The following is a 57,671-nucleotide window of genomic DNA, read 5'->3' as shown; positions in this document are numbered from 1 at the left end:
ATCGCCGGCATCCTCCCCACCGACCAGCCGAGTATCGATCAACGCCTCTTCCAGCCCGGCCGACAACAAACGCTCCTGCAGCCGAGACGCCCCTGCCCGAAGGCTCGACAGCGTCGCCTCGTCGGCGGAACGCAGTTCGACGCGCACTTGGGTGTCCTTCAGCCACAGCGCGACCTTGATCTCGCCCAACCGCGGCACCTCGAGACGCAGTTCGGAATGCCAGGTCTGCTCTTCCTCGCCGTCGTCGCTACGCTCTTGTTCGCCCCCCTGCCCTTCGCGTTGGGCGGCTGCGGGTATCTGCACCATCAACGCCATGAAGATGCCCGACCAGACATCGCCCTCCCAGCGCAGCACGGGAGACACCAGCATCTCCAATTGGTGACGCACCAGGCTCTGCAGGCTTTCGTGGACCGGCTGCTCGGCAACGCCACCGCGTGCTTGAAGCGCTCCCGGCTCGGTCGTATCGCGAACGCTGGCCGCCTCGACTCCCGGCATCCCTGGCTGCGGCGCGGCACGCGACGCGGCCGGCGATGCCTCCCCGACAGCCGCCCCGACCCCCGGCAGAAGCGCCCCAGTGGCGGCATAGGAGCCTGCCGCCTGGGCCGCCCCTTTGCTGGCCGGCTGCGACGTGCCCAGCATGCCGGTCGCACCAGGCATGGGCTGGGGCACCTGAGAGCCGCGCGGCGCTGGCGTTTCGCCGCCCTGCGCACCGGTCACGCTGCCCAATGCGGCAGCCTGCCCCACTTGGCGCACGGCACTGGCCGACGCGGCGGCCTGGGGCGCGTTCGCCGTGGGGGCAGCCTGGCTGGTCGCACCTGTCTGAGCCGCCTGGTTGGCCATCCCCGGCTGGGCGCTTCCTTGAGCCAAGGCATTGGTCAGCGGTGCCCGCATGAGAGGCTGAGACGGCGTCGACGCTACCGGCGTGAACTGTAGGGTACGCATCATCTGCGGTTCGCGTTGCAGCTGCTGGCGGCTCATCTCGCCGCGATACCAGCGGGAAAGGTGCGATTCGTAGAACAGGCCGCTATCGCGCACGCCACCTTGCAAGCGTTGCGCCAGCTCCGTGGCATTCGGTGGCTCATCGGCTCTCATCAGCGGTACTTGGGTACTCAGCACGGAAGGCGGCGCTGGAAAGCGCAGCAGGACGTCGGCAATGGTGCGTGCCGATGCACTGAAGTGGGTCTGGGCGGAGGCTTGCTGAGTGGCTTCGGCCAGAGGCAGACGCTGACTGGGGGCTGCGCCGCGCTGCGGTGTCGGTGACAGACCGGTCAGGGGGGCGCCGCTCGGGCGCCGACCATCGAGCCGCGAATCGCTGTGCAGCGCTTTCGGCCCCTCCCCCGGGTTGACCGGGCGTACCGGCTCGTTGAGATCCCTCGGTGGCTGCACGTCGACGCGCTTGCCGAGCACCTGGTGCAGCAGGGTGTCGAGCAGCGGGGTGATACCGCTCACGGCGAGCCCTGACCGAAGCCGTCGCCCGGCGAGGTGCCCTGGCGACCGTAAGTGCGCTGCAGGTCACGCTGGCGTCGCGAGCGATCGATGAGCAGCCCCAGCTCGTCTCGACGCGCCATCAACTGCCGGCGAATCACCAGATCATCGGCGAGAATCGCCTCCAGCAGTTCGGCCTTGATCGCGGCATGACCGGCGGGGAGCTCGCACGCCGCATCCAGCGCCTTGAGGCGGTCCATCTGTTCGAGATACCCCTGCTGACGTTCGATGAGCGCATCCCAATCGGCCTCGTTGGCCAACGCCAGCATCTCGGCCGCCAGCGAGCGAAGCCGCCGATAGCCGGCAATCACCGCATCAGGGCCACTCGCCTCGCTCATGGTCATGTCATCCCTGCGCTTCGGCGGTGCCGATCTCGCGCCATGCCGAGGCGATATCGCCCAGCAGCCGCTCGGCCTGATCGAGGCTCTCGACGTCGTTGTGCAGGTTGGCAGAGAGCAGCAAGCGCGCAATGTAGTCGTACAGCGAGGCGAGACGCTCGGCGATCTCGCCGCCCTTCTCGATGTCCAGCGCAGCCGCCAAGCCATCGTTGACGATCTCCAGGGCCTTGGAGATGGACTTGCCCTTCTCGCCCGTGTTGCCGGCTTCGATGTGGATACGCGCCGCCCGGATCGCGCCAATGGCACCGTCGAACAACATCACGATCAGCCGGTGCGGGTTGGCCGACATCGTGGCGCTCTCGATCCCCACTCTGGCATAGGCACCGGCGCCACGCCCGTAGGCGGAAGCTCCTCGCATGGAACTCATGGTGGACTCCTGTTTCGATTCGCCCCCACCTCGACCCAATCGTCATGGGCAGGGAAAGCAGGCAATCAGTCTGACAAACTCTCGGCCGCAATGTGCCGGGAAAAAGGCCATCGTCTGCGGTTATTTTCTATGATCGGCCCATTACGCCACAACTTTAGCGCCGACGAGAGTTTCTCCCCCCAAGCGTTGCCCGAAAAGTCGTCGAGCGATGGTCTGACAAGGCAAGAAGCGGTGAAAAGACGGACTGGGCTCGCGCGCGAGCTCGCATGGCGCAAATGAGCACTTCGATCGGACTCGCGCACGAACCGATTTCAACGCCGTATGACCGAGCGCAGGCAGTTTTCAGACGAAGCATGGTCAGGTGGAAACGGGCACTTCCTCAACGGGCTCGCCCAACTGGCCGACGACGTCGCCGCGGATCACCCGCCCCAGCGCCTCGCCTGGCGGCTCGATGCGTTCGGTGAGTTGTACCTGGAAAGGGCGCTTCTGGGCGTCCAGACGCTGTATCCAGCCCAGCTCTCCCTTCTTGAACCGCACCAGCGAGCCCACCGGACGCAGCCCGAAGCATTGAATGTAGCGTTTGACCCAGCGCGGGTCGAACAACCCCGGCTCCTTGAGCAGATGACGGTAGACGCTGTCGATGGACCAGGCCGGACGGTCGGCCCGGTCACGGCGCATGGCATCCACCACATCGACGACGGCGCTCATCCGCGCCAGCTCATGCAACTGGTCGCTGGCCAGCCCGCCAGGATAGCCGCTGCCATCCAGCCGCTCGTTGATGCCCCCCACCACGGAGCGGGCCACGCTCGCCGAGAGCCAATGGCAGGATTCGAGCCCGTCGAGAACCGTCGCCACATGAGGCTCGAGCTGGGCACGCTCGTCGGGACCGAAGCTCTTCGCCTCCAGCAGCGACCTGGGCAGCAACCCCTTGCCCAGGTCGTGCACCATGGCACAGGCGGCCATTGCCTTGCGCACATCGCGCGGCACGCTGGTGCCGCCGGCCAGCGACAGGAGGTGCACGGCCACGGCCAAGCCATGGCGCACCAGCAACGGCTCGCGATCCAAACAGCGCGTGGCGAACAGCAGTGCCTCGGCATCTTCATCGGCCAGCATCAACAAGCGGTCGGCATGCCGCGAGAGCTGCACGGAGTCGAGGCGGCCATCCTGCTGGAGCTCCAGCAGTTGGGCGTCCAGATAGCCCGCCACTCGCGCCAGACGGCGCGCCATGGGCGTGGGGTACTCGAGCAGATTGCGACGCCCCACCGCCGGCGGCGTGGCCGACTGAGCCTGGAACAGCAGCGAAGGCAGCCGCCCGTTGTCTCCGTCACCGGCGCTGCGCATCGCCTCCCGCTCGATCTCGCGAACGAAATACCACAATTTGCGCTCCTGCTCACCGGTGATGGCCTCGAAGCGAAAGCCCACCCGCAGAGCCTGGCGCTCGGGGTCGGACGCTTGGTGACGGGGAGACCCCTTCACCGTGAAGCGGGTACCGTCGGGGAAACAGAGTTCGATTTCCAGCGGGTGGGCGGATGTCGCCAGCAGCGAAGCCACCGATGCCGGCAGCTCCAGCTGACAACCTTCCAGGGAAAGATCCTTCAGGTCTCCCTGAGCGGAGGCATCGTCGTCACCGCGCAGAATCGCGCCCACTTCCATGCCCAGGCGCAAGCGCGCACGAAACGATTCGCGACGCTGCAACTCCTCGAGGTAGAGCGGATAATCGCTCACGCAGACGACACGATCGCCACTGACGCTGCAGTTTTCCGCCTTGAGCATCGGGGTGCGCACCATCTTGCCGTCGATCTGCCCCAGCAGGCGAAAGCCCAGCCCGCGCTTGAGCTGGCTGCTCACCTCGCGAATGGCAGTCACATCGAGCAGCAGCGACTCACCCACCACCTGCTCGGTGAGCAACACCGGCTGCGGGCTGCTCGCCGGCTTGTCGAGCAGCAGCGACGCACCGCCCGGCTCGATCAACTGGTCGAGCAACGATTCGACCGCCGCCGGACTGGTGATGCGTGTGAAATCGTCTTGCGCCTGCGCCATCCTTGCCTCATCTCCAGCGGGCCCGCATGAGCGGCCCGAAACCACGAACCATCGACGACTGCCTCAACGCAGCCGCCGCCAAGAGGCGTTCGGTCGCCAGACATCACCTATCGGCCGGCGCCGGCAGATCTTTAGCGCTCGACGCCATGTCTCGGTCGACGAGATAGCCCCGCAGTTGGGCCAGCGGCATCGGGCGTGCGAAATGAAAGCCCTGGAAGATGTCGCAGCCGTGATTCTTCAGGTAGGTGGCCTGAGCGGCTTCTTCGATGCCCTCGGCCACCACTGCCAGGCCCAGGTGGTGAGCCATGGAGATCACCCCCTGCACGATGGCACTGTCATGCGCATTGCGCGTCACGTCGCGCACGAAGCTGCGATCGATCTTGATCTTGCCGATGGGCAACGCCTTGAGATAGCTGAGGCTGGAAAATCCGGTACCGAAGTCGTCGATGGAGACTTCCACCCCCATCGCGCGCAGCAGGCGCAGCGTCTCGATGGCCGTGGCCGTGTCGTTCATGAGGATGCCTTCGGTCAGTTCCAGCTCCAGATATTCCGCCGCCAGCCCGGTTTCCAGCAAGGCCTGCTTGAGGTTGTCCAGGAAGTTGGGGCGGTGGAACTGTAGCGGCGACAGGTTGACCGAAACACGGAAACGCCCCAGCCCGTCGCGGGCCAGCTCGCACATGTCGCGGCACGCCTGCCGCAGCACCCATTCGCTGATCGGCACGATCTGTCCGGTCTCTTCGGCCAGCGGGATGAACAACCCCGGCGACAGATAGCCGCGCACCGGATGCTTCCAGCGCACCAGGGCTTCGAATCCCGCCACGCCGCCGTCTCGGGCATCGATCAACGGCTGATAGTGCAGCTCGAAGTTGCCGCACTCGATGGCTTCCTGCAGTTCGTTGCGCAATGCCATGCGCGTGCTCACCTCATCGTTGATCTCACCGGTGAAGCACTGCCAGACGTTGCGCCCCTTCTGCTTGGCGCGATACATCGCCATGTCGGCCTGCTGAATCAGCTCGACGGGACTGTTGAGGTCGTCGGTGAGGAAGGCCACGCCCACGCTGGCGCCAAGGTAGAGCTCATGCACGCCGACGCGATAGGAACGCCCCACCCTAGCCAGCACCCGCTCGGCCAGGTTCAGAGCGTCGTCATCCTGCTTGATGCCGGGCAGCAGAATGACGAACTCGTCGCTGCCGAAGCGCGCCAGGGTATCGCCGGGATCGAGTTCGTCGCTCAGGCGCTTGGCCACCTGCACCAGCACCTGATCGCCCACCTCGTGCCCGAGGCTGTCGTTGATCGGCTTGAAGTCGTCGAGGTCGATGAACAGCACCGCCAGCCGGGTGCCCTGCCGCCTCGCGAGCATCACGTCATGCGCGAGGTGATCCTCGAACAGCGAGCGATTGGCCAGGCCGGTGAGCGCGTCATGGCTCGAGTGATACGCCAGCTTGGCCTCATAGGCCTTGTGCTGGGAAATGTCGTGCTGAACGCCGACGAAATGCGTCACGCTGCCGGCGCCATCGCGTACCGGCGCCATGAAGAGGTTGTTCCAGAACGGCGTGCCGTCCTTGCGATAGTTGAGCAGCGTCACGCTCGCCTCGCGGCACTCGGCCAGCGCCTGGCGCAGCTCGGTGAGCGCCTGCTCGTCGGTCTCGTTGCCCTGCAGGAAGCGGCAGTTGCGACCCAGCGCTTCGTCTCGCGAATAGCCGGTGATGCGCTCGAAGGCCTCGTTGACGTAGATGAGCGGCATGTCCGGCTGGCGCATGTCGGCAATGGTGACCCCATTGACGCTGGCCTCCACGCTGCGCTTGAGGATGAGCAGCGACTCACGATTGCGCTCGCGCTCCACGGCCAGCGACACCAGATCGGCCGCCTCGATGATGCGTCGTCGGTCATCGGCGGATGGTACGACGAACTGGCGATAGTAGGTGGCGAAAGTCCCCAGCACCTGACCATTGCTGCCGATGACCGGGTAGGACCAGCAGGCTCGCAGGCCATGCTCCGCCGCGATGTCGTGGAATCCTCGCCAGCGGGCGTCGTTGGCGATGTCGCCGCAGATCACGAAATCGCGCAGGAAGGCCGCTGAGCCGCAAGCGCCCTTTCCCGGCGCGATGGGCACGCCCCGCACGGCCGTCAGGAACGCCCCGGGCAAACTGACGCTGTAGGTCTCGTCCAGGCGCTTGCCTTCGCGATCGCTGAGCATGATCGACGACAGCGCACCCGGCGACTGAGCTTCCACCATGCGGCAGATCGCCTGAAGCGTCGATGCCAACGGCTTGTCGCGGGCCACCATGGTCTGCACGCGCTGCTGCGCCCGCAGGTGGCGCTGGGTATTGGCCAGGGTCACCGAACGGCGCGCACTGAGGCTCGCCACGCCCAGGCTGAAGGCCATCAGGTAGCTGAGAATGAAACCGCCGATCCCCACGCCCACGGGCAACGCTCCGGCCAGGGTCGGCGATTCGGCCGTCGATGCATAGCCACGGGCTTCCATCGGCGTACCGCCGGGCAGCATGACCAGGTTGCGGCTGAGCTCGATGCCGGGTTCGCCATGGTCACCGGCATTGAGCGGCAGTTGGGCGCCCTCGCGATGCAAGGTGACCACCAGCGGACTGACGTACGAGCTCACCTCGCGACTCAACAACCGCTCCAGGTCGATCACCGCCACCAGCTGGCCGCGCGGCCCCTCCTCCCACGGCAAGGGCACGGCCACCATGGCCAGCTCCGGGCGCTCGTCGTCGGGCAGAATCCAGCGCGGATAGGGGCCGCCGACGGCCAGCCAGTCGTACAGCCAGCCATCGTCACGGCCGAGCCAGTACCTGACGCCAAAGGCCGGGTCACGATCGTGCCCCCAGACGATACGTTCGTCGTCATCCTGCCAGTGCAGCGAAACCAGGCCGGGAGTGTCGCGAAAATAGCTGGTGAACTCGAGTTCACGCAAGCCGGCTGACGGCAAGCCACCCAACTTGCCCCAGCGCTCGGCCATGCGCTGCAGCAACAGCTGATGCTGATCGATCTCGCGTTCGGCCGACACCTTGAAGCTGCTCAGCATCTCCCTGGCCTTGGTCAGGCGGGCATCGTACTGCTGCCAGGTCAATGCGAACCACACCAGCGCCGTCGCGGAAAGGCTGACTGCCAACGGCAACATCACCGACCGAGGCAGCATGGCGGGCAGCTCGGTCAGGTTGCGACCCACCAGCACCAGTGCAGACCCCAGAAACAGCGCAGGCAAGGCAGTGAACGAGGACGAGAACGCCAGTGACCAGAAGGAGGGCAGGTCCACGGCCGGCCACAGCTCGGCCATCAGGTTCCCACCGCTGATCAGCATCACGAAGATGCCGGAGCCCACCCAGAGAATGCGCGTCCTGGTGGAGCGTGCCCCCAGAATGAAACACACCGCCAAGGCAGCGACTACGAAGCTGGTGAGCGGCATCACCGGGAAAGGCCAACCTCTCGACACGCCATCCAGCGGCGCCGGCAACCACGCGAACAGCGGCACCGCGGCCAGTATCGACAACACGACGCCACACAACCGCCTCTCGCGCGCTCGTGCCAGCAGCGTCGCCAGCAAGCCGCCTCCGGCCAGCAGCATGATCGGCAGGCTGGCCAGGGGTGGCCGCCACTGCGCCGGCAACTGCCAGGCCATCAAACCGTTGATGCCCCCCATGACGAGCAGCAGCACCGCCACCATGGCCAGCCAGGTATGGATTGCCACCTGCTGCGTGCTATTGGGCATGCAGCCCCCGTAGGAATCGTTGAGCGTATCGCTTGGGGATACTATCGGCAGCAGTCCAAGCGACTTTAGGCCATGGCTCAGGCAGGCGTCGGACCATGCCCGCCAGACGACACCGCCTTCACGACTCAGTCGACCGCCAGTGCATCGCTGGCCGCCTCGGCCACGAGGGCCCGGTTGCGCCCCGTCTCCTTGGCACGGTAGAGCGCATCGTCGGCTCGCTTGAGCGCCTCCTGGGCCGGCTCGTCCTGGCGCAGCTGCGTCACGCCGATGCTGGTGGTCACGGGAATCCGCTGCTGCTGGCGGTCGGTGAACTCGAACACTTCCACGGCATAACGAATGCGTTCGGCCACCTCGAGCGCCCGCTCCTCGTCGCTGCCGAGCAGGATGACCACGAACTCTTCCCCGCCGTAGCGCGCCACGCAATCATGCTTGCGAGTCTGCCCGCTGAGAATGCGTGCGAACTGGCAGAGCACGTTGTCACCGACGGAATGGCCATGGTTGTCGTTGATGCGCTTGAAGTGGTCCAGGTCGAGCATCAGCACCGAGCAAGGCGCTCGACCTTGCTGTTCGCCACCTTCGATCTCGCGTTGCCACGCCTGGATCTTCTCCAGATGGACTTCCAGAGCACCGCGGTTGAACAGCCCGGTGAGCGGGTCATGAGTCGCCTGGCGGTAGAGCCGCAGCAGCAAGCTCAGCTGGAAATGATTGGCGGCCATGCTGACCACCAGCAGGCTCGACAACAGCCAGAACGACTCCACGCCTCGCCCCGTCATCCAGGTACCGTCGACCGTCTGGGCAAAACCCAGCAGCGCCAGCATGGCCAGGCCGGCACACAAGGACTCCAGCAGCGTGAAGGGAAACACGCTGAGCGAAGCCACCAGCAGAAAGGGTATGAACCCGTAGCCCACCAGATCCTGCACCGCCCTGTCGGGCAGCATCGCCAACACCAGCACGTAGAAGCCTGCCGGCAACGCCAGCAACATTCCGGCGCAGAAGCGAATGCGGCGGATGCGCTCCACGCTGAACAGCGCCAGCACCAGCACGCCGACCAACCCCAACATCAGTACCACGCGCCCCAACAGGGTATAACGCAGCAATTCAGCCGGCAGCACCAGGGAATCCACGACGATCCACAGCGGTGAAAGCAGCGTGAAGATGATGCCCAGCGCCAGCACGCGGCTGCGCAGGTAGTGCGCATGGGCGAAGGCGAAATCGCGGGAGTGATTGCTGCTGCTGAGGGTATCGCGTAGCGAACTCAGGCCCACGAAGAGCTCATGATTCACCTCCGGCGGCTCTGCCAAGGCATCCATGTGGCGCTTCTTCGGGGTTGCGACGCTATCCTCTGACTTCCTTGACGACATGGCGAAACCTATCGGCGATATCGGGCACCCGGCACTCCTGCCGGCCTGTCCCGTGTACGGTGGTCGAACGCAAACGGTGATGGTAGCAGAGCGCTCACGTTGAAAAGCAGCCCCCGTTTGACCTGAGCCAAGTCCACGACGAAAAACCCGGATCACGTAAGCCGCTGAATGTCGGCAAAGCGCCCATCCGACGAGAAATGCAGACGAAACACGCCATGCACGCCATCGCGCGTCACCACGCGTCGCAACGCCTCCGCCGGGAACACCACCGACCGTCCGTCCAGACTGCGCGTGTACACCAGCCCCGCCCGTCCTTCGTAGTGCGCCAGGCAGGCCTCATGAGAGAGTTCGATCACCACATCGATACTGGGCATGGAAAGCATCGGCCCGCGGGCCTCGTCGTAAACGCCTCGTTGATCGATACCCTACCCCATTCGCTCCATTTCGCGGACATTCGCCATGCCTCTCGGCTCCGTCACCGGTCACGCCGCCGTGAGCGACATCACGATCCGCGACAACGCCAGGCGGCGAGTCGCTGCAGCAAGGCCGCCACCAGCAGGCCTGACGCCAACCAGGCAAGCCAAGTGAGAATCGACTGGTAACCGGAAGGCGGTTCATGCGGCGGGCGAAATCGCAGGCCGTATTCGGCCAGGCGGGTAACCAGATAGACCAGGCTGGCGACCAATGCCAGCGGCATGGCAGCCTGGCGAGCCGCCAGCCAGCCGATGAAGCGACCGGGCGACCGCGATGCCGGCGCCGCACGCCGGGCAGCAGGCTTGGTCGCACGCGCCTTCTGCACCGCCGGGCGAGCGCGGCGAGACGCCTTTCGACGCCCGCTGCGCGCTCCCCCCCGGCGACTGCGACCCGGCAAGCGCGCCAGGCACCACAGCGCCCCGCGCCACAATACCCAACCCACGGTGAAGGAAGCCGACGCCACCAGGCCGCCCATGATCAGAAAATAGGTCATACCGTTCCACGCCATCCTCAGGCGATTCGGCCAAGCTCCTGCAGCGTACGCAACAGACGGGTCACGCTTTCGCTGGACTGGGCGTATTCCGCCATCAGCGCCTTCAGGCGCTGCTCGAAGGTATCGACCTCCATCTCGCGCAGCGCCCGTGCGAAGGCATCGTCGAGTTCGCGAAACTGGCGCAGTTTCTCACGCTCATCCAAATGACGGTGGGCTCTCTGTTTCTTCATTGGCATCCATAGAGTATCTGGCAGGTGGCTCCGGTCGGCCTCTGCTGGCGACAGTATATCGTCCTGGCCAACGTCAACGAAGCACAGACATTCCGACACCGATTCCACTTCGCAATTCACAGCCGTTGCCAACGGAACGGCAAAGTATGCACAAACGCTCAACGAGCGCTACCAAACTTGCCTTCGAAACCGCCAACGTCGCATAAAGACAAAAGCAAACGTTACTAACCCTCGAGACAACCCGCCAGGAGACCTCTCATTCATTGCCGCTACCCGGCCACGACGATACTACGACGATGGCAGACCTTGACTTGCCACCTGGAATACCGCTAAGGGCCAGATAATGTTCAATGAGATGATGCGAGCGGAAATCTGGCTGCAGGACCACCTGGAAAGTCAGAAAGGAATAGACGATCTGGCAAGCCGACTTGGATACTCGACCTCACAGGTCCGGCGCCGTTTCAAGCAGAGGTTCGGCATTACCCCGAGTGCCTATCGCGACATACTGCGCTTGGAAAAGGCTGCCCGCCTTCTGACCCTGACGCCGTTGAGCATCAGCACGATCGTCAGCGAATGCGGGTATCGCAACCATTCGGCCTTCAGTCGTGCCTTCCAGCGCCATTTCGGGCTGAGCCCGCGACAATACCGGCAACAGCAGCGTGCTCGACTGAGCGAACGGTGCCCAACCACGACACCGCCGGCTTTCGAGGTGCGTCAGCACTCGGTGCGCCAGGCACTGGTCACGCGTGTCTACAAGCCCCTGAAGCGCATCGGTGACATCACGCGTCTGGCCAGGCAAGCCCACGGCGGCGAGAGTCTGACCGGCAAGCTGAACCGAGCGCCCGGGCTGGCCGTGGTACACGGCCTGCCACTGCCCAGCGAGCTGGAGCGGGTCGACCTGGGGTTGATGGTTCCTCCCAAGGCCGTCGATAGCCTGGCCATCCCCCCCACTTTCCGCCTCGTCGAGCTACCGCCTCGCCAGCATGCCTGCGTCGTCGTGGAAGCATTCGACGAGGTTTCGAAGGCCGTGCAGCAACTCATCGTTCACTGCCTGCCGAAGAACCGGCGTCACGCCAACGGCGAACCCGTGCAGGTGCACTGGCATCCCCGCGGACTGGAGCTACGCCTGCCACTGCTCGAAAAGAAGTAGCGTGTGCCGGGCTCAAGAGCCCGGCACTGCACGCGACACGGCGTCGACCGCTTGGCCGACTTCACTCTTCGACGCGCACCAGCCAGCTTTCGACGGTATCCTGGCCGTACTGGTCTTTCCATGCCTTCAGCGTCTTCTGGTTGCCGCCGCGGGTTTCCACCACTTCCCCGGTATTGGGGTTCTTGTAGATCTTGAGCTTGCGCTTGCGACGCCCGCCGGTCGCCGGCGACTTGGCCACGGGCTTGGCGCCGCCTTGCGGATCGAGCAAGCCGATCACGTCCGCCGCGCTCTTGTCGAACTCGCGCATCAGCGCTTCGAGCTTGTCCTTGAACGCCAGCTCTGCCTTCAGGCGCTCATCGTTCTCCAGCTTCTCGAGCTCTTCCTGAATCTGCTTGAGCTGCTGCTCTTTCTGGACGTATTGACTGAGAAGAGACATCAACGGTTTCCTTTCTATGCATGAACAAATGGAATGCGGGCGCCAATTAGTACCGCAACTCTGTCTGAATGACAATAGCGTGAACGCGCGCACGGTGCCAGGGCGTAGTACACGACTTCAAGAAACGTGGTGAATGATCGACAGAACGGCGGAGTCAATCGGCGAGCCACGTTGAATATAATCCGTCAACATGCTCGCATCAATCGACTTCCGGCTCGAACCCCAGTTCGACGACCTGCAGCGCATCGGCATCGCCCGGTGCTCTAGGCATACCTTCGAGGACTTCACCGTTTGCCGCTATTTCGGAGCAGGCGCCATCGTCCGGATAGGTGGACAGCACGCTCGCCACGGAAGGCGTGCTCTCCGCTTCCTCGTCATAGTGCGTCGCATGAACCGCCGATGCATAGGCGCGCACGTCCGCCAGGCAGGCAGCATTGGCGGCACGTTCCCGAAACCCCATGTATACCGGAATGGCGATGGCGGCCAACACGCCGATGATCGCTACGACCACCAAGATTTCGATCAGGCTGAAACCCCGCTGACCGGCTTTACCGCTTTCCCGCGTTGCACGTTTCATCATCCTTGATTTCCTTCGATGGCGTCTTTTCCATGAACGGCACCCACCCATCACATGACTTAACCAGCGATCGAATTCTGAAATCAACCGTTCACCGCCAATTCCAGAACAACCAGTGATCGGGATCGATCAGCTGCATGCACTCCAGCCGTCCCTGAGCCCAGAAGCGCGGATAGAGATAAGCGCGGCCAGCCTCCTGCATGCAGACTCGCGTCGAGGCCACCGACAGTTCGTAAAGCTCCCATCCGGCCACCGCCAGATAAACCATGCAAACTACCAGCAGTGCACCCAGCACCTTGGCTGCCACTGGCCAGGGCGGAGAGCCGGCCGGTTTTTTCGGTGGCGGCAAACCGGAGTGGCGATGACCGAATACCAACCCGATGGCCAGCACCATCACCAGCGAACTCAGCGGAGCGATATGCGCCCCGCTGAACTGCACGTTGACCATCACCCCCACGAAGGCCATCACCAGGCAGGCGTAGAGTGGCTTGTCCCCTACCGGCATGGTACGAGCCCTTCTGGCAATGACGAAACAACCCTTGACCACTAACGCCAGCAGCAACAGTGCCAACGGCAGCCCCCACTCCGCCGCAGTATTGAGGAACAGGTTGTGGGCACTCGCACTGCGAATCTGGCCGTCGCCGGCGAACATCATCGGCCCGATGCCGAACGGGAAGTGCTCGATGGAATAGCGCAACGCATCCGCCCAGAGATCGAGACGACCGCTGCTGGTGGTGAGGTCGCGCTGAAAGGGCGATTCGGCCCCCTCTGCCAGCAACGGGTTGTAGAGCCACCAGCCCAGCAGGCCGACCAACGCCGCGACCGACAGCGTGGCCACCGGAAAGCGTGCCTGGCGGCCGAACAGCCATACGGCCACCGCCATGGCGGAAACGAGCGCCAGAATGCCGGCCCGCGCCTCGGTCACGAACAGCAGATACCACCACACCGCCAGCGGCGGCAGGCACAGCAGCGCGGCCACGCGTGACGGCACCGAACGTGCAGTGACATAGAGCAGCGCCAGCGGCATCAGCCCCGCGGCGATATCGGAAAACAGGCGAACGTTGGGCAGGCCCGGGGTGATGTCTCGGGCCTCCAGAAACTCCCAGCGCCAATAGATGGCATCCAGAGCCTGGAATCCATAGATGGCGCAGCCCAGCAGCATCAGACCACCCAACACTTGCCAGACGAGGACACTACGTATCGACGCGGCTATCGCAGCAACCGATAGCAAGGCTGAGCCTGTTACTGTCCAAAAAGCGAATTCGAGAAAACTGGTAAGAGGTGCTGGACTTACCAACACCATCAATATTAAAAAAACTAAAAAAACAATGATGATAAAAAAACAAAAAGGAGAAGACAATATCAATATAAATAAATTCAACAGCCGAATGCGCTGAAGAAAAAAAGCAAAACCGAGAATACAAAAAACAAAAACCAGAACCAACAGCCGAAGCTTAAAAAACACATACTCAAGCATAAAAAAGCCGGCTTAAAGCCGGCTTAAAAAAATACTACAAACTACCAACATTTACTTGAGCACCAATTGGCACAGAAACACTCTGTCCTCTTTCAGAGCTAGTCGCACTAAGGCTATCAGTCCCCAAGCTAACCGTATCTGAATCGCAGGCACTCCAAGTATAGTCGCTCACCGTAGTACCGCCAGTGATTAGAGCTGTTCTAGCTGCAGAGAGTTCTTGTTCACACGCAGCTGCAGCTGCATTATCCTGATAATTTGCATACTGCGGAATCGCAATCGCCGCCAACACACCAATGATCGCCACCACGATCAGCAATTCGATCAGCGTGAAGCCGCTCTGCTTGCCGGTCGGCGCTTTCTTCATTTGATTCATTTCCATGGTCTCTTTCATCGCCCTGGGTTCCCCTTGGTTGCCTCGACTCTCGTCCGGCGGGCCTTGGCCGCGCCTTCCCCTTGCTGATTTCGCACGACACACTCACCCGTGCGTGATCTCTAAAAACGACCGCCGAATCCGACGTTCCGCTGACAGTATGGCATCTCCGATGGGTCGGCAAGGGCTTTGTCCCACCCCTTTGCCCGATGTCAAACTCAGCGTAAGGTACGAGTTCGTTGATCGCCCATCTTTGGCATGATGGCATCGATACTGCCGCTGTCGCCACCGGCGGGTTACAATGAAAACAGTGTTTCTTCAACGTTTCCAGCTCGCCGGGCTCGCCACACCGGTGCGCGAGGTACCACGGGGTTGCCATGACCGATTACCCGACACCGCCCAACGCCGCTGCCGATGCCCCGCTGAAACGCGCCGCCCAGCCGGGCTCGCTGCGCGGCCTGGCTCGACGCCTGGTGGAAGACGAGCAGCTGTCGCTGGCCGCTGCGGAGCGCGCCGAGCAGGAAGCCCGCGAAGCCGAGGTGACCCTGCTGCGCCACGTGATCGACGCCGGCCTGGTGACTGCCCGGCGCGCCACCCTGAGCGCTGCATGGGAGTACGGCCTGCCGATCATCGACCTGGACGCCGTGCGCCTCTCCAGCTTGCCGCCGGCGAGCGAATACCCGGAAAAGCTGCTGCGCAAGCTCGGCGTGGTGCCCCTGACACGGCGCGGGCACCGGCTCACCGTGGCGGTGCCCTACCCCTCCACCCTGGCTCAGCTCGACGACCTGCAGTTCGCCACCGGCCTGAGCATCGAGGCGGTGCTGTGTCCGGTGGATCAGTTGATGCCGTTCCTCGAGGCCTATCTCGCCGCGGGTGAGACGAGCATGATGGACGAGCTGGCCGGGGTCGACGACGCCATCGGCGAACTGGAATACGACGAAGGCGAGGACATCGGCGACCAGGGCACCACCGATGCCGCCCAGAGCGCGGCGAACGATGCGCCCATCGTCAAGTTCGTCAACAAGGTACTGCTCGACGCCATCCGCCGCGGCGCCTCGGACATCCACTTCGAACCCTACGAGACGAGCTACCGGGTGCGCATGCGCATCGACGGCATGCTGATCGAGGCTGCCCGGCCACCGTTCGCCATGCGCACGCGCATCGCCGCACGCCTCAAGGTGATGGCGCGGCTGGACATTTCCGAACGCCGCCTGCCCCAGGACGGCGCCATCAAGCTCAAGGTCTCCAAGAGCCGCACCATCGACTTTCGCGTCAACTCGCTACCCACGGTCTACGGCGAGAAGATCGTGCTGCGAATACTCGATCCCGCCTCGGCGCAGCTGGGCATCGACGCCCTCGGCTTCACCCCCGAGCAGCGCGCGCTCTACGAGGGCGTGCTCGAACACCCACAGGGCATGATCCTGGTGACCGGCCCCACCGGCAGCGGCAAGACGGTCACTCTCTACACCGGGCTCAACATCCTCAACCAGATTCAGCGCAACATCTGCACCGCGGAAGATCCGGTGGAGATCAAGGTGCCGGGGGTCAATCAGGTCAACGTGTTGCCCAAGATCGGGTTGGACTTCGCCAGCGCCCTGCGCGCCTTTCTGCGCCAGGACCCCGACGTGGTGATGGTGGGCGAGATCCGCGATCTGGAAACCGCCGAGATCGCCGTGAAGGCCTCGCAGACCGGCCACCTGGTGCTCTCCACGGTGCACACCAACTCGGCCTCGGAAACGCTGACTCGCCTGGCCAACATGGGCGTGGCACCGTTCAACATCGCCAGTTCGGTGAGCTTGATCATCGCCCAGCGGCTGGCGCGGCGGCTGTGCAAGCAGTGCCGCCAGCCCGCGGAGATCCCCCGCGAGGCGCTGCTGCGCGAGGGCTTCACCGAAGCGGAAGTCGAGAGCGCCACGGTGTTCGAGGCCGTGGGGTGCCAGCACTGCACTCAGGGCTACAAGGGGCGCGTGGGCATCTATGAAGTGGTTCCCGTCTCCAGCGCGATGAGCCAGCTGATCATGCGCCAGGGCAATGCCATCGACTTCGACCAGTTGGCCCGCCAGGAAGGCCATCCGGACCTGCGCCGCAGCGGGCTTCTCAAGGTGATGCAGGGAGTGACCAGCCTGACCGAGATCAACCGCGTGACCAAGGATTGATCCTCACCCAGCCGCTCTACCCACTTGGCAGGAACCCGCGATGGCAACTCGAACCGCACAGCAACCCCGCAAGAAGCCCAGGCTCTACCGCTGGAAATGGACCGGCAAGGGCCCCGGCGGCCGCCCGGTCAAGGGCGAAGTGGTGGCCGGCCAGAAGTTCGAGGTGGAAAAGGAACTGGCCGGCCAGAACATCATCGTCAAGAGCATTCGCCGCAAGAGCGGACTGGGTGGCGGCATGGGCAGGGTCAAGCCGCGTGACGTGATGCTCTTCGCCCGCCAGATGGCCACCATGATTCGCGCCGGCGTGCCGGTGCTGCAGGCCTTCCAGGTGGTGGCGGAAAGCATCCGCAAGCCCGCCATGAGCGCCGTCGTGCAGCAGATGATGAACGAGGTGGCGGCGGGCTCCAGCTTCTCGCAGACCCTGCGCCGCCATCCCGAGCACTTCGATTCGCTGTTCTGCAACCTGGTGGAAGCCGGCGAGACCTCCGGATCGCTGGACGGCATGCTGGAGCGCATCGCCAGTTACAAGGAGAAGGTCGAGTCGCTCAAGGGGCGCGTCAAGAAGGCCATGTGGTACCCCGCCGCGGTGATCGCCGTGGGCGTCGGGGTCACTGCCCTGCTGCTGATCAAGGTGGTTCCGCAGTTCGAGAGCCTGTTCCAGGGCTTCGGCGCCGAGCTGCCGGCGATGACGCAGATGACCATCGCCCTCTCCGAGTTCGCCCAGCAGTACTGGCTGCACGGTTTGGGGGCCACCGTGGCCGGCGTCTTCCTGCTGCGCCAGGGCATCAAGCGTTCCGAGAGCTTCGCCTACCGCATGCACCGCCTGGCACTGAAGATTCCGGTGATCGGCGACATCCTCGACAAGTCCGCCGTGGCGCGCTATGCACGCACTCTGGCCACCACCTACGGCGCCGGGGTGCCGATGGTCGAATCGCTCGACATCTCCGCCGGAGCCGCGGGCAACCTCGTCTACCAGCGCGCCATCGAGCAGGTGCGCGAGGACGTGGCCACCGGCCAGCAGTTGCACTTCGCCATGCGCCTGACCGAACGCTTCCCGCCGCTGGCAGTGCAGATGGTCGGCATCGGCGAAGAATCCGGCGCACTGGACGCCATGCTCAATCGCGTGGCCGACTACTACGAAGAGGAAGTCGACAACAAGGTCGACGCCCTCACCTCGCTGCTCGAACCCTTCATCATCGTCGTACTCGGCGTACTGGTCGGCGGTCTGGTGGTCTCCATGTACCTGCCGATCTTCGAGCTTGGTACAGTACTTTAAGCGAGTTTTTCAACGCCACGAGGTGCGCTCTTGCTGGTCGACCTTCCCCCCGCTCTATTCTGGCCGCTGGCCGCCTTCCTGGGCCTGTGCCTGGGAAGCTTCCTGAACGTGGTCATCGTGCGTGTGCCGGTGATGCTGATGCATGGCTGGCGCGCCGAAGCCCGCGAGGCCCTGGAGCTGTCCGAAGAGGAACGCCCGCGATTCAACCTGCTGGTGCCGCGCTCGATCTGCCCGCACTGCGAACAGCCCATCGCCTGGCACGACAACCTGCCGCTGCTCGGCTGGTTCAAGCGCCGCGGACGCTGCGCCCACTGCCAGGCACGCATCAGTCCGCAGTATCCGCTGGTGGAACTGGCCGGCGGCGTGCTCACGCTCGCCGTGCTGGGGCTGCATGGGCCTACCTGGCCGGCACTCTTCGTGCTCGGCGCCTGCCTGACACTGCTCGCCCTCACGGTGATCGACTTTCGCACCCAACTGCTGCCCGACGTACTGACGCTGCCGCTGCTGTGGGCGGGCCTGGCCTACCAGCTGCTGTTCCAGCCGCTGATGCTCGCCGACGCGGTGATCGGCGCCATGGCCGGTTACCTCGTGCTGTGGAGCGTCTATTGGCTGTTCAAGCTCGTCACCGGCAAGGAGGGCATGGGCTACGGCGACTTCAAGCTGCTGGCCGCCCTTGGCGCCTGGCTAGGCTGGCAATACCTGCCGCTGGTGCTGATCCTCGCCGCCGGTACCGGCGCCATCATCGGCATTGCCATGCAGCTCGTCCTGCCCCGTCTGCGCGGAGCCCCCATGCCCTTCGGTCCTTTTCTCGCCATGGCCGGCTGGATCGCCCTGCTCATCGGCGAACCGCTGATGGCGGTGTATCTTTCCTGGACGTCATGACGATACCGCCGAGCGCAGGGAGTCACGCATGATCATCGGTCTGACCGGCGGAATCGCCTCGGGAAAGTCCACCGTGGCTCGCGCCTTCGAACGCCTGGGCATTCCCTGGGTGGATGCCGACGACGTGGCCCGCGAGGTGGTCGAACCCGGCGAGCCGGCATTGGCCGAGATCGTCGAGCGCTTCGGCGACCGAGCGCTCAACGAGGACGGCAGCCTGAATCGCCGCGCGCTGCGCGAGATCGTCTTCGCCGACGCCGACGAACGGCGTTGGCTCGAATCCGTCACTCACCCACGCATCCGCCAGCGCCTGGTCGCAAAGCTCGAACGGCTGCAGGCCGGCGGCGCCCCCTACGTGCTGCTGGTCTCGCCGCTGCTCTTCGAGTCGGGCCAGGCCGAGATGGTCGATCGCAGCCTGGTGATCGACGTGCCTGAGGCCGTGCAGATCGCCCGTACCGCCGCCCGCGACGACGTCGACGAATCCCAGGCCCGCGCCATCGTCGCCGCTCAGATGCCGCGCGCCGAGCGCCTGTCTCGCGCCGACGACGTGATCGACAACGGCGGCGACGAAACCGCGCTCGAGGCGCAGGTCGAACGACTCGACCAGCAGTACCGGCGGCTGTCATCCACCGGGCTTTCCTCGCTAGAATGAGCAGCACATTCCCGACACGAGCGGACCCATGAGCCAAGCGCAGCCCCCCTTGACCGTCGCCTGCCCGCAGTGCCGCCGCAAGGTCGAATGGCGAACGGACAACCCTTACCGCCCCTTCTGCAGCGAGCGCTGCAAACTGCTCGACCTGGGCGCCTGGGCCGAGGAGTCGCATCGCATCGCCGGCGAACCGGCCCTTGACGAAACCAACATCGACGAGTGGTTGGCCCGCGCCGATCGAGGCGACTGAGATGAGTCACGTAAACGCCCCGGAGTATCGCCTGCTGGCGGAGCTGGAGGCCGCTTTCGACACCTTGATCGAAAACACCGAGGCGCTGTTGGCCGCCTACGCCCGCTCGCCCGGCGAGGCCTGGGCCTTCCAGGCCGAAGCGACCACCGAGTGGCTACGCCAGGCCCTGCTCGACTTCTGGTATCAGGACGGCCAGGACGGCCGCGTCACGCGTAGCCACGTGGGCCTGGTGGCCGCCGACGACGCCTTGCTGGAACGAGTCGCTGCGGTGAACGTCGCCAAGGCCGAGTTCGCCGCCCTGCTCGGCCGCATTCGCGAGGCGCACCCGCCTCTCATCGCCGAGATCAAGGCGGTGCTACCCTTCCGACGCCCCGAGCTGCATCAGCACCTGCGCGGCAGCGGCCTGGCACGCCTGCACCTCAAGCAATGCTGGCGGGCGATTCCGGTGGCCGAAGCGCCGGTGGCGCGGGTGCGCCTCGCCTGGTACGCCAGTGGGCGTTCCATCAAGCGCCTCACGGTGCGCGAGGCGGAACGGAAACTGCTCGCTCTGGATACCGACGCTCCCCACGTGCGCATCCAGCTGCGCAAGCTGGCCGGGCTTCCCGGCAGCGAACCGCTCGCCCAGGTACAGGGCCAGGCACCGCTGATGCGCGCCAACCTGTTTTTCACCGAACCGTTAGCGGATGGGCGCACGCGGCGCGCGCTCAACGTCGCCCTGCCGGTATTCATCCCGGCGCCTCGCGGCCGGCTGCCACACTGCAACGAGCCCCCCGCCACCCCGCCCGAGACACGCACCCGGGCACGACGTCGCGACGAACGCCTGGAAGCGGAACCCTTCCTGCCCAGCCTGCGCATCCACCGCTACCGTCAGGACATGGCTTGACCCGTATCATGCGCGGAAGGGCTGGCTCAGCCATACTGAATGGCATTCGGTGACAGCCATGCGGCAAGGAGACCCAGGACGTGGATGCGCAGGACAGCATGAGCCCTCTATCCGTCGCGCAGATCTATCGAGCCTGCCCGGAAGACCTCTTCGACTTCGAGGTCACCAGCGAACTTGGCTCGCTGGACCTGCTCAGCAGCCACCGCCGCGCCCGGGATGCCCTTGACTTCGGCACCGCCATGCGCAGCGAAGGGTTCAATCTTTTCGTGCTCGGCCAACCCGGCCACGGCATGCACGACATGACCGGGCGCTTTTTGGCCGAACGCTCCCATCACGAGCCCACTCCCCCCGACATCGCTTATCGCTACAACTTCGATGACCCGGCTCGCCCCTGTTACCTGTCGTTGCCCACCGGCACCGGACGCGTGCTGAGCGCCGACCTCGACAACCTCGTCGACGAACTGCGCACGGCGATCCCCGCGGTATTCGAGAGCGACGAGTACCAGAACCGCCTGCACGAACTGAAGCAGGCCATGGGCGAGCGCCAGCGCGATGCCATCGAGGCGGTGCGCCGCGAGGCTCGCGAACACGACATCCTGCTGCTCTCCACGCCCAACGGCTTCACCTTCGCTCCTGCGGCCGACGACGACAAGATGATGTCGCCGGAGGATTTCCAGAAGCTACCCGACGATGACCGCGAACGCATCGAAGGCACGGTGGCGATCCTGCAGAAGAAGCTCACCGCCGCCATTCGCCGGATGCCGCGCCTGGCCAAGCAGCTGCGCGAGCAGGTCGATGCCCTCAACGAGGAAATGCTGGAGTCGGCCATCGGCACACCGCTGGAGGAACTGGAAGAGCGCTACGCCAACCACGAGGGCGTGCTCGCCCATCTGACGGCGATTCGCGAGGCGATTCTGGCGCACGTCGGCTCCTTCATCGAAGACGAGCCGGACATCCCGCCGGAGGCCGTTTTCAGCCGCTGCCATCTCAACTTGATCGTCGACAACCAGGGCACGGACGGCGCTCCGGTGGTCTATCTCGACCTGCCCAGCCACCAGCATCTGGTGGGGCGCATCGAGCATCACGTACACAATGGCACCCTGCTCACCGACTTTTCGCTGATTCGTGCCGGCGGCCTGCATCGCGCCAACGGTGGCTACCTGGTCCTCGACGCCCGCACCCTGCTCACCCAACCCGGCGCCTGGGAGACGCTCAAACGCGTGCTGCGCGCCGGCGAGATTCGCACCGAATCGCTGGAACAGGCCTACGGGCTGATCAGCACCACGACCCTGGAGCCGGAACCGGTGCCGCTCGATCTCAAGGTGGTGCTGCTCGGCGAGCGGCTTCTCTACTACCTGCTGTGCGAGCACGACCCGGATTTCCTGGAACTGTTCAAGGTGCAGGCGGATCTCGAAGACGACCTGCCGCGCAACGACGAGAACCTCCCGCTGTTCGCCCGGATGCTGGCCACCCAGGCCCGCGAGGCGGCCTTGCGCCCCCTGGACCGCAGCGGCGTGGCAGCGGTGATGGAACGCGCCAGCCGCCTGGCCGACGACCAACGCAAGCTCACCGCCCGCCACCGAGCCCTGGGCGACCTGTTGCAGGAGGCCGACCACTGGGCAGGCCAAGCCAGCGCCGCGGTCATCGCCCGGGAGCACGTGGAGAAGGCCGTCTCTCAGCAGCTGTGGCGTGCCGGCCGCCTGCGCGAACGCAGCTTCGAGCAGATCGTCCGAGGTACCCTCGCCATTCGCACCGAAGGGCATGAGGTGGGCCAGGTCAACGGCCTTTCCGTGCTCACCCTGGGCGACTTCGCCTTCGGTCAGCCCACGCGCATCACGGCGACGGCACGGCCCGGCGCCGGCCAGGTGGTCGACATCGAGCGCGAGGCACGCCTCGGCGGGCGGATTCACTCCAAGGCGGTGATGATCCTGTCGCGCTGCCTGGCCGGCCGCTACGCACCGGACACGCCATTGTCGCTCTCCGCCAGCCTCGCCTTCGAGCAGTCCTATGGCGGGGTCGAAGGCGACAGCGCTTCGGTGGCCGAAGCCTGCGCCCTGATTTCGGCCATTGCCCGAGCGGGCATCGACCAGCGCCTGGCCGTCACCGGCTCCATCGATCAGTATGGTCGCGTACAGGCGGTGGGCGGAGTGAACGAGAAGATCGAGGGCTTCTTCGAGATCTGCCGAGCCCGCGGCGAGCTGAATGGCCACGGGGTGCTGCTGCCCACCACCAACGTGGAGCAGTTGATGCTCGGCAACGAAGTTCGCGAGGCGGTTGCCGACGGCCGGTTTCGCCTCTATGCCATCGCGGATCTCGACCAAGCGCTGACCCTGCTCACCGGCCTGCCGCTGGGCGAAGCCGACAGCGAGGGCCGCTACCCCGCAGGCACGCTCAACGCCGGGGTAATGGAGCGCCTCGCCGCCTTCCACGAGGCGGTGAAACGCAAGGCTGAGGGGAATGACGGCGACGAGGGCGGTCAGGACGAGGAGGTCGACGACCATGATGGCTGAACGCTCCGACGCTGGCAGCGCAACGCCCCCTCCGCCCGACCGCCGGACAGGAGCCGGGCCACCCCCTTCGGAACTCGCCCGCGTGCTGGCCCTGCTCGATGCATCGCGCCACAGCCTGGTAGCGCTGGCGGTGGCGGTCGACCTGGCCAGCCGCCGTCGCGCCGAGCTGGTAGCGCTCTACGTGGAAGACCTCGACCTGCTGAGCTGCGCGGGATTCCCCTTTGCCTGCGAGATCGGCGCCCAGTCCGGGTTGGTCCGACCGCTTTCGACGTCCGGCCTCGAAGCGGCCATCGCCCGCCAGCGCAGCCGTATCCACCAGGCGGTGGAGCATGCCGTGGCCGGCCACGAACTGCGCCACCGACTGGAGGTGAGCCGCGGCCAGGTGGTGGCGGAAACTCTGGCCAAGGCGACCCCCGGCGACGTTCTGGTGATGGGCAAGGCGGGCATGTCGGAACGCTTCGGCCCGCGACTCGGCTCCACCAGCCGCCGTCTGCTGCTCCAGGCGCCCTGCGCCGTGCTCGTATGGGACGAGCGCCACGTCTTCCGACGCGGGCCGCTGCGTCTGGTGGAGCACGACCGGCATCCGCTCGAGGCGGGAACGGTACCGAACTGGCTGGCCGCCCTGTTCGATGGCGTCGCCCCCCTGACCGCTCACTGCGCCGGCGAGCTGGAGCGGTTGCTGGCACGCAGCGAAGCCGGTGGCCTGCTGCTGCACCGAGCCCAGCTCGCCCGGCTGCTGGACGAAGACCCGGACATGCTGGCTCGCATTCCCCTGCCGGTGGTAGTCGTCCACTGAAGCGTCCATCCTGGGCGTCGAATCGCCCCGGGAAGACGCCTACGGCAGGTCGCGCATCAGCAGCGCAAACTCGATGCGCTCGGGCGCAATGGCGTCGCCGGGTACCGGGATGCGCACCCGATGGCCGGAGCCGGGAGCCGCCTGCACCGACTCGCCGCGACGGTTCTCGATATGCTCCAGCGTGAAGCGACGGTTGCCGCCGGGCAGCATCAGTTCCACGCCGTCGCCCACCTCGAAGCGGTTCTTGACGTCGATCTCCAGCGTGCCGCGATCCGGATCGTAGCCGATCACCTCGCCGACGAACTGCTGATGAACGCCCACCGAGTGGCCACGCTCGTAGTTCTGGTATTCGTCGTGAACGTGCCGACGGTAGAAGCCTTCCGTGTAACCGCGGTTGGCCAGGTTGTCGAGCTCGTCCATCAGGCGCATGTCGAAGGGCCGGCCGGCCACGGCGTCGTCGATGGCGCGGCGATAGACCTGCGCGGTGCGCGCCACGTAGTAATGCGACTTGGTGCGCCCCTCGATCTTGAGCGAGGAGACTCCCATCTCGGCGAGCCGCGGGACGTGCTGTACGGCGCGCAGGTCCTTGGAGTTCATGATGTAGGTGCCGTGTTCGTCCTCGAAGATCGGCATCAGCTCACCGGGGCGAGTGGCGTCCTCGATCAGCGCCGAAAGCTCGTCCTGGCCTTCCACGCCACCGGCGGTGGCCGTGCCGTGACGGGTGCTGCCACCGCCCGAGGCGATCAGGCCGCCCTGCCCCTCCGGCGTCCACACGCCGCTGCCGGCATGGGCCGCGGCCGAGTTGGCCGGCACCAGGTCGCCGGTCTCGTCGTGAGCGGCGGCCACGGTGTTGTACTGCCAGCGGCAGGCATTGGTGCAGGTACCCTGGTTGGGGTCACGGTGGTTGAAGTAGCCGGAGAGCAGGCAGCGGCCGGAGTAGGCAATGCACAGTGCGCCGTGGACGAAGGTCTCGATCTCCAGATCCGGGCACTCGGCACGAATCTCGGCGATCTCTTCGAGGGACAGTTCCCGCGACAGGATGATGCGGCTGATGCCCTGCCGTTGCCAGAACTTGGCCGCTGCCCAGTTGACCACGTTGGATTGCACCGAAAGATGGATCGGCTGTTCGGGCCAGCGCTCGCGGATCATCATGATCAGGCCCGGGTCGGACATGATCAGCGCGTCGGGGCCGGCCTCGATCACCGGCTCCATGTCGCGCAGGTACGTTTTCAGCTTGCTGTTGTGCGGAGCGATATTGGACGCGACGTAGAACTGCTTGCCGCGCTCACGAGCGTAGGCAATGCCCTTGTGAAGGTTGTCGAGCTTGAAGTCGTTGTTGCGTACGCGCAGCGAGTAGCGTGGCTGCCCCGCATAGACGGCATCGGCACCGTAGGCGAAGGCATAGCGCATGTTCTTGAACGTCCCTGCCGGGGAGAGCAGTTCGGGAGCTTGCATCAGGGGGTCACCGTTGTCAGGACGATGAAAAGGGGCCGAGAGTCTAGCAATTGGCGCCGATCCTGGCCAGATCATGGCCGATTGCGTAGGCTGATGCGCCCCGCCTTTCAGTACGAGGAGAGCTGGCCATGATCGACGAAATCGGAGGGTGTCGCCCCGGCTGCGGGGCCTGCTGCATCGCACCGTCGATCAGCTCGCCGATTCCCGGCATGCCGGACGGCAAACCTGCAGGGGTGCGCTGCGTGCAGTTGGATGAGGCCAACCTGTGCCGGCTGTTCGACGACCCTCGCCGCCCCGGGGTCTGCCGCCGCTTCGACTACGATGCCGAGCTGTGCGGCGCGAATCGCGCCCAGGCGCTGGCGCGCATCGCAGCGCTTGAACTCGCGACTTGAGCCGCTTCTCGAGCCCGCCGTGGGCTTGCTTTTCTCACCCGCCGACGACTCACTCCTCTACCTGAACCTGAACGGCCACGGGCTGGCGTCGATCGAGGAGGGTGCGCCAGCGCACCAGCACCGGCGCATCGCTGTGGCTCACCTCGCCCAGCAACGTCCGACAGACTTCACGGGCGGCGGCGTCACGCGCGTCGACCAGCGTCAACCAGGACTCCAACGCGCACAGCTCGAGGTGGCGGTTCTCATGACGACGTGCCACCTCCAGCCCTTCCTCCACCAGGCGGCGGACCTCGTGCTGGGGATGCCCCAGACGCTGACGCACCTTGGCCAGTTGAATCGCCAGCTCGGGAGCGAAGAGCGTGCTGCGTTCGCGCGCGATCATCAGGCATTGGTCGAGGTAATCCTCGGCCTGGGCGTACTCGCCCAGGGCGATGCAGGCATCGCTGTACCACAGCGTGGGGCGGTGAAAGCGATCGCGACCGGTGATCTCGCTGAGTTCTTCGAGGGATTCATCGATCAGCGCCAGTCCGTCACGATCGCCGGAAAGCGCGCGACGCCAGCCGAGCACGGCCTGGCCGGTCACTTGCCACAAGTGCAGATCCGGCGTTTCGGTGAGCTCGACGGCCTGCTCGGCGCGACGCGCGGCCAGATGAACGTGCCCCATCTGACGATAGAGGGAGGCGGCGAACAGCAGTGCCATGGCCAGCGAACCGGGATGGCCGATGCGCTCGGCCAGGCGGATCGCCGCCTCGACCTGCTGCTCGGCCCGTCGGTAATCGCCACGCAGACACATGGTCCAGCCCTGGAAGCAGGCAGCGGCGACCTGGGGATGGTCGGAGAACGGCAGCCATTCGATCAGCATCGGCTGCTCGAGGGGATCGATTTCGTCGAGATGCTCGTAGGCCTGGCGAATTCGTCCGGCCCAGTATTCGCAATTGGCCCGCGCGTAATCCGCCAAGCGACGGTAACGCGGATCCTCCAGTCGCGCGGCGAGGTCGGCCAGCTTCGACGCCAGCGAAAAGGCATCGGCGTGGGCGTGGCGCTGGCTGCAACCGACCCACAATCCCCACTTGACCAGAAACGCCTGCTCCAGGTCTTCCGGGTCGTCGCCTACTCCGGCTTCCTGTCCGACCAGCAGTTCGCGGGCTTTCACGAAGCTCTCGTGGGCGGTGGGCGAGCCATGGCCTTCCAGCGCGAAGGCGGCCTGCCCACGCACGGTGAGCAGGCTAATCTCGCGCTCCTCCTGATTCTCCACGTGGCGCAGGCTGGCCAGGCCGAAATCGGCCATGCGCAGCGCGGTACGGTTGGCGCTGACCTTCAGCGCCTCGCGCGCGGCGAGTTCGAAGTAGCGGGCGCCGCGGGCGTAGTGGCCACTGCGCCGCAGGTGGGTGGCGAAGTCGCCGGGATGGCGACTGATCCACATCGGGAAATGCTCCTCGATGAGACTGACCACCTGGCGGTGAATGCGTACCCGTACGTCGCGCGGACACGACAGGTAGGCGGCTTCCTGCAGCAACTGGTGGCTGAACTGGAATTCGCGGCCGCCCTCCTCGCCGCTGGCCGGCTCGATGATCTCCAGGCGGCGCATCTGTTCCAGCGCGCGATTGAGGCGCGGCATCTCCCAGCCGCTGCATTCGGCCAGGAAGTCCAGCCGGAAGCGCCGACCCAGCACCGCCGCCACATGGGCGACCTCACGATCGCCGTCGAGCTGGTCGATGCGACTGGCGAGCAGCCCCAGCAATCCGCGGGGCAGCTCTTCGAGATGCACGCTGCGGCCTTCGCGGCGATCCATCTCCAGACGCCGGCAGATCTCCTGCATGTAGAGCGGCACGCCGTCGCAGCGCTCGATGATCTGGCCGCGCAGGCGCGGGCTCAGGTGCAGGCGATAGCGGCGCGCCAGCTGCGACAGCAGCCGCGACGACTGCATGGCATCGAGACGTCCCAGCGTGACCTGCTGATCCCAGTGCAGCCGGGTGGGCAACGCCTCACGCCCGTGGTGGCTAGCCACCAGCAGAAAGGCACAGTTGATGGGCAGACGTGCCTGCAGGCCGGTGAGCACTCGGAAAGAGGGTTCGTCGAGCCACTGCAGATCGTCGATCATCAGCACCAGCGGCCGTTCGGCGGTTTGCCGTTCGATGATCCGGCACAGCAGCGCCACTACACGCTCGGCCGTCTCGCCGCTCTTGGCGAGCTGCGTCTCTTCCGACGACTGGCGCACCCCCAGAGCGGCTTCCAGCCGCTCGCGCTGCTCGCCTTCCAGGTTCCCGTCGGTGTGGATTTCGAGCAGTTCCCCGAGCCCCTCGGCATTCAGTTCACCGCCGAGATGCCAGCGCAACAGGGCACGGGCCACGCCAAAGGGTTCGAGTACCGAGAGCCGCGTGGTGGGCTGCCAGCAAATGGCGGCATCGCGACTCAGCTCCAACTGACGAAAGCCCACCATGAGCGCCGACTTGCCCATGCCCGAGGCCCCGCGCACCAGCACGCTCTGACGCAGACCGATGCCGGCACGAGCCAGGGCATCGCGCAGCACGCGCAGGGAGCTTTCCCGCCCCACGAGGCTCGGCGGCATGGCATCGCGGCCGCCTTCGTTCGCGCCCAGGACCAGCGCCCGCAGGCGCACCCGGCCGTCACTGGCCACCAGCCGCGAAGCGAGCCGCGGCTGCAGGTCGAGCGCCGGTGGCATGTGCTGGCTGGCTTCCTGAGAGATCACCAGCTCGCTGCCCTCGGCGGCATCCATCAGCTCCACCGAACCTTGAGTCACCTGCCCCAGGGGATCGACCAGATGGCGCTCCGGCAGATAGACCACGCGCCCGCTGTTGAGGCCGGCGGCCAGCTCGATACGCGGCGGTTCGCCCTCTCCGCTCCAGTGCCGAGCGACCTCGTCGGGCAGCACTCGGCGGCAGTGTTCGTAGAGCGCCACCAGCTCGGCGAGCTGGTGGGCGGGCCCATGGGTGCCGAAACAGGCCAGCCCCAGCCCGCCAGTGGCACCGGGTAGCCAGAACCCGCCCAGGTGGCGACACTGCTGCTCGAGCCAACGCATCAGCTCGATCTGCAGGGTCAGGCAGGCACGCGCTTCATCGCGGGCGGAGAGTTCCCCCTTGAGCCGCAGGCGAATGGCCATCACCGACAGCTGTCGCTGTTCGATCTCGTCATCGCGCAGCGGCGAGCTGTCGGCGGCCAGCGTGCGCGAGAAGGCGCCCTGGGGCGACATCCCCTGCAGGTCGGGCTGACCGTCGGACCAGTAGCGGGCGAGCTGCAGAAAGCCAGGCTCGGGTTGCTGGCCGGAAAGCGCCAGCAGCTGCAGGTAGGCGTTGTACTGTTCATGCGCGGCGGCGAGTTGATCCTGCTCGGCCAGTTGGCGCACCAGCCGCTCATGAAAGGGCCCGTAGCCGGAGAAGCGGCTGACCAGCGCCTCGAGCAGCCGGTCGGGCACTTCGTCATGCGCCTCGAGAACCGCCTCGGCAAAGCGGATCACGCGTTGGCGCCACTCGTTGCGAAGCTGCACGAGCCAGCGCTGAAACTCCGTGCACGACGGTAGCTGCAGCTCCTCGACGAGGTCACCGCGATAGTGCTGAAGCACCGCTTCGAGGTTGTCGACGTCTTGCGGCCCCTCAAGCAGCCGGTCGAGGACGTGGAGATCGAAGCGCCACGACTCCGGCAAGCGAAAGGCGATGGTCTGACGCGAGACGACCAGCACCCGCTCGGCCTCTTCGCCGAGCGACTGGCGCAAGCAGTGCAAGGCATGGCGGAGGTTGGTACGTCCCGACGACAGCCCCTGATCCGGCCACAGCAACTCGGCCAGACTGGCGCGATTGACCGGCTGCTGATGCAGCAGCAGATAGATCAGCAACGCCTTGACCTTGTCGTAGCTGAACTGGGTCAGGACATCGTCGCCCAACGACAGCGAGAAGTGGCCAAACAGCGCCAGCCGGTCCCGGTCGGTCTCGTGAACGTCTGAAGCGTCCTGCATGTTGGCACCCTGCGTGGCGGTGCGGCCGTTTCAGGCCGGTACACCGCTATGGAATCGAAATTCGGTATCCGGCGTCACGATCAATTCGCGTTCACGCTCGGCGAAGAAGGCCACTCGATCCTCGATGGGCGACGGCGCCAGATGCTGCGCCAGCATCAAGTAATCCTCGTAATGGCGACCTTCCGACTTAACCAGACTGCGATAGAACTTGGCAAGCACCTCATCCAGGTGGGGGATGAGGCATGCGAAGCGCTCGCAGCTGCGCGCTTCGATGAAAGCGCCAATGATCAGGATATCGACCAGCCGATCGGGTTCTTGAGTGCGCACATGACGTCGCAACCCCTCGGCATAGCGCGAAGCGCTCAAGTGGCGATAGGCGATGCCGCGCGCCGACATGAGATTGACCACCTGCTCGAAATGCAGCAGCTCCTCGCGGGCGAGCTGGCTCATCTTGGTCAGCAGCAGCGGTTCGCTGACATAGCGATAGAGCAGACTCATGGCGGTGGATGCCGCCTTCTTCTCGCACTGGGCGTGATCGATGAGCAGCAGCTCCGGGTTGGCGAGCGCCCAGTCGACCCAGGCATGCGGCGTGGCACAGCCGAGAAACTCGAGCAGGTCGGCAGGCAGCAACGCCTCCTCGGCACCGGACACTGATGGGGAAATATCGGGAGCAGCCATAGCGATCCTCTTCACAATCACCGCTCATGGTAACCCGCTCCCGGTCGAGGCCAAAGTACCACCTGAAATGCGCCTTCCGTTCGGCGATGTCCCACGCTGCAGGGCATGACGCGAGGTTCGCCCAAGGTCTCGTTTGCCGAAAGTTCTAGGGGCCTGACCGGCGGCTCACCTTAACATTGTCGACAGTTTGCCGTAGAATCCCGCCACCCAATGACCCGTGGTTTGTCAAGACCGACCGTCAAGACCGTTTCACGGCCGGGACGGGGCACTGGCGGCGTTACGCCACTCTCCCGCCCCGGCTACCACAACACAGATGAGGGCCCCCAACGTGCTTGAAGCCTATCGCCAACATGTCGAGGAACGCGCCGCCGAGGGCGTCCCGCCCAAGCCCCTGAATGCGGAGCAGGTGGCCGAGCTGGTCGAACTGCTGAAGAACCCGCCCGCCGGCGAAGAGGAGTTCGTCCTCGACCTGCTGACCAACCGGGTGCCGCCGGGCGTCGACGAGGCCGCCTACGTCAAGGCCGGCTTCCTCACCGCCATCGCCAAGGGCGAAACCCAGTCCCCGCTGATCGACAAGATCCATGCAGTGAAGCTGCTGGGGACCATGCAGGGCGGCTACAACATCGTCTCGCTGGTGGAGCTTCTCGACGATGCCGAACTGGCCAAGGAAGTGGGCGAACAGCTCAAGCACACCCTGCTGATGTTCGACGCCTTCCACGACGTGGAGGAGCGCGCCAAGGCCGGCAACGCCGTGGCCAAGGACGTCATCCGCTCCTGGGCCGAGGCCGAGTGGTTCCTGTCCAAGCCGGCCCTCGAGGAGAAGATCACCCTCACCGTCTTCAAGGTGCCGGGCGAGACCAACACCGACGACCTCTCCCCGGCGCCCGACGCCTGGTCGCGTCCCGACATCCCGCTGCATGCCAACGCCATGCTCAAGAACGAGCGCGACGGCATCGAGCCGGAAGAGCCGGGCGTCAAGGGGCCGCTGGGCCAGATCGAGGCTGTCAAGGCCAAGGGCCATCCGGTCGCCTACGTCGGCGACGTGGTGGGTACCGGCTCCTCGCGCAAGTCCGCCACCAACTCGGTGCTGTGGTTCTTCGGCGACGACATTCCCAACGTTCCCAACAAGCGCGCTGGCGGCTTCTGCTTCGGCGGCAAGATCGCCCCGATCTTCTTCAACACCATGGAAGATTCCGGCGCCCTGCCCGTAGAGATGGACGTCGCCAAGCTCGACATGGGCGACGTCATCGACGTCTACCCGTATGAAGGCAAGGTCTGCAAGCACGGCACCGACGAGGTGCTGACCACCTTCGAACTGAAGACCCAGCTGATTCTCGACGAGGTGCGCGCCGGCGGCCGCATTCCGCTGATCATCGGTCGCGGCCTGACCGCCAAGGCACGCGAGTCGCTGGGTCTGGCACCTTCCGATGTCTTCCGTCTTCCCGAACAGCCCACCGACACCGGCAAGGGCTACACCCTGGCCCAGAAGATGGTCGGCAAGGCCTGCGGCATGGAGGGCGTGCGCCCCGGCATGTACTGCGAGCCGAAGATGACCACCGTGGGCTCCCAGGACACCACCGGGCCGATGACCCGCGACGAGCTCAAGGACCTCGCCTGCCTCGGCTTCCAGGCCGACCTGGTGATGCAGTCCTTCTGCCACACCGCCGCCTACCCGAAGCCGGTCGACGTGGACACCCACCACACGCTGCCCGACTTCATCATGAACCGCGGCGGCGTCTCGCTGCGTCCGGGCGACGGCATCATCCACAGCTGGCTGAACCGCATGCTGTTGCCCGACACCGTGGGCACCGGCGGCGATTCCCACACCCGCTTCCCGCTGGGCATCTCCTTTCCGGCCGGCTCCGGCCTGGTGGCCTTCGCCGCTGCCACCGGCGTGATGCCGCTGGACATGCCGGAATCGGTGTTGGTGCGCTTCAAGGGCAAGCGTCAGCCCGGCGTCACCCTGCGTGACCTGGTTCACGCCATCCCGCTCTATGCCATCAAGGACGGCCTGCTGACGGTCGAGAAGTCGGGCAAGAAGAACGCCTTCTCCGGTCGCGTGCTGGAGATCGAGGGCCTCGAGGACCTCACCGTCGAGCAAGCCTTCGAGCTCTCCGATGCCTCCGCCGAGCGTAGCGCCGCGGGCTGCACCATCACGCTGTCCGAGGAGAGCGTGACCGAGTACCTGAAGTCCAACATCACTCTGCTCAAGTGGATGATCGCCAACGGCTACGGCGACCGCCGCACCATCGAACGTCGCATCCAGGGCATGGAAGAGTGGCTGGCCAACCCGAGCCTGATGCGCGCCGACAAGGACGCCGAGTACGCCGAGGTGATCGAGATCGACCTCGACGAGCTCGACCAGCCGGTGCTGTGCGCGCCTAACGATCCGGACGACGCCCGCCTGCTCTCCGACGTTGCCGGGGAGAAGATCGACGAGGTGTTCATCGGCTCGTGCATGACCAACATCGGCCACTTCCGCGCCGCCGGCAAGCTGCTCGAGAAGCAGCCGGCCGGCAGCCTGAAGACCCGCCTGTGGCTGGCACCGCCGACCAAGATGGACCAGCATCAGCTCACCGAGGAGGGCTACTACGGCATCTACGGCCGCGCCGGAGCGCGCATGGAGATGCCGGGCTGCTCGCTGTGCATGGGGAACCAGGCCCGCGTGGCCGCCAAGAGCACCGTGGTGTCCACTTCCACCCGCAACTTCCCCAACCGCCTGGGCGATGGCGCCAACGTCTACCTCGCCTCGGCGGAACTCGCGGCGGTGGCCGCGGTGGAGGGTCGCCTGCCCACGGTCGAGGAGTACCGCCGCTACATGGTCGAGTTCGACGCCATGGCCGGCGAGATCTATCGCTACATGAACTTCCATGAGATCGAGGAGTATCAGAACGCCGCTTCCAACGTGATTCCCGTCGCCCAGGAAGCCTGATACCCTGTCTTTCGACGCCGATGCTCGCACCATCGGAGGTCGTCGTTCGCGACGGCCGCGTCCGATACGGAAGCGCCCCTTGCGGGGCGCTTTTTTCGTCTACGGTGAGCCGGCCTCACGCCGTCCAGTGGAACCGCGTCCCGCACATCACTTGACCTGTATCAGCATGCCAATACGGTACGGAACTGGTAGGGTGTGCCAATCGTAACGACAGCCCCTGGGACCCATACCCCTTCCAGCGCGAGGCTCACGAGACCGTGAACGAGCATTCCCCATTCCCTACCGGCGAGTCACGGCTCGCCGAGGCCTTGAGCGGCTGTGCCGAAGAGCCCGTCCACATCCCCGGCGCCATACAGCCGCATGGCTGCCTGCTCTGCCTGGATGTCCAGAAGGAATCGATACGTCAGGTGAGTGCCAACCTCGCAGACGTGCTGGGCATTTCCCCCGAGCAGGCGCTGAGGGAATCTCCCCGGCATCTGCTCGGCGACTCCCTCTACGAGTCGCTCGTCCACGCACTGGCTTCTCCAGGAGACGTTCCCGAATCCCGCAGCGCCCACCTGGGCCCCGAACAACGCCGTTTTCAGTTGACCGCCTATCGCAGCGGAACATGGCTGGTCGTCGAGCTGGAGCCGCTGCTGCATGAAGACGACCATCGGCTGTTGGTCACACTCAACCGCTGGCTGATGACCATGGGTGAAACCACCGGCCAGGAACAGCTGTGGAATCAGCTGGTGGCGAAGGTACGCGAGATCACCGGTTTCGATCGCGTGTTGATCTACCGTTTCGACGAGCGCTGGAACGGCAGCGTGGTCGCCGAAAGCCTCGCCGAGAACGTCGACAGCCTGCTCGGGCATCACTTTCCGGCCAGCGATATCCCTCCCCAGGTCCGCCATCTCTACGATCGCAACCGATTGCGCAGCATACCCGATGCCACGGCGCCGGCGGTGCCGCTGCTGGCGCCCCCCGAGGGCGGCAGCGACCCGCCCCTCGACCTTTCGCTCGGCCTGCTGCGGGCCGTCTCGCCGATCCACCAGGAATATCTGGCCAACATGGGCGTAGCCAGCGCACTCTCGGTGGCGCTGCACGATGACGAAGAGCGCCTCAGCGGTCTGCTCAGTTGCCACGCCTTGGATGCACCGCTGGCTCTCTCGCCCAGCGTGCGCGATGCCGTGCATGCCTTGGTGCTGATCGCCGTACCCCAGCTCATGCTGCTTCGCAGCAAGCACGAAAGCGATCTCCTGCAACGCGTTCAGGTGGGTCGCGAGCTGTTGAACAAAGCCCACGAACGCTGGATCGACCCCGACCTGATCGTAAGCCAGCGCGGCACCGAATGGCTGGAATTGTTCCGCGCCGATGGCCTTGCCCTGCTGCACCGTAACCGCTGTGGGCGTCGCGGTTCGCTTCCCGATGCCGCGAATCTCGAACGTCTGGTGACCTGGCTGGGAGAGCATGCGGACCGCACCGGCGCCTGGTATAGCCACTGTCTGAAGGAGACGCCGCTGGCCGACTGGCGCAGCGAGTCTTGCGGCCTGCTGGCCGTCCTGCTGCCCATCGATACCGAGCAACCCAGCTGGCTGCTGCTGTTTCGCAACGAGCAGGTGACGACCCGCCGCTGGGCCGGCAAGCCGGAGAAGCGTGCCAGGACGAGCGGTGACAAGCTGGTGCTGGCACCGCGCCGTTCCTTCGCCGAATGGCAGGAGAAGGTCAGCGATCACAGCCGAGTATGGCGCCGCAGCGAACGCCGCGCCGCCAGCGACCTGGCCGAGAACCTCGCGGCGATCATCGCCAGTCACGAAATACACTTGCTCAACGCTCGGCTGCGTCAGGTCAATGACCGTCTGGAGCGCCTGGCCTCGCACGATAGCCTCACCGGGGTGTGGAACCGCTATCGTATCGAACAGGCCATCGAAGACGAGATTGCCGCCGCCACGCGCTATTCACGCGACTGCGCCCTGCTGCTCTTCGATGTCGACCATTTCAAGGCGGTCAACGACGATCATGGCCATGAGGTTGGCGACAAGGTATTGATGACGCTGGTCTCCCGCGTGGAGGAAACGCTGCGCGAAACGGACCGGCTGGGGCGCTGGGGCGGCGAGGAGTTCATCGTTCTGGCCACCGGCACCGATGCGCGGGGGGCGGAAGAGCTGGCCGAGCGAATACGGCAACGGATCATGGACACGCACTTCGAGGAAGTGGGGCGGGTGACGGCGAGCATCGGCATCGCCGCCTGCCGACCGCAAGACGACCTCAAGACGCTGGTCGCGCGCGCCGATCATGCGATGTACCAGGCCAAGCAGACCGGACGCAACTGCGTGCACAGCGCCGACTGACTCCCAGCCCTTCGACCTCTAAACCAAAGACGTCTTTTCCCCGCCACCATTCATGGCATCATCGGTGGGGGAATGATTGTCCTGCCATGCCCCGACGAGGAAACTGCCATGAGTGCCATTGTCACCCCTGACATCTGCGATGCCCATCCTGAAGTACGGGTACTGGACCCGATCTTTGTCAACTTCGGCGGCCGCGAGGCCTTCTGCGGTCCGGTGCGAACCGTGAAGTGCTTCGAAGACAACTCACGCGTCAAGGAGGCGGTGGCCGAGCCCGGGGAAGGCGCGGTGTTGGTCGTGGATGCCGGCGGCTCACAGCGCTGCGCCCTGTTCGGCGACATGCTCGCCGAACAGGCCGCCAACAATGGCTGGGCCGGCGTGGTGATGTACGGCTGCGTGCGTGACGTGGATGTACTCGCCGAAACCGAGTTGGGCGTCCAGGCGCTGGGCAGCCATCCGCGCAGGAGCGAGAAGCGCGGCGAAGGAAGCCGCGACATTGCCGTGACCTTTGCCGGCGTGACGCTGCATCCCGGTCAGTGGCTATATGCCGACAACAACGGCATCGTCGTGGCCGAAGAACGCCTGCCGCTGGACGTTTGATGCCACGGGCAGACGGGGTGGGTTCCCTCGGGCCGCTCCATGGTGGCGCCGACGAACCTTGCCGGGCACCCACCCCCGGTGCCAAGCTTGACGCCATGTCCGTGTCTCGTCGTCGCACATGCTGACATTCAGGTCGCTCGTTCGCAGCGTGCTGCGTTCACTACGTGAACACTTGCGGCCGCTGATCGCCTATCACTTGTTCTTCACCCTGCTGGCCTCGAGCCTGCTATTGCCCGGCGTCGCCTGGACGCTGTCCCATCTACTGGGGCGTTTCGACCGAGCGATCCTCAGCACCGGCGAACTGCTCGACCTGCTGTTGAGTCCGGGCGGCGTGCTATGGGCACTGCTCGCAACCGGCCTGACCTTCCTGGTGCTCTACCTCCAGCAGGCGGGGATGATTCTGGTGGCGATACGCCGCCGAGACAATCATTTCCAGCTCGCCTTCATCGCGCTGTGGCAGACCCTGCACCGGTTACCGGCACTGGCCGGCCTGGTGGTTCTTCAGGTCGGCGCCCATCTTCTCCTGCTGGTTCCGCTGGCCCTCGGCCTGGGGTGGCTTTACGGAGTCTTTCTCGGTGGTTTCGATCCCTACTACGTGCAGAGCGTGCGTCCTCCGGCATTCTGGCAGTACCTGGGCGTTGCACTGCCGCTGACGCTGCTGTGGGCGGTGGTCGCCGGCCACCTCTACGTACGCTGGATCCTGGCACTACCCATCGTCACCCTGGAAAGGCATCGACCGCTGGCGGCACTGCGCCGTAGCTATCGACTCACGCGCGGAAGGTCCTGGGCACTCACCATCGCCGTCATCACCCTGCTGCTGGCGATCATTGCCCTGCCGCTGATCTCCAGCAATCTGTTCGAACGGCTCTTTGCCCCACTGCTATGGTGGCTGCCGGAACGCAACGCCGTGCTGGTGCCCGCCACGCTCGTCTACGTTGCCGCCTACGTACTGGTCACCCTGGCGATCACCTTCCTGGGCATCGCCGCCAACGCCCTGTTGTCGGCTTGTCTCTATCTGCGTCTCGCCCATCGCGAGCCCCATCCGGAGTCGCCCCCGGCGGATGCCCATCCCGGGCGTCTCGCTTGGGCAGTGGAGCTATCGGTGGTGCTGTTCGCGCTCAGCCAGGCCTGGTGGATCGTCAATAGCTTCGAGCTGCGCGATGAAGTGACCATCATCGCGCACCGCGGCAGTTCCATGAGGGCCCCGGAGAACACGCTTTCCGCAGTGAATCGGGCGATCGACGAGCAGGCCGACAGCGTGGAGATCGACGTGCGCCTGAGCGCCGACGACGAGGTCGTGCTTTACCACGACAGCAGCCTGCAACGCCTGACCGGCAATCCGCAGCAGGTGGGCGAGCTGACCCTGGAGGAGCTCCGCGAATTCGACGTCGGCCAGTGGTTTGGCGACGCCTTCGTCGGCGAGAAGATTCCCACCCTCGCCGATGCCTTCGCCATCACTCGCGGCCGAGCCACGCTGATGATCGACATGAAGCCGGATGCCGGCCGCGAGGTGGCCTTGGCCGAGGCGGTAGTCGAAGCCATGCAGCAGGAAGCCGCACTGAGACATGCCTGCCGGGCAACGCTCAGTGTGCCGCTCAGCGCCGCTCACTGCGGCAATCCCGACGTCATCGGCGAAACCCGCCTGGCCGTCGCCCAACCCTGGTTGATCGAGGCGATCAGGCTGCGCGAGCCGTCGCTGCGTATCACGTTGCTGGCCCAGTTGATTCTTCCCGGCACGCTGGAACGTCGCGGCTTCGATGCCCTGGGCCTGCGCTACAACCGAATCACCGAGCGGGAGATTCGTCTGGCCAGCCATTTCGACTATGAAGTGCACGCTTGGACGGTGAACGATCCACGCGAGATGTCGCGCATGATCGACCTGGGGGTCGACGCCATCATCACCGATCGCCCCGACCGGCTCGCCGCCCTGATGGATCAGCGCAGCGAACTGAGCGACGGCGAGCTGCTGCTGGTGAAGCTGCGCAACTGGCTCTCCAGTTGACCGTGCTACTTTCCCATCACCACACCTTCGCGCCGCGGATCCGCACCGCCGAAGAACCCTTCCTCGGTAGCCTGAATCGCCTGCAGGCCACTGACCAGCTCGCGCTCGCTGACCTCATGGCCAAGCGCCTCGAGAGCGTCCAGCGTCGCGGCAGGAAAACCGCCTTCCTCGAGAAACACCGGCCCGCCCAAGGTGACCGCATGGGGCAGTTCCAGGGCCTGCTGGGCATCGAGGCCCCAGTCGAGCATGGCCACCAGCGTCTTGGCCGTGTAGTGAATGATCGCCGCGCCGCCGGGGGAGCCGAGGCTGGCCACCAGCTCGTTGCTGTCGCGGTCGAAGACCAGCGTCGGGCTCATGCTGGAACGCGGACGCTTGCCCGCTTCGACCCGGTTGGCAATGGGTTTGCCATTCTCGCCTTCGGGGGAGAAGGAGAAATCGGTGAGCTCGTTGTTGAGCAGATAGCCACCCGGCAGTCCGGTACCGCCATCCGCCATGATCCGCGAGCCGAAGCCCTGCTCGATGGTGGTGGTCATGGCCAGGGCGTTGCCGTGTTCGTCGACGATGCTGATATGGCTGGTACCGGCTTCGGGCTGGGTAGGCTGGATGTCCCAGGCGATTTCCAGCGCGCCGGGGTTGCCCGGTTCGGCTCCACCGCTGCCCAAGCTCCGCTCGCCGATACGCTCGGCACGCAAGGATAGATAGTCGGGAGCCAGCAGGGTTTCCCAGTCACCGCCCGGTGCGTCGACGAACTCAGGGTCGGCGATGTACTGGTTGCGGTCGGCGAAAGCCAGCCGCGAAGCCTCCAGAAAACGATGCAGCCACGCATCGCTCGGCCGCCCCTCGGCCAGCGGCGACTCGAGTGCCGGCAAGCGCTCGAGCATGCCGAGAATCTGCATGATGGTCAGGTGCCCGGACGAAGGCGGCGGGAAGCCGCATACCCGGTAGTCGCGCCATGCCGTGCACAACGGTTCCCGGGTCTTGGCGGCATAGCTGGCAAGATCCTCCTGCGACAGCGAACCGGAACGCTCGGGGTGATTCTGCACGCGGAACACCAGATCCTCGGCAATGCGGCCGGTGTGCAGGCCACTGCTCCCCTCTTCGGCGATCACGCGCAGAATGGCCCCCAGCGCCGGATTCTTGAGCTCGTGGCCGACCGGCAGAGCCTTGCCTTCCTCGTCATAGTAGTAGACGCCGGCCAACGGATCGTCACGCAGCAACTCATCGCCATCCAGGCTGGCATGCAGGCGCGGGCCGACCGCGAACCCCTCCTCGGCCAGGCGGATGGCCGGCTCGAAGAGCTCCGCCCAGGGTAGACGGCCATGCTCGCGATGGGCGCGCTCGAGCATGCGCACGGTGCCGGGCACCCCGACAGAAAGGCCGCTCGCCACGGCCGCCGTGAAGTCGAGCGGCTCCCCCTCCTCGTCGAGGAAAAGCGTCTCGTCCACACCGCTGGGAGCCGTTTCTCGCCCGCCGTAGGCCACGACGTCCTCGCCGTCATGGTGCATCAGGAAAGCACCGCCACCGATGCCGCTGGACTGGGGCTCGACCAGCGTCAGCACCATTTGCACGGCCACTGCGGCATCGATGGCCGAACCACCCGCCTCGAGCACCTGGTAGCCGGCATCGGTGGCCAGCGGATTGGCAGCGGCCACGGCGAAACGTTCGGTGGCCCACCCTGGCTTGTCCTCGCGTTCGGAAGCCGCTTCCGGCTCGATGGCCGGCATCCGATACTGAAAATCCGCCTCGGCGTTCAGGCCGGAGGACAGCGACAGCAGCACCGCGGCCAGACCGGCGAACGGCCAGCGTCGAGACACGAAAACTGGTGGAACACCCATGCGCGACTCTCCTCGTCATCGTCGTTTGTCAGGGGGAGACACACAGCATAGGCGATTCCCCGACGCCCTGCGCCCGGCGGACTCGCGTCGGCCGGACGCAGGGCGTCGGGCGGAGAGACTTGGCGGCTCAGGCGAGGGTTTCGCCAGCCAGCATGAACCAGGTCTCCAGCACCGCATCCGGATTGAGCGACACCGAATCGATGCCCTGATCCATCAGCCACTTGGCGAGCTCCGGATGGTCCGAAGGCCCCTGGCCGCAGATCCCCACGTACTTGCCCTTGGCACGGCACGCCTGGATAGCCATGGAGAGCAGCTTCTTGACCGCCGGGTTCCGCTCGTCGAAGAGATGGGCGACGATGCCCGAATCGCGGTCCAGGCCCAGGGTCAGTTGGGTCAGGTCGTTGGAACCGATGGAGAAACCGTCGAAGTGCTCGAGGAAGTCGTCGGCGAGCAGGGCATTGGCCGGCAGTTCGCACATCATGATCACCTTGAGACCGCCCTCGCCACGGGCCAGACCGTTGGCGGCCAGCAGATCGACCACCTCGCGCGCCTCGTCGGTGGTGCGCACGAAGGGCACCATGATCTCGACATTGTCGAGCCCCATCACGTCGCGCACGCGCTTTAGCGCCCGGCACTCGAGTTCGAAACACGGCCGGAAAGCGTCTGATACGTAGCGCGAGGCGCCGCGGAAACCGAGCATGGGGTTTTCCTCGCCCGGCTCGTAGAGCTTGCCGCCGATCAGGTTCTCGTACTCGTTGGACTTGAAGTCCGAGAGACGCACGATGACCCGCTGCGGATAGAAGGCGGCGGCCAGCGTCGAGATGCCCTCCACCAGCTTGTCGACGTAGAAGCTCACCGGGTCGCTGTAACCGGCGGTACGCAGATCGATGGTCTGCTGCAGGTCGAGCGGCAGGGTGTCGTACTCGAGCAGCGCCTTGGGATGCACGCCGATCATGCGATTGATGATGAACTCGAGACGCGCCAGACCCACTCCGGCATTGGGCAACCCGGCAAAGCCGAAGGCTCGGTCCGGATTGCCCACGTTCATCATGATCTTGAAGGGGATCTCGGGCATGGCATCGACGCTGGAGACGCGGCGGTCGAACTCCAGCAGGCCATCGTAGACGTGGCCGGTATCGCCTTCGGCGCAGGAGACGGTGACGTCACGGCCGTCGGCCAGGGACTCGGTGGCATCGCCACAGCCCACCACGGCGGGAATGCCCAGCTCGCGGGCGATGATCGCGGCGTGGCAGGTGCGCCCGCCGCGGTTGGTGACGATCGCCGAGGCGCGCTTCATGATCGGCTCCCAGTCCGGGTCGGTCATGTCGGTCACCAGCACGTCGCCGGCGTTCACCTTGTCCATGTCGTTCGGGGTGAAGACCACCTTGACGGCACCGCGTCCGATGCGCTGACCGATGGCCCGTCCGGTCACCAGGGTGCGGCCCTTCTCCTTGAGATGGAAACGCTCTAGCTTGCCGCCTTCCTGCTGCGAAACCACCGTCTCGGGACGCGCCTGGACGATGTAGAGGGCACCGTCGTCGCCGTCGAGCGCCCATTCGATGTCCATGGGGCGACCGTAGTGCTGCTCGATGGTCACCGCTTGCTGGGCCAGCGCCATGACCTGACCGTCATCGATGCAGAAACGGCCGCGATCCTTCAGCGGCACGTCCACGGTGTCGACCGACTTTCCGGCGCTGGCGTCGTCGGTGTAGACCATCTTGATCAGCTTCGAACCGAGGTTGCGGCGCAGTACGGCCGGCCGGCCGGCGGCCAGCGTCGGCTTGTGGACGTAGAATTCGTCGGGATTGACCGCGCCCTGCACCACGGTTTCGCCAAGGCCCCAGGAGGCAGTGACGAAGACCGCATCGCGGAAGCCGGACTCGGTGTCCAGGGTGAACATCACCCCGGCGGCGCCGGTCTCGGAGCGCACCATCTTCTGGATGCCCGCGGAAAGTGCCACGTTCTCGTGGGCGTAGCCACGATGCACTCGGTAGGAGATGGCGCGGTCGTTGAACAGCGAGGCGAAAACCTCGTGCACGGCGCGCTTGACGTTGTCGAAGCCCTGAATGTTGAGAAAGGTCTCCTGCTGGCCGGCGAAGGAGGCGTCGGGCAGATCTTCGGCAGTGGCCGAGCTTCTCACTGCCACCTTGAGATTGGGGTGCTTGGCGGCCAGAGCCTCATAGGCCTCGCGCAGCTCCGCCTCGAAGCGCGGGGGCAACGGCGTGTCGATCACCCACTGGCGAATCTCCGCGCCCACGCGGGCGAGCTCTCCGACATCGTCCACGTCCAGGCGCGCCAGCGCCTGGTTGATGCGCTCGTTGAGCCCTTCGTGGGAGAGAAATTCGCGATAGGCATGAGCCGTGGTGGCAAAACCGCCAGGGACGGTCACCCCGGCTCCCGATAGGTTGGAGATCATCTCGCCGAGCGAGGCGTTCTTGCCCCCCACGCGCTCCACATCGTCCATGCCGAGCTGATCGAACCACAGGATGTTAGCTTCCACGAGACCCCCTTGATCTGCGATGCCCGCGCCCGCGGCAGGCTCCAATGCGATGGTCGCCACCTTACCCGCTCGGCGTCATATTCGCCATTGGTCTAACATCGAAGGCAGTGGAGGATTTTTACAACAGCGACCGGTCCGGCCGGGTTCCTGTAGTGGCGGCGCGAAGCCGGCTTGCCGACGCAAGCGCCAGGCCCGACAATGGGCGAATCGCCCCGTTACGAAAGCCTACCTCGCCATGCCCCGTACCGCCTTCTTCATTTCCGACGGCACCGGTATCACCGCCGAGAGCCTGGGTCGCAGCCTGCTCGCCCAGTTCGAGGACGTCGAGATCCGCATGCTCACCAAGCCCTACATCGACACGCTCGACAAGGCGCACTCGCTGGTGGCGGTCATCGAAGCCACGGCGGTACGCGATGGCGAACGGCCGATCATCATCGATACCATCGTCGACGAGGAAGTGCGCGCGGTGATCCGCGAGGCGCTCGGTTTCAAGGTCGACATCTTTTCCACCTTTCTCAAACCGCTGGAGGAGGAACTGGGCACCCACTCCAGCTACAGCGTGGGACGCACCCATTCCATCGGCCGCGACGACGTCTACATGGACCGCATCCACTCGGTGCACTTCGCCCTGGACAACGACGACGGCGCACGCACTCACCAGTACGACAAGGCCGACATCATTCTCATCGGCGTCTCGCGCTGCGGCAAGACGCCCACCTCGCTCTACCTGGCACTGCAGTTCGGCATTCGCGCCGCCAACTACCCGCTCACCGAGGACGATCAGGACGAAGACGGCACGCTGAAGCTGCCACGGGTACTGGCCAGCCACCGCCACAAGCTGTTCGGCCTGACCATCGACCCGCGCCGGCTGGCGGCGATTCGCCACGAACGCCGCCCCAACAGCCGCTACAGCTCGATGGATCAGTGCATGCAGGAGGTTCAGCAGGCGGAGGCGATGTATCGTCAGATGCACATTCCGTTCATCGACACCACGCGCTTCTCGGTCGAGGAGATCTCCACCCGCATGATCGCCGAGACGGGGCTCCACCGCCGTTTCTCGCCGCACTGACATACCATGAAGCGCTGGCTGTTCATGACCGCCATCGTGCTGGTCCTGCTCGCCACCGGCCCCACCGCCCTGTGGCTGAGCGGCGAAGTGAATCTGCAGGGCCACTGGCGCAGCGCCGACCGTTCCAGCGCCGGACTCGCCCCCGACCCGCAGCGCACCCGCGAAGCCGTGGTTCAGGTCTATTCCGCCCGGGCGTTCGACTGGCGCGGGCTGTTCGCCGTGCATACCTGGATCGCCACCAAGCCCCAGGACGCGGCGGGCTACACCGTCCACCAGGTGACCGGGTGGCGGCGCCCTACCCTGAGTTCGCGACCTGGCACTCCCGACCGAGCCTGGTTCGGCAGCACTCCGAGCGTACACGCCACGCTGTGCGGCCCACCGGCCGCAGCGGCCATCGGGCGCATCGAATCGCTGCTGCCCGACTATCCCTATCGCGACGTCTACCGCACCTGGCCCGGCCCCAACAGCAACACCTTCGTGGCCTGGCTGGTGCGCCAGGTGCCGGAACTCGACGTCGCCCTGCCCGCCACGGCCATCGGCAAGGACTATCTGGGCCGCGAGCTCGTCGCCATCCCCCCCGGAGGAAGTGGCCTGCAGTTGTCGCTCGGCGGCGTGCTCGGCGCCACCCTGGGCGCTGCGGAAGGGCTGGAGGTGAATATCGCCGGCCTGGTGATCGGCATCGACCCTCTCGCTCCCGAGCTCAAGCTGCCTGGGCTCGGCAGCATCGCGATCCCCGGCCTCGCCCGAGGCACCCAGCCCGCCCACTGCTGAACCGCATGCCTCAGCGCACCACTCCCTCACGGCGCAGCCGTGCGATGTCATCGGCAGTCAGCCCCATCTCGGCGAGTATCGCATCGCTGTCCTGGCCCAGGCGCGGCGGCGCCACCTCGCTGGTGGCGGACTCACCGTCGAAGCGCAGCGGGTTGGCCACCTGCGGCACCGCGAGCTCGCCGCGCTGCAGGGTGCGATGCATGCGGCGATGCTCGACCTGTGGGTCGGCAAAGACCTCGCTGACGGTATTGATCGGCCCGGCGGGAATGCCGCGTGCCTCGAGGTCCGTCAGCCAGGCATCGCGGCCGCGGGTCAGCAGGATCGCTTGCAACTGCGGCACCAGCTTCTCGCGATTGCCCACCCGGGCGGCATTGGTGGCATAGGCTGGGTCCGTCGCCCATTCGGGGTGGCCGAGCAGCTCGGCCAGGCGCGCGAACTGGCCATCGTTGCCCACGGTGAGCACCAGATGGCCATCGGCACAGGCGAAGGCCTGATACGGCACGATGTTGGGATGCGCATTGCCGTGACGTTCGGGCGAGGCACCGCTGACCAGGGCATTGAGCGCCTGGTTGGCCAGCGCCGCCACCTGGACGTCGAGCAGAGCCACGTCGATATAGCGACCTTCTCCGGTGCGGTTACGCTCGTGCAGCGCCGAGAGTACGCCAACGGTGGCGTAGAGCCCCGTCATCACATCGGTGATCGCCACACCGGTCTTCATCGGCATGCCATCGGGTTCGCCGCTGACGCTCATCAGTCCGCCCATGGCCTGAATCATGAAATCGTAGCCGGCACGCTGGGCGTAGGGGCCGTCCTGGCCGAAACCGGTGATGGAGCAGCCGATCAGCCGCGGGTTCTCCGACTTCAGGCTGGCGTAGTCGAGGCCGTATTTGGCCAGGCCACCGACCTTGAAGTTCTCGAGCATCACGTCGGCCCCAGCGGCCAGACGCCGCACCAGCGCCTGGCCTTCGCGGGTGGCGATGTCCACGGCCAGCGATCGCTTGCCGCGGTTGGCGCACAAATAGTAGGCGGCGACTCTGTCGAGGTCGTCGTCCTCGGCCAGCCATGGCGGCCCCCAGCCGCGCGTGTCGTCGCCGCGCTGGGGATGCTCGACCTTGATCACCCGGGCGCCCAGGTCGGCGAGCAACTGGCCGGCCCAGGGGCCCGCCAGCACACGCGACATATCGAGTACCGTGATACCGTCCAGCGGTCCGCTCATCTTGAGCTCCTTGCTCACTCGGGGCTGATCCGGCAACAAGCCTACGGGGAGGCGCTGTGAATACCTTCCTGTACGCTAGGCCCTGCGGCGCTTTCGCGTCCTGCGCCGCTTGCAGGGCCGGTGCAGGCCATCCATGGCCTGCCCGTTCGGAGCAGCGCTCCTCACCCCTGGCATAGGACCTCCCCTTCGGCTTATTCCCAGCGCCTCTCGTTAGACTCGTTTCCTGTTGCCTACCCGTCAGCCAGTAAAGGCCTGGATGCCGGTCTGTGCCCTACCCAGAATCAACGCGTGGACATCATGAGTCCCCTCGTAGGTGTTCACCGCCTCCAGGTTCATCACGTGACGGATGACGTGGTACTCGTCGGCGATACCGTTGCCGCCGTGCATGTCGCGCGCCACCCGGGCGATGTCCAGCGCCTTGCCGCAGTTGTTGCGCTTGATCAGCGAGATCGCCTCCGGCACCAGTTGGCCGTCGTCGATCATACGCCCTACGCGCAGCGCCGCCTGCAAGCCCAGGGCGATCTCGGTCTGCATGTCGGCGAGCTTCTTCTGGATGAGCTGGTTGGCGGCCAGGGGACGGCCGAACTGTTTGCGATCGAGGGTGTACTGGCGGGCGGCGTGCCAACAGGCCTCAGCGGCGCCCATGCTGCCCCAGGCGATGCCGTAGCGCGCCCGGTTGAGACACGAGAACGGCCCCTTGAGCCCGGTCACGCCCGGCAAACGTGCCTCATCGGAGACTTCCACGTCTTGCATGGCGATCTGGCCGGTGACCGAAGCACGCAGGCTGAACTTGCCCTCGATCTTGGGTGCGGAAAGCCCCTTCATGCCCTGCTCGAGAATGAAGCCGCGAATCACGCCCTCGTCGTCCCGCGCCCACACCACGAAGACATCGGCGATGGGCGAATTGGTGATCCAGGTCTTGGTGCCATTGAGACGCCAGCCGCCATCGGTGCGGATGGCGCGAGTGGACATGCCGCCCGGGTCTGAGCCGTGATCGGGTTCGGTGAGACCGAACGCCCCCACCCACTCGCCGCTGGCCAGCTTGGGCAGGTATTTCTCGCGCTGCGCCTCGCTGCCGAAGGCGTGGATGGGATACATCACCAGACTCGACTGCACGCTCATGGCGCTGCGATAGCCGGAGTCGACGCGCTCCACCTCACGGGCGATCAGGCCATAGCTGACGTAGTTGAGGCCGGCGCAGCCGTAGCCGTCGATGGTGGCACCCAGCAAACCCAGTTCGCCCATCTCGTTCATGATTTCGCGATGGAAGATCTCGTGACGGTTGGCCTCGAGCACCCGGGGAAGCAGCTTCTCCTGGCTGTAATCCTGGGCGGTCTGGTGGACCATGCGCTCTTCTTCGCTGAGCTGGTCGACGAGGCGGAAGGGATCGTCCCAGGTGACGGGGGTGATCGAACTCATGGCGGGCTCCTCGGTGGCAGGCAAATAATTTCTATATTTTCACTAAATGTAGAGCAAAACCGCTCCACTGCCAACCCGCCCCGGCGATCATGCAAGCGACCGGAGCCGGGCACGCACGGATGCCGGGGACGGGTCGAAGAGGAAATCATTCGCCAAGCACGGCAATCGACATCACTTTACGGCGTCGCCGCCACCCGTTCGGCCACCGCCAGCCGAGCTCGGATCTGCCACCAGGCCACCAACGCCACCAGCCCATTGGCGAGCAACATGCCGAGGAAAACGCCGCTCGGCCCGGCGAGCCGGCCACCCAGCCAGGCCAACGGCACGCTGAGGATGAACAGCCGAATCAGCGACAGCCGCATGGCACGCCCCGGCTCGTGCAGGGCATTGAGCGAGGAAACCGTCAGAATCACCACGCCCTGAGCCCCCAGCCCCAACGGCACCCACCACAGGAAGGTTCGCAGCACATCGGCCGTGGCCGCCCCCTCGGCGTAGCTTGCCACCAGCCAGGGAGCGAGGCCTTGCAGCAGCAGCCACACCGCCAGTTGCCACACCAGCACGAAAGCGAAACAGCCGAAGACGGCACGCCGCACGCGGTCGACCTGCCCGGCACCGCTGTTCTGGCTGACCAGCGGTGGCAGCGTCATCGAAAGCGCCAACACCGCGATCTGGGCGATGGCATCGAGGCGCGTGCCGACTCCGAAAGCCGCCACCGCCGCATGCCCGTGGTGCGCCATGATGCGGGTGATCATGGCCATGGCGAGCGGGGTGAAGACGCTGGTGATGGCGGCCGGCACGGCGATTCGCGACAATTCCTGCCAGGACTCGACCAGTCCATGCAGGGTCAGGCCGGCGAGATCGATGAGCTCACGCAGTTCACGTTGACAGCACAGTGCCACGCCCATCAGCCCCCAGCTACACACGCTGGCCAGGGCGGCCCCAGAGACGCCCAGCGCCGGCAGCGGCCCCACGCCGAAGATAAGCAGCCAGTCGAGCAGTCCGTTGAGCGCGGCGGCCAGGGCCATCATGAGCCCGGGTATCAGCGTGTTTCCCTGGGCACGCAGCACGCTGTTGAGCACCCGTGGCACAATCAAGGCCGCCGCACCCAGGTACCAGATGCCCATGTAGTCGCGTATGTGCGGCAGCAGCGACGCATCGGCTCCCAGCAGGCGAAACAGTGGCTCCAGCGTAGCCAGCCCGAGGAGAGTCAACGCCACGCCCACGACCAGTGCGAGCAAGCCCGCATCGGTGGCCCGGCGACGCACCGTTGCCAGATCGCCCTGTCCCAGGCGACGCGCCACCACCGCCGAGGTGCCGATGCCCAGACCGATCGCCAGACTGATCACCGAGAACACCACCGGAAAGGTGAAAGACACCGCCGCCAGTGGCTGGGTACCCAGCCGGGCGATGAACCAGGCATCCACGAGGTTGAAGCTCATCATGGCGATCATGCCGCCGACGACCGGCAGGCTCTTGCGCAGCAGGGTGACGGCGATGGGACCTTCGAGCAGATCGCGGCGGGCAGGACGGCGGGAAGCGGCAGGGGTAGCAGGCGTGCGGGCGCTCATTCGGACTCTCGACGGCGAAACGGGCACCCGATTGTGCCCGTTTCGCGATGAGCTGCCAAAGACAGGGTCAGCCCTCTTCCCCAGCTCGATACAGCTTCTGGATGCTGGAGAAATCGAGTTGGCCGCTCCCCTGGGCGCTGTGCAGCGCGAACAGGTTGCGCGCCTGCGACCCCATCGGCACTGTCGCCTTGCTGCCCAGCGCCAGCTCCCAGGCGAGCCCTAGATCCTTGGCCATGAGGTCGGTGAGGAAGCCGCCCTGATAGTCGCGGGAAGCCGCCGAGCCCTCCATGACGCCCGGCCAGGGATTGTAGACATTGAGCGCCCAATTGCCACCGCTGCTCTGCTTCATGATTTCGGAGAGCACCGCCGGATCCATGCCGTTCTTCACGCCTAGAGCCAGGGCCTCGGCAGTGCCGCTCATCAGAATCCCCAGCAGCATGTTGTTGCAGATCTTGGCGACCTGTCCGGCGCCGACCGGGCCCGCATGGAAGATGTTCTTGCCCATGTTCTCGAGCACCGGCCTAGCCTGCTCGAAACCGGCCTCGACGCCCCCGACGATGAAGGTCAAGGTGCCGGCCTTGGCACCGCCCACGCCGCCCGAGACCGGGGCATCCAGATAGGTGAGACCGCGCTCGGCGGCGGCCGCGCCAACGTGACGGGCGTCTTCCGGCGAGATGGTCGAAGCGTCGACGATCAGCGGCTTGCCGTCGAGGGCGTCGAACAGGCCGACCTCCCCGTCACGGCCCAGGTAGAGACCGCGAACGTGGGCGCCCGCCGGCAACATGGAGATGACCACCTCGGCTCCGCGCGCCACGGCCTGGGCGCTTTCGCCGCGCGTCGCACCTTCGGCTTCCAGTGCCTTGACGGCTCCCTCGACCAGGTCGAAGACATGGACGTCATGCCCGGCCTTGACCAGGTTGGTGGCCATGGGGGCCCCCATGTTGCCCAGTCCGATGAAGGCGATTTTCATTGATGTAGCTCCTGTCTTGTCGTGGCAAATGCGTGTGGCGTCGCGTCGCCGCCATCAGCCGACGCGATGACCGCTGCCCAGGTCGCGCAGCGGATTCTCCTCGTCCGACCACAATGGCGTCATCATCGCCTGGACGTCCTCCTCCGGTACGCTGGCGGCATCCGCATGTCGCCACCGGGGGCTCTTGTCCTTGTCGATCAGCAGTGCCCTCACCCCCTCGGCGATGTCGCCCTGACGGCAGCACTGCACGGAGAGCGAGAGCTCGTCGCGGAAAGCCTCGGCCAGACTGGTATGACGGTGACGCTCGAGCATGCGCCACACCAGCTGTGCCGAAAGCGGGCTGCCGGCAGCGAGGCGCGCTCGGTTGGCGGCGAGCCACTCGCCATCGCAGTCATCGGCGAGAATCCGCTGCACGGCACTGGCAGCGTCGACGCGTCCCACCAACCGCTGGATATGATCGAGGAGTGGCCATACCTGCCCGGCCGGTGCCGCTTCACGGGACTCGTGCGCATCGAGCACCGCCTGCACGGCGGCTCGCAGCGCTGCCGGCGAGCGGTTGCCGTAGTCGGCCGCAGTCAAGGCATCCAGCAATGCATCGCGCCGCTCGCGGGGCACGAAGCGGTCCGCCATGCCCAGGTCCAGAGCGTCGCGTGCATTGAGCTGCGCCCCGGTGAGGCCGAGATAGGCACCCACTCCCGGCGGCATGCGATTGAGGAACCAACTGGCTCCAATGTCTGGATAGAGCCCGATCGATATCTCCGGCATGGCGATGCGCGTGGTTTCGGTGACCAGCCGTTGAGAAGCGCCGGACATCAGCCCGAGACCGCCTCCCATGACGATGCCGTCACCCCACACCAGCAGCGGCTTGGGATAGGAGTGAATGCGGTAATCGAGCCGGTACTCCGTGGTGAAATAGGTCTCGGCAAAGACGCTGTCGCGACCGGCGCCGCGGTTCTCGCCCTCCTCGGTCATGGAGCGGTAGAGCGCCACGATGTCGCCGCCGGCGCAGAAGGCCTTGTCGCCCGCTCCTTCCAGCCACACCGCCACGACACTGCGATCCACCGCCCAGGCATCCAGCTTGGCATCGAGCTGCCGTGCCATCTCCAGCGACAGGGCATTGAGCGACTTGGGCGCGTTGAGCGTGGCCACGCCGATTCGGCCACCGTCGCGAGTGGGCAGTTCATCGAAGATGACCGCAAGATCCGTCATGCTCGTTCTCTCCTGATTGTCATTGCAGCGCTTCGATCACGCCATCCGCCAGCAGGCGGCGGGCCACGATCACACGCATGATCTCGTTGGTGCCCTCGAGGATCTGGTGCACTCGAGTGTCGCGCACCATGCGCTCCAGCGGAAACTCCCTGAGATAACCGTAACCGCCGTGGATCTGCAACGCTTCGTTGCACACGTCGAAGCCCATGTCGGTCGCGAAGCGCTTGGCCATGGCGCAGTGAACGGTGGCTTCGGGGTCGCCCTGATCGAGCCGCCAGGCGGCGTGGCGAACCATCAGGCGTGCCGCAGTGAGTTCGGTGGCCATGTCGGCCAGCTTGAACTGCAGCGCCTGGAAGCCGGCCAGTTCGCGGCCGAACTGCTTGCGTTCTGTCATGTAGTTGCGAGCGAGCGTCAGGGCGTGCTGAGCCGCCCCCAGCGAACAGCTGGCGATGTTCAGGCGACCGCCGTCGAGCCCTTTCATGGCCAGCTTGAATCCCTCGCCCTCCTCGCCCAGGCGGTTGCCTACCGGCACGCGCACGCCGTCGAAGCTGATCAAGCGCGTGGGTTGGCTCTTCCAGCCCATTTTGTCTTCGTTCTTGCCGTATTCGATGCCGGTGGCATCGGCGGGCACCAGAATCGCCGACACCCCGCCGGCGCCGCTGTCGGGTTCGCCGGTTCGCGCCATCACCACCAGCACGTCGTTGGCCCCGGCGCCGGAGATGAACATCTTGGAGCCGGTGATGACGTAGTCGTCTCCGTCGCGCACGGCCTTGGTACGCAGACTGGCGGCATCCGACCCCGAGCCGGGTTCGGTGAGGCAGTAGCAGCCCAGGCACTCACCGCTGACCAGACGCTCGACCCAGGCCTCGCGCAGCGCTTCGCTGCCCCAGCTCGCCACCATCCATGCCACCATGTTGTGGATGGTAAGATAGGCTGTCGTGGCGATGCACCCTTGAGAAAGCTGCTCGAAGATCAGCGAGGCGTCCAGGCGTGACAGCCCCAGGCCGCCGCGTTCCTCGGGAATGTAAATGCCCAGCAGACCCGCTTCGCCGGCGCGACGTATGACATCGACCGGAAAGTGCGACGTCGCATCCCATTCGGCGGCATGCTCGGCCAATTCTGCCTGGGAGAAATCCGCAGCGGCCTGGACGAGCGCCTTCTGGTCATCGGTCAGGGAAAAATCCATCGGGGGCATCCTCTTTGGTTACGGCGTGGAGACGAAAGCGTCATGGTCGGCGACAGGGCCACCACCGCAGCGCTGGCTCGATGCAAGCCAACCTAGCACTTGCTAGGTTTTAGCGCACACCACCCTTAGTCGACAACCACTTTACGTTAACGTCAACGTCGTCTAGTGTTGCGAATACGATGGTGGACAGCCACACGGCGCACCACCCGGCTACAGGACAGCAGCGATGAGCACCTCCAGTCCCGACGTCACCTCTTCGGTCAGCGGCAGCCTTCCGCGCCAGCGGCGCACCTATTCCATCGGCGAACTGGCGCGAATGTTCGAGGTGACCCCGCGCACCATCCGCTTCTATGAGCAGGAAGGGCTACTGGCACCCGAGCGCCGCGGCCAGACGCGGGTCTATCACGAGAAAGACCGGGTGCGCCTCAAGCTCACCCTGCGCGGCAAGCGCCTGGGCTTCTCGCTCGCCGAGATTCGCGAAGTCATCGAGATGTACGACGCCATGCCGGACGGCAACGCCCGACAGCTCAAGCGTCTGCTGGAAATCCTGGGCGAGAAGCGCGCCAACATGGAACGCCAGCTGGAAGACATTCGCTTGATGCAGCGTGAACTCGATGACGTCGAGAGCCGGGCCCGCGAGGTGCTCGACCGCCTGGCTCGCCAGGGAGCCTGACGCTGCGTCGCTGCATTGCCGGCACGGCCCCGGGATGACGTCCTTCGCCTCTACACATTCGCCACAACAAGATGGGTAACAGCAATGACACGCCAAGACGCTCACAAGGATCACAACAGCTACGTCAGCGGGATCAGCGACACGCCTCTCAAGGGGCAGACCATCGGTGACTGCTTCGATGAGACGGTGGCGCGCTTTCCCAACGGCGACGCCCTGCTGAGCCTCCATCAGGGTCTGCGCTACACCTGGCGTGAACTTCGCGATGCCGTGGATACCGCCGCTCGCTCCCTGATCGCGCTGGGCGTGAAGAAAGGAGACCGCGTGGGCATCTGGTCGCCCAACTGCGCCGAGTGGACCATCACCCAGTTCGCCACCGCCAAGATCGGCGCCATCCTGGTCAACATCAACCCCAGCTATCGCACCCATGAGCTGGAGTACGCACTGCGACAGTCCGGTACTTCCACGCTGATCCTGCAGGGCGCGTTCAAGAGCTCCGACTACGTGGCGACTCTGGCCGAGCTGGCTCCAGAGCTGCGCGACGGTGCCCCGAGCACTTTCTCCAGTGCCAAGCTACCCGAACTCGAGCGCGTGATCTGCCTGGACGGCGACCGCGCGCTCACCGGCATGTTCAGTTGGGAGAGCATGCTTGCGCATGCCGACGAAGTCTCCGCCGAGCACCTGGCCGAGGTGCAAGCCACGCTGCAGTTCGACGAACCGATCAACATCCAGTACACCTCCGGCACCACCGGGGCGCCCAAGGGCGCCACCCTGTCGCATCACAACATCCTCAACAACGGCTTCTTCGTGGCGCGCACCATGGGCTTCACGGAGAAGGACCGCCTGGTGATCCCGGTTCCGCTCTACCACTGCTTCGGCATGGTGATGGGCAACCTGGGCTGCGTGACCCACGGTGCCACCATGATCTACCCCGGTGACGGTTTCGAGCCCGAGGCCACGCTGCGCGCTGTGTCGGAAGAGAAGGCCACCGCTCTGTATGGCGTGCCCACCATGTTCATCGCCGAGCTGGAGCATCCGGACTTCTCCCGCTTCGATCTCTCCCATCTGCGCACCGGCATCATGGCCGGGTCGATCTGCCCCATCGAGGTGATGCGCCAGGTGATCGACAAGATGCACATGGAAGACGTCACCATCTGCTACGGCATGACCGAGACCAGCCCGGTTAGCTTCCAGACCCAGACCGATGCCCCGCTGGAGAAGCGCGTCACCACCGTGGGCACCATCCATCCGCACCTGGAGGTGAAACTGGTCAGCCCCGAAACCGGCGCCGTGGTGCCGCGTGGCGAGACCGGAGAACTGTGCACGCGGGGCTACAGCGTGATGCTGGGCTACTGGAACAACCAAGAGGCCACCAACAAGGCCATCGACGAAGCCCGCTGGATGCACACCGGCGATCTGGCCACCATGGACGACGAGGGTTACGTGGCGATCGTCGGACGCATCAAGGACATGATCATCCGCGGCGGCGAGAACATCTACCCGCGCGAGATCGAAGACTTCCTCTATACCCATCCCGCCATCTCCGACGTCCAGGTGATCGGCGTACCCGACGAGAAGTACGGCGAGGAAGTGATGGCCTGGGTCAAGCTCAGCGACGGCCAGCAGCTCACCGCCGACGAGCTCAAGGAATTCTGCAAGGGCCAGATCGCCCACTACAAGATTCCGCGCTACGTGAAGTTCGTCGACGAATTCCCGATGACCGTCACCGGCAAGATCCAGAAGTTCAAGATGCGCGAGGAAGCCACCCACGAGCTGGGATTGGCTTAAGCTGTAGGCTTTTAAGCGGTAAGAAAAACCCCGAAGGTTGGATTGGGTGTCCAGCTTTCGGGGTGCAGTTCACGTCAGGCGCGTGGGGTTTCTTATAGCTTACGGCTCAAGGCTTACAGCTCGCCCCGAAGGGGCGGTTACAACCCCTTGGGCGCAAAGATCCCCGGCGCATTGCGCCAGTAGCCCTTGTAGTCCATGCCGAAGCCGAACACGTAGCGGTCGGCGACCTGCAGGCTGCAGTAGTCGGCTTCGAGCCCGGGCACTGCCTTGCGGTCATGGCGCTTGTCGACCAGCACCGCGGTGGAAATGCTCGCCGCACCGGCATCGCGACAATATTCGAGAATGGCGGCGAGCGTCGCCCCTTCGTCGAGGATGTCGTCGACGATCACCACGTGACGACCGGCCATGGGGATTTCCGGCGAGACGCGCCAGAACAACTCACCGCCACGGATGCCGCCGCGATAGCGCGTGGCGTGCAGATAGTCGACCTCGAGCGGAAAGCCCAGCCGGGTGAGCAGGTGGCCGGTGGTAATCAACCCACCGTTCATCACGCAGTAGAAGACCGGTAAGCGGTCGCCCAGGTCACGGGTGATCTCGTCGGCCATGCGGTCGAGGGCGCGCTCGACTTCCTGATGGGTGATCAGGCAGTCGGCGGTCTCCATGACCTCGCGCATGGTGGCCAGGGAATCGGGAAGATCGAGGTCGAGCTTGGACATGCAGTGGACTCGTGTTGGGTCGTCTGTCGGATGGCGAAACGTTGGCGGCCATGGCGATCTCAGTGCCCGGCCATGGCCTCGAGGCGGGCGTGCACGCGACGCCAGCGGCTGAGGGCTTCGAGAGTGTCGAGTTCTGGACGGGCACGGCCATAGCGAAGGCGAGACGCCGGCTTGAAGCGACGTCCGACGCAGGCATCCATCACCTCGAGAGCCGCCTGGCGGTCATTGCACACCAACACGGCATCGCAACCGGCCTCGAGCGCCGCCCGGGCGCGCTCGGACGGCCCCCCGACCACCCCGGCGCCGGCCATCCCCAGGTCGTCGGAAAACAGCGTGCCCTTGAAACCCAGCGACTCGCGCAGCATGCCCAGCCAGCCAGGCGAGAAGCCGGCGGGCCGGGCGTCGAAATCCGGATAGATCACATGCGCCGGCATGATGGCATCGAGCTGACCGGCCAAAGCGGTGAAAGGCACCAGGTCCCGGCTCTTCAACTCGCTGAACGGGCGATCGTCCACCGGCACTTCGTGATGGGAATCGGCAGCCACGCCGCCATGGCCGGGGAAGTGCTTCCCGACGGCAGCCATGCCCGCCTCGTGAAGGCCGGTGACGAAGGCATGGCCCATAGCGGCCACGGCATCGGGATCGGCGCCGAAGCTGCGATCGCCGATCACGCTGGAAAGCCCCACGTCCACGTCGAGCACCGGCGCGAAGGTGACGTCCAGGCCGCAGGCGGCCATCTCCATTCCGAGCAGCCATCCCGCATCGCGGCACAGACGCAGGGTGACCTCCGGCGCCACGGCAAAATCGCGGCCGATGCGCCCCATGGCCGGCAGGCGGGTCACGCCCTGGCGCAGGCGCTGCACGCGACCGCCCTCCTGATCGATGGCGAGTAGCAGCTCAGGACGTAGGCGCCGAATGGTATCGCACAGCTCGCGTACCTGCCGGGCCGTTTCGACGTTGCGCGCGAACAGTATCACGCCACCCACCTCGGGGCGCATCAACAGCTGGCGCTCATCCGTCGTCAGCCGGATGCCCTCCAGATCGAGAATCACCGGGCCTAGGGAATGAGTCATGGTGGGGTACCTTCGCCGGAAGGAGGACGATTCTAGCCCAGCGAGACGCCGCTGTCAGCGACAAGCCTCAGTCGTGAAGCCACACCGGAGTTCCCGGCACGGCGATGGCAAACAGTGCCAGCAGATCTTCGTCGCGCAGGCGCACGCAGCCGTGCGAGTGGGGCTCGCCCATGGGCTCGCTGGGCGGCGTGCCATGCAGATAGATGTAGCGACGCTGGCTGTCGACGCTTCCCCCGCGATTGACGCCGCGTTCCAGACCGCACAACCAGAGAATCCGGGTGAGCACCCAATCGCGTCCCGGATGGGCTGCGGCCAGAGCGTCGCTGTACACCTCGCCGGTGGCACGACGACCGCGAAAGACGGCGCCGGATGGCTCCCCGTCGCCAATGGCCGCCCGTACGTAGTGCCAACCGAGCGGGGTCTGGCCGCTACCCTCCTGCTGACCAGCGCCGGCTTCGCCGGTGGACACCGCATATTCGGCACCCGCTACCTCGCCATGCCATACCCACAGGCGCTGAGCCGACACATCGATCTCCAGCCAGGGCCCGTCAGCCGGCGGCAGCGCCTCGAGACACGGGGTGCGCATCAGCTCGCCTCGGCGTGGCTGGCCACCGGAGCCTCGGGCAGCGGCGCGTTCAACGCGGCCACCACCACCGGACGCAGTCGTCGAATGAGATCGCGCACCGTGACGTGTTCGCCGTAGTCCTTCTCGGCGATGTCGCGCAGCGCATCGAGGCCCGAAAGCGTGAAGATCACCGTGCCGAGCACGAAATGCAGACGCCAGAAACGCTCCGAATCGGGCAGTTCGGGCGTGGCGCGGCGCACCAGCTCGGTGAAACGCATGAACACGCTGCCGTATTCCTCCTGGATGTAGCGACGCAGGTGCCCCTGAGCCTGGCTATAGGCCAGTCCCAGCAGTTTCATGAACACCTTGAGGCTGTGCCGCTCGGCGGGGACCTCCAGCACCGTCCGGGCCATGGATTCGAGCAGTTCCTCGAGAGGGATGACACCGCCGGCATGGCGCGCTTCGAGGTCGTCCAGCACGCCATGGAAACGTTCGGTAAAAGGATCGAGGTAACGTGAGAAAACCGCCTGGATCAGCGCTTTCTTGGAGCCGAAATGGTAGTTCACCGCCGCCAGATTGACCCTCGCCTTGCTGGTGATGGTGCGCAACGACGTTTCGGCGAACCCCCGTTCGGCGAACAGCACCTCGGCCGTATCGAGAATGCGCGTGACGGTGTCGGTCTGAGCCATGGTCCGAGCCTCGATGGAAACGATTGTTTGAAACATCAGGGAACCTTACGAAAACACAGGCGCTCTCCTAACGCAAGCTTGGACTGG

Annotated in this window: 47 protein-coding genes and 1 pseudogene (2 of these 48 cut by a window edge); 19 read left to right on the top strand and 29 right to left on the bottom strand. The window is 65.4% G+C overall.

Annotation, left to right across the window (positions count from 1 at the left end; genetic code table 11):
• On the bottom strand, positions 1-2 hold a 2-nt sliver of the coding sequence (locus tag BLP96_RS09640) for an EscU/YscU/HrcU family type III secretion system export apparatus switch protein (protein WP_089685536.1). It extends 286 nt beyond the left edge of the window; a 2-nt sliver of its 288-nt coding sequence is all that appears in the window; the start codon is cut by the window's left edge — 2 of its three bases fall inside, at positions 1-2; its stop codon lies beyond the left edge, outside the window.
• Positions 1-1,449 carry the 5' portion of a flagellar hook-length control protein FliK gene (gene fliK / locus BLP96_RS09635; RefSeq protein ID WP_089685534.1) on the bottom strand. It extends 6 nt beyond the left edge of the window, so the window shows 1,449 of its 1,455 coding nt (coding positions 1-1,449); it begins with the start codon at positions 1,447-1,449; its stop codon lies off the left edge, out of view. Before fliK ends, BLP96_RS09640 begins: the two co-directional genes overlap by 8 nt.
• The gene (locus BLP96_RS09630) at positions 1,446-1,823 is read right to left on the bottom strand and encodes a flagellar protein FliT (RefSeq protein WP_245682213.1); all 378 of its coding nucleotides are present in this window, start codon (positions 1,821-1,823) and stop codon (positions 1,446-1,448) included. Before BLP96_RS09630 ends, fliK begins: the two co-directional genes overlap by 4 nt.
• 7 nt (positions 1,824-1,830) lie before the next feature.
• On the bottom strand, positions 1,831-2,250 hold the full coding sequence (gene fliS / locus BLP96_RS09625) for a flagellar export chaperone FliS (protein ID WP_089685530.1): 420 nt from the start codon (positions 2,248-2,250) through the stop codon (positions 1,831-1,833).
• A gap of 357 nt (positions 2,251-2,607) precedes the next feature.
• Positions 2,608-4,290: an HD domain-containing phosphohydrolase gene (locus BLP96_RS09620; RefSeq protein ID WP_089685527.1), complete on the bottom strand. Its 1,683-nt coding sequence runs from the start codon at positions 4,288-4,290 to the stop codon at positions 2,608-2,610.
• A 103-nt stretch (positions 4,291-4,393) separates the two neighbouring features.
• Positions 4,394-8,017, bottom strand: coding sequence for an EAL domain-containing protein (locus tag BLP96_RS20340; protein ID WP_089685525.1), 3,624 nt, complete (start codon positions 8,015-8,017; stop codon positions 4,394-4,396).
• A gap of 125 nt (positions 8,018-8,142) precedes the next feature.
• Positions 8,143-9,327, bottom strand: a complete 1,185-nt coding sequence (locus BLP96_RS09610; RefSeq protein WP_176761502.1) for a GGDEF domain-containing protein — start codon at positions 9,325-9,327, stop codon at positions 8,143-8,145.
• Positions 9,328-9,530: 203 nt separating this feature from the next.
• Positions 9,531-9,752 (bottom strand): DUF2835 family protein, encoded by a 222-nt coding sequence (locus BLP96_RS09605; RefSeq protein ID WP_089685560.1) that lies wholly within the window; start codon positions 9,750-9,752, stop codon positions 9,531-9,533.
• 128 nt (positions 9,753-9,880) lie between these two features.
• Entirely contained in the window at positions 9,881-10,345 is a 465-nt protein-coding gene (locus BLP96_RS09600; RefSeq protein ID WP_089685521.1) for a hypothetical protein, read from the bottom strand.
• Between the two features lie 17 nt (positions 10,346-10,362).
• The gene (locus BLP96_RS09595; RefSeq protein ID WP_089685519.1) at positions 10,363-10,575 is read right to left on the bottom strand and encodes a hypothetical protein; all 213 of its coding nucleotides are present in this window, start codon (positions 10,573-10,575) and stop codon (positions 10,363-10,365) included.
• Between the two features lie 343 nt (positions 10,576-10,918).
• Between BLP96_RS09595 and BLP96_RS09590 the strand changes: the two genes are divergently transcribed.
• Complete coding sequence (locus tag BLP96_RS09590; protein ID WP_089685517.1) at positions 10,919-11,725, top strand: helix-turn-helix transcriptional regulator; 807 nt, start codon at positions 10,919-10,921, stop codon at positions 11,723-11,725.
• A gap of 61 nt (positions 11,726-11,786) precedes the next feature.
• On the opposite strand, the gene BLP96_RS09585 is transcribed toward BLP96_RS09590, so the two are convergent.
• From BLP96_RS09585 to BLP96_RS09575, 3 genes are all read right to left on the bottom strand, one after another.
• A complete protein-coding gene (locus BLP96_RS09585) occupies positions 11,787-12,161 on the bottom strand; it encodes a histone-like nucleoid-structuring protein, MvaT/MvaU family (protein WP_089685515.1) in 375 nt (124 codons plus the stop codon).
• A gap of 199 nt (positions 12,162-12,360) precedes the next feature.
• A complete protein-coding gene (locus BLP96_RS09580; protein ID WP_089685513.1) occupies positions 12,361-12,741 on the bottom strand; it encodes a type II secretion system protein in 381 nt (126 codons plus the stop codon).
• An 88-nt stretch (positions 12,742-12,829) separates the two neighbouring features.
• Positions 12,830-13,900 carry an O-antigen ligase family protein gene (locus BLP96_RS09575; RefSeq protein ID WP_176761500.1) on the bottom strand — a complete coding sequence of 357 codons (1,071 nt, stop codon included), beginning with the start codon at positions 13,898-13,900 and terminating at the stop codon, positions 12,830-12,832.
• Between BLP96_RS09575 and BLP96_RS20115 the strand changes: the two genes are divergently transcribed.
• Entirely contained in the window at positions 13,881-14,135 is a 255-nt protein-coding gene (locus BLP96_RS20115) for a hypothetical protein (protein ID WP_176761499.1), read from the top strand. The genes BLP96_RS09575 and BLP96_RS20115 overlap by 20 nt on opposite strands.
• A gap of 329 nt (positions 14,136-14,464) precedes the next feature.
• Here the strand turns inward: BLP96_RS20115 and BLP96_RS09570 are convergent.
• A pseudogene (locus BLP96_RS09570) lies at positions 14,465-14,579 on the bottom strand (type IV pilin protein); the annotation flags it as partial.
• Between the two features lie 383 nt (positions 14,580-14,962).
• On the opposite strand from BLP96_RS09570, the gene pilB reads away from it, so the two are divergent.
• The 8 genes from pilB (at position 14,963) to BLP96_RS09530 (ending at position 23,984) form a co-directional block, all read left to right on the top strand.
• The gene (gene pilB, locus BLP96_RS09565; protein ID WP_089685510.1) at positions 14,963-16,741 is read left to right on the top strand and encodes a type IV-A pilus assembly ATPase PilB; all 1,779 of its coding nucleotides are present in this window, start codon (positions 14,963-14,965) and stop codon (positions 16,739-16,741) included.
• Between the two features lie 40 nt (positions 16,742-16,781).
• Entirely contained in the window at positions 16,782-18,017 is a 1,236-nt protein-coding gene (locus tag BLP96_RS09560; protein WP_089685508.1) for a type II secretion system F family protein, read from the top strand.
• A 30-nt stretch (positions 18,018-18,047) separates the two neighbouring features.
• A complete protein-coding gene (locus BLP96_RS09555; protein ID WP_089685506.1) occupies positions 18,048-18,899 on the top strand; it encodes a prepilin peptidase in 852 nt (283 codons plus the stop codon).
• Positions 18,900-18,927: 28 nt separating this feature from the next.
• Entirely contained in the window at positions 18,928-19,548 is a 621-nt protein-coding gene (gene coaE, locus BLP96_RS09550) for a dephospho-CoA kinase (protein ID WP_089685504.1), read from the top strand.
• A 28-nt stretch (positions 19,549-19,576) separates the two neighbouring features.
• Positions 19,577-19,795 carry a DNA gyrase inhibitor YacG gene (gene yacG / locus BLP96_RS09545; RefSeq protein ID WP_089685502.1) on the top strand — a complete coding sequence of 73 codons (219 nt, stop codon included), beginning with the start codon at positions 19,577-19,579 and terminating at the stop codon, positions 19,793-19,795.
• A gap of 1 nt (position 19,796) precedes the next feature.
• Positions 19,797-20,678 (top strand): DNA replication terminus site-binding protein, encoded by an 882-nt coding sequence (locus tag BLP96_RS09540; protein WP_089685500.1) that lies wholly within the window; start codon positions 19,797-19,799, stop codon positions 20,676-20,678.
• A gap of 98 nt (positions 20,679-20,776) precedes the next feature.
• Positions 20,777-23,188, top strand: coding sequence for a Lon protease family protein (locus tag BLP96_RS09535; protein WP_089685557.1), 2,412 nt, complete (start codon positions 20,777-20,779; stop codon positions 23,186-23,188).
• The gene (locus tag BLP96_RS09530) at positions 23,178-23,984 is read left to right on the top strand and encodes a universal stress protein (protein ID WP_176761498.1); all 807 of its coding nucleotides are present in this window, start codon (positions 23,178-23,180) and stop codon (positions 23,982-23,984) included. The genes BLP96_RS09535 and BLP96_RS09530 overlap by 11 nt, the downstream gene beginning before the upstream one ends.
• A 39-nt stretch (positions 23,985-24,023) precedes the next feature.
• On the opposite strand, the gene trhP is transcribed toward BLP96_RS09530, so the two are convergent.
• Positions 24,024-25,439 (bottom strand): prephenate-dependent tRNA uridine(34) hydroxylase TrhP, encoded by a 1,416-nt coding sequence (gene trhP, locus BLP96_RS09525; RefSeq protein WP_089685496.1) that lies wholly within the window; start codon positions 25,437-25,439, stop codon positions 24,024-24,026.
• A gap of 128 nt (positions 25,440-25,567) precedes the next feature.
• Between trhP and BLP96_RS09520 the strand changes: the two genes are divergently transcribed.
• Complete coding sequence (locus tag BLP96_RS09520) at positions 25,568-25,831, top strand: YkgJ family cysteine cluster protein (protein ID WP_089685494.1); 264 nt, start codon at positions 25,568-25,570, stop codon at positions 25,829-25,831.
• 49 nt (positions 25,832-25,880) lie between these two features.
• Here the strand turns inward: BLP96_RS09520 and BLP96_RS09515 are convergent, their stop codons facing one another.
• Together BLP96_RS09515 and BLP96_RS09510 are read right to left on the bottom strand one after the other, a co-directional pair.
• Complete coding sequence (locus BLP96_RS09515) at positions 25,881-29,801, bottom strand: ATP-binding protein (RefSeq protein ID WP_089685492.1); 3,921 nt, start codon at positions 29,799-29,801, stop codon at positions 25,881-25,883.
• A gap of 30 nt (positions 29,802-29,831) precedes the next feature.
• Positions 29,832-30,479, bottom strand: a complete 648-nt coding sequence (locus BLP96_RS09510) for a MiaE family protein (RefSeq protein ID WP_089685490.1) — start codon at positions 30,477-30,479, stop codon at positions 29,832-29,834.
• 328 nt (positions 30,480-30,807) lie between these two features.
• Between BLP96_RS09510 and acnB the strand changes: the two genes are divergently transcribed.
• From acnB to BLP96_RS09490, 4 genes are all read left to right on the top strand, one after another.
• The gene (gene acnB, locus BLP96_RS09505) at positions 30,808-33,411 is read left to right on the top strand and encodes a bifunctional aconitate hydratase 2/2-methylisocitrate dehydratase (protein ID WP_089685488.1); all 2,604 of its coding nucleotides are present in this window, start codon (positions 30,808-30,810) and stop codon (positions 33,409-33,411) included.
• A 257-nt stretch (positions 33,412-33,668) separates the two neighbouring features.
• Positions 33,669-35,741: a sensor domain-containing diguanylate cyclase gene (locus tag BLP96_RS09500; protein WP_089685487.1), complete on the top strand. Its 2,073-nt coding sequence runs from the start codon at positions 33,669-33,671 to the stop codon at positions 35,739-35,741.
• 108 nt (positions 35,742-35,849) lie between these two features.
• Entirely contained in the window at positions 35,850-36,338 is a 489-nt protein-coding gene (rraA, locus tag BLP96_RS09495) for a ribonuclease E activity regulator RraA (protein ID WP_089685485.1), read from the top strand.
• A gap of 118 nt (positions 36,339-36,456) precedes the next feature.
• Complete coding sequence (locus BLP96_RS09490; protein WP_089685483.1) at positions 36,457-38,340, top strand: glycerophosphodiester phosphodiesterase family protein; 1,884 nt, start codon at positions 36,457-36,459, stop codon at positions 38,338-38,340.
• A gap of 5 nt (positions 38,341-38,345) precedes the next feature.
• Here the strand turns inward: BLP96_RS09490 and ggt are convergent, their stop codons facing one another.
• On the bottom strand, positions 38,346-40,175 hold the full coding sequence (gene ggt, locus BLP96_RS09485) for a gamma-glutamyltransferase (protein ID WP_089685481.1): 1,830 nt from the start codon (positions 40,173-40,175) through the stop codon (positions 38,346-38,348).
• Positions 40,176-40,302: 127 nt separating this feature from the next.
• Positions 40,303-42,675, bottom strand: coding sequence for a phosphoenolpyruvate synthase (gene ppsA, locus BLP96_RS09480; RefSeq protein WP_089685555.1), 2,373 nt, complete (start codon positions 42,673-42,675; stop codon positions 40,303-40,305).
• 235 nt (positions 42,676-42,910) lie between these two features.
• On the opposite strand from ppsA, the gene ppsR reads away from it, so the two are divergent.
• On the top strand, positions 42,911-43,744 hold the full coding sequence (ppsR, locus tag BLP96_RS09475; RefSeq protein WP_089685478.1) for a posphoenolpyruvate synthetase regulatory kinase/phosphorylase PpsR: 834 nt from the start codon (positions 42,911-42,913) through the stop codon (positions 43,742-43,744).
• Between the two features lie 6 nt (positions 43,745-43,750).
• Positions 43,751-44,515, top strand: coding sequence for a DUF3750 domain-containing protein (locus tag BLP96_RS09470; protein ID WP_089685475.1), 765 nt, complete (start codon positions 43,751-43,753; stop codon positions 44,513-44,515).
• Between the two features lie 10 nt (positions 44,516-44,525).
• Here BLP96_RS09470 and BLP96_RS09465 read toward each other — a convergent pair whose 3' ends face one another.
• The 6 genes from BLP96_RS09465 to BLP96_RS09440 form a co-directional block, all read right to left on the bottom strand.
• Positions 44,526-45,731: a CaiB/BaiF CoA transferase family protein gene (locus BLP96_RS09465; RefSeq protein WP_089685473.1), complete on the bottom strand. Its 1,206-nt coding sequence runs from the start codon at positions 45,729-45,731 to the stop codon at positions 44,526-44,528.
• 237 nt (positions 45,732-45,968) lie between these two features.
• Positions 45,969-47,150, bottom strand: a complete 1,182-nt coding sequence (locus tag BLP96_RS09460; protein WP_089685471.1) for an acyl-CoA dehydrogenase — start codon at positions 47,148-47,150, stop codon at positions 45,969-45,971.
• Positions 47,151-47,326: 176 nt separating this feature from the next.
• Positions 47,327-48,718, bottom strand: a complete 1,392-nt coding sequence (locus tag BLP96_RS09455) for an MATE family efflux transporter (protein WP_089685470.1) — start codon at positions 48,716-48,718, stop codon at positions 47,327-47,329.
• Between the two features lie 67 nt (positions 48,719-48,785).
• Positions 48,786-49,688 (bottom strand): 3-hydroxyisobutyrate dehydrogenase, encoded by a 903-nt coding sequence (gene mmsB / locus BLP96_RS09450; protein ID WP_089685468.1) that lies wholly within the window; start codon positions 49,686-49,688, stop codon positions 48,786-48,788.
• A 54-nt stretch (positions 49,689-49,742) separates the two neighbouring features.
• The gene (locus BLP96_RS09445) at positions 49,743-50,897 is read right to left on the bottom strand and encodes an enoyl-CoA hydratase/isomerase family protein (protein ID WP_089685466.1); all 1,155 of its coding nucleotides are present in this window, start codon (positions 50,895-50,897) and stop codon (positions 49,743-49,745) included.
• A gap of 19 nt (positions 50,898-50,916) precedes the next feature.
• Entirely contained in the window at positions 50,917-52,083 is a 1,167-nt protein-coding gene (locus BLP96_RS09440; protein WP_089685465.1) for an acyl-CoA dehydrogenase family protein, read from the bottom strand.
• Between the two features lie 226 nt (positions 52,084-52,309).
• On the opposite strand from BLP96_RS09440, the gene BLP96_RS09435 reads away from it, so the two are divergent.
• Both BLP96_RS09435 and BLP96_RS09430 read left to right on the top strand, forming a co-directional pair.
• Positions 52,310-52,756: a MerR family transcriptional regulator gene (locus tag BLP96_RS09435; protein ID WP_089685463.1), complete on the top strand. Its 447-nt coding sequence runs from the start codon at positions 52,310-52,312 to the stop codon at positions 52,754-52,756.
• Between the two features lie 84 nt (positions 52,757-52,840).
• Positions 52,841-54,541, top strand: a complete 1,701-nt coding sequence (locus tag BLP96_RS09430) for an AMP-binding protein (RefSeq protein ID WP_089685461.1) — start codon at positions 52,841-52,843, stop codon at positions 54,539-54,541.
• 137 nt (positions 54,542-54,678) lie between these two features.
• Here the strand turns inward: BLP96_RS09430 and BLP96_RS09425 are convergent, their stop codons facing one another.
• The 4 genes from BLP96_RS09425 to BLP96_RS09410 all read right to left on the bottom strand — a co-directional run bounded on the left by BLP96_RS09425 (position 54,679) and on the right by BLP96_RS09410 (position 57,584).
• Positions 54,679-55,257, bottom strand: a complete 579-nt coding sequence (locus BLP96_RS09425; protein WP_089685459.1) for a hypoxanthine-guanine phosphoribosyltransferase — start codon at positions 55,255-55,257, stop codon at positions 54,679-54,681.
• 59 nt (positions 55,258-55,316) lie between these two features.
• A complete protein-coding gene (gene nagZ / locus BLP96_RS09420) occupies positions 55,317-56,330 on the bottom strand; it encodes a beta-N-acetylhexosaminidase (protein WP_089685457.1) in 1,014 nt (337 codons plus the stop codon).
• A 67-nt stretch (positions 56,331-56,397) separates the two neighbouring features.
• Positions 56,398-56,916, bottom strand: coding sequence for a L,D-transpeptidase (locus tag BLP96_RS09415; protein WP_089685455.1), 519 nt, complete (start codon positions 56,914-56,916; stop codon positions 56,398-56,400).
• Entirely contained in the window at positions 56,916-57,584 is a 669-nt protein-coding gene (locus BLP96_RS09410; RefSeq protein WP_089685553.1) for a TetR/AcrR family transcriptional regulator, read from the bottom strand. The genes BLP96_RS09415 and BLP96_RS09410 overlap by 1 nt, the downstream gene beginning before the upstream one ends.
• Positions 57,585-57,671: the final 87 nt, after the last annotated feature.

The organism is Billgrantia gudaonensis (assembly GCF_900100195.1).
GTDB lineage: Bacteria > Pseudomonadota > Gammaproteobacteria > Pseudomonadales > Halomonadaceae > Halomonas > Halomonas gudaonensis.
The sequence above is the reverse complement of the archived record's forward strand: the minus strand, read 5'-3'. Positions and strand labels throughout refer to the sequence as shown.

What these genes read in the sequence shown, in the direction of transcription:
- BLP96_RS09425 (WP_089685459.1), bottom strand. Translation starts at nt 55,257, where the DNA reads ATGTCCAAGCTCGACCTCGATCTTCCCGATTCCCTGGCCACCATGCGC.
- BLP96_RS09575 (WP_176761500.1), bottom strand. Translation starts at nt 13,900, where the DNA reads ATGCTGCTGGGCTGCGCCATCTATGGATTCCAGGCTCTGGATGCCATC.
- BLP96_RS20115 (WP_176761499.1), top strand. Translation starts at nt 13,881, where the DNA reads ATGGCGCAGCCCAGCAGCATCAGACCACCCAACACTTGCCAGACGAGG.
- BLP96_RS09515 (WP_089685492.1), bottom strand. Translation starts at nt 29,801, where the DNA reads ATGCAGGACGCTTCAGACGTTCACGAGACCGACCGGGACCGGCTGGCG.
- BLP96_RS09580 (WP_089685513.1), bottom strand. Translation starts at nt 12,741, where the DNA reads ATGATGAAACGTGCAACGCGGGAAAGCGGTAAAGCCGGTCAGCGGGGT.
- BLP96_RS09460 (WP_089685471.1), bottom strand. Translation starts at nt 47,150, where the DNA reads ATGAGTTCGATCACCCCCGTCACCTGGGACGATCCCTTCCGCCTCGTC.
- nagZ (WP_089685457.1), bottom strand. Translation starts at nt 56,330, where the DNA reads ATGACTCATTCCCTAGGCCCGGTGATTCTCGATCTGGAGGGCATCCGG.
- yacG (WP_089685502.1), top strand. Translation starts at nt 19,577, where the DNA reads ATGAGCCAAGCGCAGCCCCCCTTGACCGTCGCCTGCCCGCAGTGCCGC.
- BLP96_RS09510 (WP_089685490.1), bottom strand. Translation starts at nt 30,479, where the DNA reads ATGGCTGCTCCCGATATTTCCCCATCAGTGTCCGGTGCCGAGGAGGCG.
- BLP96_RS09530 (WP_176761498.1), top strand. Translation starts at nt 23,178, where the DNA reads ATGATGGCTGAACGCTCCGACGCTGGCAGCGCAACGCCCCCTCCGCCC.
- BLP96_RS09410 (WP_089685553.1), bottom strand. Translation starts at nt 57,584, where the DNA reads ATGGCTCAGACCGACACCGTCACGCGCATTCTCGATACGGCCGAGGTG.
- BLP96_RS09430 (WP_089685461.1), top strand. Translation starts at nt 52,841, where the DNA reads ATGACACGCCAAGACGCTCACAAGGATCACAACAGCTACGTCAGCGGG.
- BLP96_RS09445 (WP_089685466.1), bottom strand. Translation starts at nt 50,897, where the DNA reads ATGACGGATCTTGCGGTCATCTTCGATGAACTGCCCACTCGCGACGGT.
- BLP96_RS09415 (WP_089685455.1), bottom strand. Translation starts at nt 56,916, where the DNA reads ATGCGCACCCCGTGTCTCGAGGCGCTGCCGCCGGCTGACGGGCCCTGG.
- BLP96_RS09470 (WP_089685475.1), top strand. Translation starts at nt 43,751, where the DNA reads ATGAAGCGCTGGCTGTTCATGACCGCCATCGTGCTGGTCCTGCTCGCC.
- BLP96_RS09590 (WP_089685517.1), top strand. Translation starts at nt 10,919, where the DNA reads ATGTTCAATGAGATGATGCGAGCGGAAATCTGGCTGCAGGACCACCTG.
- BLP96_RS09585 (WP_089685515.1), bottom strand. Translation starts at nt 12,161, where the DNA reads ATGTCTCTTCTCAGTCAATACGTCCAGAAAGAGCAGCAGCTCAAGCAG.
- BLP96_RS09610 (WP_176761502.1), bottom strand. Translation starts at nt 9,327, where the DNA reads ATGGATGCCTTGGCAGAGCCGCCGGAGGTGAATCATGAGCTCTTCGTG.
- pilB (WP_089685510.1), top strand. Translation starts at nt 14,963, where the DNA reads ATGACCGATTACCCGACACCGCCCAACGCCGCTGCCGATGCCCCGCTG.
- fliS (WP_089685530.1), bottom strand. Translation starts at nt 2,250, where the DNA reads ATGAGTTCCATGCGAGGAGCTTCCGCCTACGGGCGTGGCGCCGGTGCC.
- BLP96_RS09595 (WP_089685519.1), bottom strand. Translation starts at nt 10,575, where the DNA reads ATGAAGAAACAGAGAGCCCACCGTCATTTGGATGAGCGTGAGAAACTG.
- BLP96_RS20340 (WP_089685525.1), bottom strand. Translation starts at nt 8,017, where the DNA reads ATGCCCAATAGCACGCAGCAGGTGGCAATCCATACCTGGCTGGCCATG.
- BLP96_RS09620 (WP_089685527.1), bottom strand. Translation starts at nt 4,290, where the DNA reads ATGGCGCAGGCGCAAGACGATTTCACACGCATCACCAGTCCGGCGGCG.
- BLP96_RS09465 (WP_089685473.1), bottom strand. Translation starts at nt 45,731, where the DNA reads ATGAGCGGACCGCTGGACGGTATCACGGTACTCGATATGTCGCGTGTG.
- BLP96_RS09440 (WP_089685465.1), bottom strand. Translation starts at nt 52,083, where the DNA reads ATGGATTTTTCCCTGACCGATGACCAGAAGGCGCTCGTCCAGGCCGCT.
- BLP96_RS09605 (WP_089685560.1), bottom strand. Translation starts at nt 9,752, where the DNA reads ATGCCCAGTATCGATGTGGTGATCGAACTCTCTCATGAGGCCTGCCTG.
- coaE (WP_089685504.1), top strand. Translation starts at nt 18,928, where the DNA reads ATGATCATCGGTCTGACCGGCGGAATCGCCTCGGGAAAGTCCACCGTG.
- rraA (WP_089685485.1), top strand. Translation starts at nt 35,850, where the DNA reads ATGAGTGCCATTGTCACCCCTGACATCTGCGATGCCCATCCTGAAGTA.
- ggt (WP_089685481.1), bottom strand. Translation starts at nt 40,175, where the DNA reads ATGGGTGTTCCACCAGTTTTCGTGTCTCGACGCTGGCCGTTCGCCGGT.
- BLP96_RS09490 (WP_089685483.1), top strand. Translation starts at nt 36,457, where the DNA reads ATGCTGACATTCAGGTCGCTCGTTCGCAGCGTGCTGCGTTCACTACGT.
- BLP96_RS09560 (WP_089685508.1), top strand. Translation starts at nt 16,782, where the DNA reads ATGGCAACTCGAACCGCACAGCAACCCCGCAAGAAGCCCAGGCTCTAC.
- trhP (WP_089685496.1), bottom strand. Translation starts at nt 25,439, where the DNA reads ATGCAAGCTCCCGAACTGCTCTCCCCGGCAGGGACGTTCAAGAACATG.
- BLP96_RS09540 (WP_089685500.1), top strand. Translation starts at nt 19,797, where the DNA reads ATGAGTCACGTAAACGCCCCGGAGTATCGCCTGCTGGCGGAGCTGGAG.
- BLP96_RS09630 (WP_245682213.1), bottom strand. Translation starts at nt 1,823, where the DNA reads ATGAGCGAGGCGAGTGGCCCTGATGCGGTGATTGCCGGCTATCGGCGG.
- BLP96_RS09535 (WP_089685557.1), top strand. Translation starts at nt 20,777, where the DNA reads ATGAGCCCTCTATCCGTCGCGCAGATCTATCGAGCCTGCCCGGAAGAC.
- ppsR (WP_089685478.1), top strand. Translation starts at nt 42,911, where the DNA reads ATGCCCCGTACCGCCTTCTTCATTTCCGACGGCACCGGTATCACCGCC.
- BLP96_RS09520 (WP_089685494.1), top strand. Translation starts at nt 25,568, where the DNA reads ATGATCGACGAAATCGGAGGGTGTCGCCCCGGCTGCGGGGCCTGCTGC.
- mmsB (WP_089685468.1), bottom strand. Translation starts at nt 49,688, where the DNA reads ATGAAAATCGCCTTCATCGGACTGGGCAACATGGGGGCCCCCATGGCC.
- BLP96_RS09435 (WP_089685463.1), top strand. Translation starts at nt 52,310, where the DNA reads ATGAGCACCTCCAGTCCCGACGTCACCTCTTCGGTCAGCGGCAGCCTT.
- BLP96_RS09600 (WP_089685521.1), bottom strand. Translation starts at nt 10,345, where the DNA reads ATGACCTATTTTCTGATCATGGGCGGCCTGGTGGCGTCGGCTTCCTTC.
- BLP96_RS09455 (WP_089685470.1), bottom strand. Translation starts at nt 48,718, where the DNA reads ATGAGCGCCCGCACGCCTGCTACCCCTGCCGCTTCCCGCCGTCCTGCC.